General features: G+C 72.2%; 49 protein-coding genes and 3 tRNA genes (2 of these 52 running past the window's edge). 25 read left to right on the top strand and 27 right to left on the bottom strand.

Translation table 11 applies throughout. The features are described 5' to 3' along the window. From ACGFQ9_RS27295 to ACGFQ9_RS27280, 4 genes are all read left to right on the top strand, one after another. Positions 1–583 carry the 3' portion of a nucleobase:cation symporter-2 family protein gene (locus tag ACGFQ9_RS27295; RefSeq protein WP_393577345.1) on the top strand. The gene continues 968 nt to the left of window position 1, outside the view, so 583 of the gene's 1551 nt are visible here — the last part of the coding sequence; its start codon lies off the left edge, out of view; its stop codon occupies positions 581–583. 93 nt (positions 584–676) lie between these two features. After that, positions 677–1423: a DNA repair protein RecO gene (gene recO / locus ACGFQ9_RS27290; RefSeq protein WP_393577344.1), complete on the top strand. Its 747-nt coding sequence runs from the start codon at positions 677–679 to the stop codon at positions 1421–1423. A gap of 23 nt (positions 1424–1446) precedes the next feature. Then, positions 1447–2274, top strand: a complete 828-nt coding sequence (locus ACGFQ9_RS27285; RefSeq protein ID WP_393577342.1) for an isoprenyl transferase — start codon at positions 1447–1449, stop codon at positions 2272–2274. A gap of 26 nt (positions 2275–2300) precedes the next feature. Continuing rightward, positions 2301–2864, top strand: coding sequence for a YcxB family protein (locus tag ACGFQ9_RS27280; RefSeq protein ID WP_393577341.1), 564 nt, complete (start codon positions 2301–2303; stop codon positions 2862–2864). Between the two features lie 7 nt (positions 2865–2871). Here the strand turns inward: ACGFQ9_RS27280 and ACGFQ9_RS27275 are convergent, their stop codons facing one another. From ACGFQ9_RS27275 to ACGFQ9_RS27260, 4 genes are read right to left on the bottom strand one after another with little or no spacing between them, the layout of a single operon-like run. After that, positions 2872–3303 (bottom strand): Fur family transcriptional regulator, encoded by a 432-nt coding sequence (locus ACGFQ9_RS27275; protein WP_393577339.1) that lies wholly within the window; start codon positions 3301–3303, stop codon positions 2872–2874. 52 nt (positions 3304–3355) lie between these two features. Continuing rightward, positions 3356–4252, bottom strand: coding sequence for a metal ABC transporter permease (locus tag ACGFQ9_RS27270; protein ID WP_393577338.1), 897 nt, complete (start codon positions 4250–4252; stop codon positions 3356–3358). Continuing rightward, the gene (locus tag ACGFQ9_RS27265; RefSeq protein ID WP_393577336.1) at positions 4252–5046 is read right to left on the bottom strand and encodes a metal ABC transporter ATP-binding protein; all 795 of its coding nucleotides are present in this window, start codon (positions 5044–5046) and stop codon (positions 4252–4254) included. The genes ACGFQ9_RS27270 and ACGFQ9_RS27265 overlap by 1 nt, the downstream gene beginning before the upstream one ends. Before the next feature lie 23 nt (positions 5047–5069). Further along, positions 5070–6035, bottom strand: coding sequence for a metal ABC transporter substrate-binding protein (locus ACGFQ9_RS27260; RefSeq protein ID WP_393577334.1), 966 nt, complete (start codon positions 6033–6035; stop codon positions 5070–5072). 141 nt (positions 6036–6176) lie between these two features. On the opposite strand from ACGFQ9_RS27260, the gene ACGFQ9_RS27255 reads away from it, so the two are divergent. Beyond that, on the top strand, positions 6177–7559 hold the full coding sequence (locus ACGFQ9_RS27255) for a glycine--tRNA ligase (RefSeq protein WP_393577333.1): 1383 nt from the start codon (positions 6177–6179) through the stop codon (positions 7557–7559). Between the two features lie 67 nt (positions 7560–7626). On the opposite strand, the gene ACGFQ9_RS27250 is transcribed toward ACGFQ9_RS27255, so the two are convergent. The 4 genes from ACGFQ9_RS27250 to ACGFQ9_RS27235 form a co-directional block, all read right to left on the bottom strand. After that, entirely contained in the window at positions 7627–8340 is a 714-nt protein-coding gene (locus ACGFQ9_RS27250) for a VC0807 family protein (RefSeq protein WP_393577331.1), read from the bottom strand. A 134-nt stretch (positions 8341–8474) separates the two neighbouring features. After that, on the bottom strand, positions 8475–9059 hold the full coding sequence (locus ACGFQ9_RS27245) for a TetR/AcrR family transcriptional regulator (protein WP_393577330.1): 585 nt from the start codon (positions 9057–9059) through the stop codon (positions 8475–8477). A 20-nt stretch (positions 9060–9079) separates the two neighbouring features. Beyond that, positions 9080–10117: an aldo/keto reductase gene (locus tag ACGFQ9_RS27240; RefSeq protein ID WP_393577329.1), complete on the bottom strand. Its 1038-nt coding sequence runs from the start codon at positions 10115–10117 to the stop codon at positions 9080–9082. Positions 10118–10182: 65 nt separating this feature from the next. Beyond that, positions 10183–10530: a DoxX family protein gene (locus tag ACGFQ9_RS27235; protein WP_393577327.1), complete on the bottom strand. Its 348-nt coding sequence runs from the start codon at positions 10528–10530 to the stop codon at positions 10183–10185. Between the two features lie 90 nt (positions 10531–10620). On the opposite strand from ACGFQ9_RS27235, the gene ACGFQ9_RS27230 reads away from it, so the two are divergent. Then, positions 10621–11067, top strand: coding sequence for a MarR family winged helix-turn-helix transcriptional regulator (locus ACGFQ9_RS27230; RefSeq protein WP_393577326.1), 447 nt, complete (start codon positions 10621–10623; stop codon positions 11065–11067). A gap of 39 nt (positions 11068–11106) precedes the next feature. Here the strand turns inward: ACGFQ9_RS27230 and ACGFQ9_RS27225 are convergent, their stop codons facing one another. After that, entirely contained in the window at positions 11107–12570 is a 1464-nt protein-coding gene (locus ACGFQ9_RS27225) for an MFS transporter (protein WP_393577324.1), read from the bottom strand. A 34-nt stretch (positions 12571–12604) separates the two neighbouring features. Between ACGFQ9_RS27225 and dusB the strand changes: the two genes are divergently transcribed. The 3 genes from dusB (at position 12605) to ACGFQ9_RS27210 (ending at position 18318) form a co-directional block, all read left to right on the top strand. Beyond that, a complete protein-coding gene (dusB, locus tag ACGFQ9_RS27220) occupies positions 12605–13765 on the top strand; it encodes a tRNA dihydrouridine synthase DusB (protein WP_393577323.1) in 1161 nt (386 codons plus the stop codon). A gap of 365 nt (positions 13766–14130) precedes the next feature. Further along, positions 14131–16845, top strand: a complete 2715-nt coding sequence (gene ppdK / locus ACGFQ9_RS27215; protein WP_393577321.1) for a pyruvate, phosphate dikinase — start codon at positions 14131–14133, stop codon at positions 16843–16845. Positions 16846–17313: 468 nt separating this feature from the next. Further along, entirely contained in the window at positions 17314–18318 is a 1005-nt protein-coding gene (locus ACGFQ9_RS27210) for an ArsR/SmtB family transcription factor (RefSeq protein ID WP_393577320.1), read from the top strand. An 89-nt stretch (positions 18319–18407) separates the two neighbouring features. Here ACGFQ9_RS27210 and ACGFQ9_RS27205 read toward each other — a convergent pair whose 3' ends face one another. Continuing rightward, complete coding sequence (locus ACGFQ9_RS27205) at positions 18408–19568, bottom strand: alkaline phosphatase PhoX (protein ID WP_393577318.1); 1161 nt, start codon at positions 19566–19568, stop codon at positions 18408–18410. A gap of 249 nt (positions 19569–19817) precedes the next feature. Between ACGFQ9_RS27205 and ACGFQ9_RS27200 the strand changes: the two genes are divergently transcribed. Together ACGFQ9_RS27200 and ACGFQ9_RS27195 are read left to right on the top strand one after the other, a co-directional pair. Continuing rightward, the gene (locus ACGFQ9_RS27200; protein WP_393577317.1) at positions 19818–20273 is read left to right on the top strand and encodes a group III truncated hemoglobin; all 456 of its coding nucleotides are present in this window, start codon (positions 19818–19820) and stop codon (positions 20271–20273) included. A 138-nt stretch (positions 20274–20411) separates the two neighbouring features. Then, positions 20412–20822 carry a VOC family protein gene (locus ACGFQ9_RS27195; RefSeq protein ID WP_393577315.1) on the top strand — a complete coding sequence of 137 codons (411 nt, stop codon included), beginning with the start codon at positions 20412–20414 and terminating at the stop codon, positions 20820–20822. A gap of 35 nt (positions 20823–20857) precedes the next feature. Here ACGFQ9_RS27195 and nirD read toward each other — a convergent pair whose 3' ends face one another. From nirD to ACGFQ9_RS27180, 3 genes are read right to left on the bottom strand one after another with little or no spacing between them, the layout of a single operon-like run. Further along, positions 20858–21190, bottom strand: coding sequence for a nitrite reductase small subunit NirD (gene nirD, locus ACGFQ9_RS27190; RefSeq protein ID WP_393577314.1), 333 nt, complete (start codon positions 21188–21190; stop codon positions 20858–20860). Beyond that, positions 21187–23712 carry a nitrite reductase large subunit NirB gene (gene nirB / locus ACGFQ9_RS27185; RefSeq protein WP_393577312.1) on the bottom strand — a complete coding sequence of 842 codons (2526 nt, stop codon included), beginning with the start codon at positions 23710–23712 and terminating at the stop codon, positions 21187–21189. The genes nirD and nirB overlap by 4 nt, the downstream gene beginning before the upstream one ends. Continuing rightward, entirely contained in the window at positions 23709–25076 is a 1368-nt protein-coding gene (locus tag ACGFQ9_RS27180; RefSeq protein WP_393577310.1) for an NAD(P)/FAD-dependent oxidoreductase, read from the bottom strand. Before ACGFQ9_RS27180 ends, nirB begins: the two co-directional genes overlap by 4 nt. 156 nt (positions 25077–25232) lie before the next feature. Between ACGFQ9_RS27180 and ACGFQ9_RS27175 the strand changes: the two genes are divergently transcribed. Together ACGFQ9_RS27175 and ACGFQ9_RS27170 are read left to right on the top strand one after the other, a co-directional pair. Then, the gene (locus ACGFQ9_RS27175; protein ID WP_393577308.1) at positions 25233–26528 is read left to right on the top strand and encodes a ferric reductase-like transmembrane domain-containing protein; all 1296 of its coding nucleotides are present in this window, start codon (positions 25233–25235) and stop codon (positions 26526–26528) included. A gap of 485 nt (positions 26529–27013) precedes the next feature. Then, positions 27014–27793 carry a sulfite exporter TauE/SafE family protein gene (locus ACGFQ9_RS27170; protein WP_393577307.1) on the top strand — a complete coding sequence of 260 codons (780 nt, stop codon included), beginning with the start codon at positions 27014–27016 and terminating at the stop codon, positions 27791–27793. 58 nt (positions 27794–27851) lie between these two features. Here ACGFQ9_RS27170 and ACGFQ9_RS27165 read toward each other — a convergent pair whose 3' ends face one another. Both ACGFQ9_RS27165 and ACGFQ9_RS27160 read right to left on the bottom strand, forming a co-directional pair. Then, the gene (locus tag ACGFQ9_RS27165; RefSeq protein ID WP_393577563.1) at positions 27852–28454 is read right to left on the bottom strand and encodes a class F sortase; all 603 of its coding nucleotides are present in this window, start codon (positions 28452–28454) and stop codon (positions 27852–27854) included. Between the two features lie 656 nt (positions 28455–29110). Then, on the bottom strand, positions 29111–29656 hold the full coding sequence (locus ACGFQ9_RS27160; RefSeq protein WP_393577305.1) for a hypothetical protein: 546 nt from the start codon (positions 29654–29656) through the stop codon (positions 29111–29113). 375 nt (positions 29657–30031) lie between these two features. Between ACGFQ9_RS27160 and cutA the strand changes: the two genes are divergently transcribed. Together cutA and ACGFQ9_RS27150 are read left to right on the top strand one after the other, a co-directional pair. Further along, positions 30032–30412 (top strand): divalent-cation tolerance protein CutA, encoded by a 381-nt coding sequence (gene cutA, locus ACGFQ9_RS27155; RefSeq protein ID WP_393577304.1) that lies wholly within the window; start codon positions 30032–30034, stop codon positions 30410–30412. Next, the gene (locus tag ACGFQ9_RS27150) at positions 30409–30825 is read left to right on the top strand and encodes a gamma-glutamylcyclotransferase family protein (protein ID WP_393577302.1); all 417 of its coding nucleotides are present in this window, start codon (positions 30409–30411) and stop codon (positions 30823–30825) included. The genes cutA and ACGFQ9_RS27150 overlap by 4 nt, the downstream gene beginning before the upstream one ends. A 114-nt stretch (positions 30826–30939) precedes the next feature. On the opposite strand, the gene dnaG is transcribed toward ACGFQ9_RS27150, so the two are convergent. The 4 genes from dnaG to ACGFQ9_RS27130 all read right to left on the bottom strand — a co-directional run bounded on the left by dnaG (position 30940) and on the right by ACGFQ9_RS27130 (position 36373). Beyond that, the gene (dnaG, locus tag ACGFQ9_RS27145; protein WP_393577301.1) at positions 30940–32904 is read right to left on the bottom strand and encodes a DNA primase; all 1965 of its coding nucleotides are present in this window, start codon (positions 32902–32904) and stop codon (positions 30940–30942) included. Between the two features lie 34 nt (positions 32905–32938). After that, on the bottom strand, positions 32939–34216 hold the full coding sequence (locus tag ACGFQ9_RS27140; RefSeq protein WP_393577299.1) for an NAD(P)/FAD-dependent oxidoreductase: 1278 nt from the start codon (positions 34214–34216) through the stop codon (positions 32939–32941). Between the two features lie 93 nt (positions 34217–34309). Beyond that, positions 34310–35614 (bottom strand): deoxyguanosinetriphosphate triphosphohydrolase, encoded by a 1305-nt coding sequence (locus ACGFQ9_RS27135; RefSeq protein WP_393577298.1) that lies wholly within the window; start codon positions 35612–35614, stop codon positions 34310–34312. Between the two features lie 36 nt (positions 35615–35650). Continuing rightward, on the bottom strand, positions 35651–36373 hold the full coding sequence (locus ACGFQ9_RS27130) for a sirohydrochlorin chelatase (RefSeq protein WP_393577296.1): 723 nt from the start codon (positions 36371–36373) through the stop codon (positions 35651–35653). A 378-nt stretch (positions 36374–36751) separates the two neighbouring features. Between ACGFQ9_RS27130 and ACGFQ9_RS27125 the strand changes: the two genes are divergently transcribed. The 5 genes from ACGFQ9_RS27125 (at position 36752) to ACGFQ9_RS27105 (ending at position 42251) form a co-directional block, all read left to right on the top strand. After that, positions 36752–37366 carry a vancomycin high temperature exclusion protein gene (locus tag ACGFQ9_RS27125; RefSeq protein ID WP_393577562.1) on the top strand — a complete coding sequence of 205 codons (615 nt, stop codon included), beginning with the start codon at positions 36752–36754 and terminating at the stop codon, positions 37364–37366. Positions 37367–37426: 60 nt separating this feature from the next. Next, positions 37427–38197, top strand: a complete 771-nt coding sequence (locus ACGFQ9_RS27120) for a glucose 1-dehydrogenase (RefSeq protein WP_393577294.1) — start codon at positions 37427–37429, stop codon at positions 38195–38197. A gap of 161 nt (positions 38198–38358) precedes the next feature. After that, positions 38359–38739, top strand: a complete 381-nt coding sequence (locus ACGFQ9_RS27115; protein ID WP_393577292.1) for a hypothetical protein — start codon at positions 38359–38361, stop codon at positions 38737–38739. 46 nt (positions 38740–38785) lie between these two features. Further along, on the top strand, positions 38786–40894 hold the full coding sequence (locus ACGFQ9_RS27110; protein ID WP_393577291.1) for a molybdopterin oxidoreductase family protein: 2109 nt from the start codon (positions 38786–38788) through the stop codon (positions 40892–40894). Positions 40895–41099: 205 nt separating this feature from the next. After that, the gene (locus ACGFQ9_RS27105; RefSeq protein ID WP_393577289.1) at positions 41100–42251 is read left to right on the top strand and encodes an RNA polymerase sigma factor; all 1152 of its coding nucleotides are present in this window, start codon (positions 41100–41102) and stop codon (positions 42249–42251) included. A 21-nt stretch (positions 42252–42272) separates the two neighbouring features. Here the strand turns inward: ACGFQ9_RS27105 and ACGFQ9_RS27100 are convergent, their stop codons facing one another. Then, positions 42273–45089: an AAA family ATPase gene (locus ACGFQ9_RS27100; RefSeq protein ID WP_393577287.1), complete on the bottom strand. Its 2817-nt coding sequence runs from the start codon at positions 45087–45089 to the stop codon at positions 42273–42275. Between the two features lie 146 nt (positions 45090–45235). Between ACGFQ9_RS27100 and ACGFQ9_RS27095 the strand changes: the two genes are divergently transcribed. Beyond that, positions 45236–45823 carry an RICIN domain-containing protein gene (locus ACGFQ9_RS27095; protein ID WP_393577285.1) on the top strand — a complete coding sequence of 196 codons (588 nt, stop codon included), beginning with the start codon at positions 45236–45238 and terminating at the stop codon, positions 45821–45823. A gap of 14 nt (positions 45824–45837) precedes the next feature. Further along, positions 45838–46341, top strand: coding sequence for a hypothetical protein (locus ACGFQ9_RS27090; RefSeq protein WP_393577283.1), 504 nt, complete (start codon positions 45838–45840; stop codon positions 46339–46341). A gap of 89 nt (positions 46342–46430) precedes the next feature. Here ACGFQ9_RS27090 and ACGFQ9_RS27085 read toward each other — a convergent pair whose 3' ends face one another. The 4 genes from ACGFQ9_RS27085 to ACGFQ9_RS27070 form a co-directional block, all read right to left on the bottom strand. After that, positions 46431–48407 (bottom strand): ABC transporter ATP-binding protein, encoded by a 1977-nt coding sequence (locus ACGFQ9_RS27085; RefSeq protein ID WP_393577281.1) that lies wholly within the window; start codon positions 48405–48407, stop codon positions 46431–46433. After that, a complete protein-coding gene (locus ACGFQ9_RS27080; protein WP_393577279.1) occupies positions 48404–50137 on the bottom strand; it encodes an ABC transporter ATP-binding protein in 1734 nt (577 codons plus the stop codon). Before ACGFQ9_RS27080 ends, ACGFQ9_RS27085 begins: the two co-directional genes overlap by 4 nt. 137 nt (positions 50138–50274) lie before the next feature. After that, positions 50275–51738, bottom strand: a complete 1464-nt coding sequence (locus tag ACGFQ9_RS27075) for an FGGY family carbohydrate kinase (protein WP_393577278.1) — start codon at positions 51736–51738, stop codon at positions 50275–50277. Between the two features lie 140 nt (positions 51739–51878). Beyond that, positions 51879–52178: a YtxH domain-containing protein gene (locus ACGFQ9_RS27070; RefSeq protein ID WP_393577277.1), complete on the bottom strand. Its 300-nt coding sequence runs from the start codon at positions 52176–52178 to the stop codon at positions 51879–51881. A 147-nt stretch (positions 52179–52325) separates the two neighbouring features. Between ACGFQ9_RS27070 and ACGFQ9_RS27065 the strand changes: the two genes are divergently transcribed. The 3 genes from ACGFQ9_RS27065 (at position 52326) to ACGFQ9_RS27055 (ending at position 52749) form a co-directional block, all read left to right on the top strand. Continuing rightward, a tRNA-Asn gene (locus ACGFQ9_RS27065) sits at positions 52326–52398 on the top strand. A 5-nt stretch (positions 52399–52403) separates the two neighbouring features. Beyond that, positions 52404–52476 (top strand) — tRNA-Asn (locus tag ACGFQ9_RS27060). 199 nt (positions 52477–52675) lie between these two features. After that, positions 52676–52749, top strand: a tRNA-Ile gene (locus ACGFQ9_RS27055). A 641-nt stretch (positions 52750–53390) separates the two neighbouring features. Here the strand turns inward: ACGFQ9_RS27055 and ACGFQ9_RS27050 are convergent. The 3 genes from ACGFQ9_RS27050 to ACGFQ9_RS27040 form a co-directional block, all read right to left on the bottom strand. Further along, positions 53391–54725: an MFS transporter gene (locus tag ACGFQ9_RS27050; RefSeq protein WP_393577275.1), complete on the bottom strand. Its 1335-nt coding sequence runs from the start codon at positions 54723–54725 to the stop codon at positions 53391–53393. A 61-nt stretch (positions 54726–54786) separates the two neighbouring features. Next, positions 54787–56067 carry an ATP-grasp domain-containing protein gene (locus ACGFQ9_RS27045; protein ID WP_393577273.1) on the bottom strand — a complete coding sequence of 427 codons (1281 nt, stop codon included), beginning with the start codon at positions 56065–56067 and terminating at the stop codon, positions 54787–54789. Positions 56068–56167: 100 nt separating this feature from the next. Next, on the bottom strand, positions 56168–56699 hold the final stretch of the coding sequence (locus ACGFQ9_RS27040; protein WP_393577560.1) for a 50S ribosomal protein L11 methyltransferase. 566 nt of this gene lie beyond the right edge of the window; only the last 532 of its 1098 coding nucleotides appear in the window; its start codon lies beyond the right edge, outside the window — the gene reads right to left on this strand; it ends in the stop codon at positions 56168–56170.

Raw genomic sequence — 56699 nt, 5'->3', positions numbered from 1 at the left:
CGTCGGCCTGGTCCGGATGACCAAGGTCAAGAGCCGCTTCGTGGTCGTCGCCGCCGGCGTGTTCATGATCATCCTGGGTATGCTGCCCAAGGCCGGCGCGATCGTCGCCGCCGTCCCGCACGGAGTCCTCGGCGGCGCCGCCACCGTCATGTTCGGCATGGTCGCCCTGGCCGGTATCCAGACGCTGGCCAAGGTGGACCTGAAGGAAGAGAAGAACGCCCTGATCGTCGGCGTCTCCCTGGCCTTCGCGCTCTTCCCGGCCACGGTCCCGCTGTACTTCAAGGAGCACATGAGCGCCGACCTGGCCTCGCTGCTCGACAGCGGCGTGACGCTCGGTGCCACGGCCGCCATCCTCCTGAACCTGGTCTTCAACGGTCTGGGCAAGGAGGATGCCCACGGCGCGGTGGCCGAGATCCCGGCCCCGGCCGCCGCCCCGGACGCGGCCGGAGCCGAGGCCGAGGCGAAGGTCGAGGCCACGGTCGGCGCCAAGTCCGACGCTCCCGCAGCCGCCCCGGAGGCCGCCTCCGGCGAGGCCGGCGAGGCCGGTGAGGCGGGCGAGACCGCCAAGACCCCGGCGGGCTGATCCCCCGAATCCTCCCAAGGGGTGATGGCCCCCGACCGGACCCACGTCCGGCCGGGGGCCATCGCTGTCCGACCCACCGGGGACAATGGGCGCATGAGTCTGTTCCGCGACGACGGCATCGTGCTGCGCACCCAGAAGCTGGGTGAGGCGGACCGCATCATCACGCTGCTGACGCGCGGACACGGACGGGTCCGGGCCGTGGCCCGCGGCGTGCGCCGCACCAAGTCCAAGTTCGGGGCCCGGCTGGAGCCCTTCTCCCACGCCGACGTGCAGTTCTTCGCCCGCGGCAGCGAACTGATCGGCCGCGGCCTCCCGCTCTGCACCCAGACCGAGATCATCGCCCCGTACGGCAACGGCATCGTCACCGACTACGCCCGCTACACCGCCGGCACGGCCATGCTGGAGACCGCCGAGCGGTTCACCGAGAACGAGGGCGAGCCCGCCGTCCAGCAGTACCTGCTGCTCGTGGGCGCCCTGCGCACGCTCTCCCGCGGCGAGCACGCCCCACACCTCATCCTGGACGCCTTCCTGCTCCGCTCCCTCGCCGTCAACGGCTACGCCCCCTCCTTCGAGGACTGTGCGAAATGCGGCATCCACGGCCCCAACCGGCACTTCTCCGTCGCCGCCGGCGGGGTCATATGCGGCGACTGCCGGGTGCCCGGAAGCGTCGTACCATCTGCTGAGGCCATCGGGCTGCTCAGCGCCCTGCTGACGGGAGACTGGGCGACCGCCGACGCGGCGGAGCCCCGGCACGTGCGCGAGGGGAGCGGACTCGTCTCCGCCTATCTGCACTGGCATCTGGAGCGTGGGCTGCGTTCCTTGCGTTACGTAGAGAAGTGACCGAGATCGGAGACCAAAGCGCCATGGCAGTACGCGGATTCCTGGGACGCTCCCGCCGCGAGTACAGGCTTCCCGAGCCGCACCCCTCCGGGGCCGTGCCGCCGAAGATCCCGGGCGAGCTGGTGCCGCAGCACGTTGCGATCGTGATGGACGGCAACGGCCGCTGGGCCAAGGAGCGGGGCCTGCCGCGCACCGAGGGCCACAAGGTGGGCGCCGAGCGGGTCCTGGACGTCCTCCAGGGCGCGATCGAGATGGGCGTCCGCAACATTTCCCTCTACGCCTTCTCCACCGAGAACTGGAAGCGCTCGCCCGACGAGGTGCGCTTCCTGATGAACTTCAACCGCGACTTCATCCGCAAGACCCGCGACCAGCTCGACGAGCTCGGCATCCGGGTGCGCTGGGTGGGCCGGATGCCCAAGCTGTGGAAGTCGGTCGCCAAGGAGCTCCAGATCGCCCAGGAGCAGACCAAGGGCAACGACAAGCTGACGCTGTACTTCTGCATGAACTACGGCGGCCGCGCCGAGATCGCCGACGCCGCGCAGGCGCTGGCCGAGGACGTGAAGGCCGGCCGGCTCGACCCGTCGAAGGTCAGCGAGAAGACCCTCGCGAAGTACCTGTACTACCCGGACATGCCGGACGTGGACCTGTTCCTGCGCCCCAGCGGCGAGCAGCGCACCTCCAATTACCTGATCTGGCAGAGCGCGTACGCCGAGATGGTCTTCCAGAGCGTGCTGTGGCCGGACTTCGACCGCCGGCACCTGTGGGACGCCTGCCTGGAGTACGCCAAGCGCGACCGCCGCTTCGGCGGAGCCATCCCCAACCAGGTGGACGCACCCGGCTCCGCCGGCTGATCAGAGCACGCGTACGATCCCCGCTCATGGACAACACGGGCGGGGATCAGCTGTTTCACATGCAGCAGCCGGCGTCGGCGGACACGGTCGAGCTGCCGGGTGTTCCGACGGCGGGGGAGCTGACGGAGGCCCTGCGGGCCCGTCGGCGCACCCCGGGCGGCGGAAAGCAGGCGCGCGGGTTCATCGTCGCGGGGCTGCTCGGTCTGGTGCTCGGTGCCGCGCTGATCGTGCTGGAGGGGGGCTTGCCCCCGGCCGCGATCGCGCTGGTGGCCGTCACCGCCGGCTGCTGGTACGTGGCGTTCTCCCTGCCGCGCATGCAGGCCCGCCTCTTCTCCGTGTACCTGGAGACCATGCAGGGGTACCGGGCGGTGGTCGACGCCACCGGGGTGACCGTCGACAGCGCCGACGTCACCACCCTCCGCCGGTGGAGCGGCATCCTCGGGTACGTCGAGACCCCGGCGACCTTCGCGCTGTTCTCCCGGGACAAGCAGTCCCTGGATGTCGCGGTGCTGCCGAAGCGCTGTGCTCAGGACCCCGCGGACGTGGACCGGATCCGCGCGCTGCTGGACCGGAACCTCAAGCGGCTCTAGACAGGCCCTAGCCGGCCGAAGCCGCGCAGTCCGCGCAGGTGCCGAAGATCTCCACGGTGTGGGCGACGTTCACGAAGCCGTGCTCCGCCGCGATGGAGTCGGCCCACTTCTCCACCGCCGGGCCCTCCACCTCCACGGCCTTGCCGCACGAACGGCAGACCAGGTGGTGGTGGTGCTCGCCGGTGGAGCAGCGCCGGTAGACGGACTCGCCGTCACTCGTGCGCAGCACGTCGACCTCGCCGGCGTCGGCCAGGGACTGCAGGGTGCGGTAGACGGTGGTCAGGCCCACCGAGGCGCCGCGGTGCTTGAGCATGTCGTGCAGCTCCTGGGCGCTGCGGAACTCGTCCACCTCGTCCAGAGCGGCCGCGACGGCTGCGCGCTGCCGGGTGGAGCGTCCTCGTACTGGCGCGGTATTCGTCTCGCCAGGAGCAGTCGCCACCGGTTCCTCCTCGTATCGGCCTGGGCCCATTGTGCCAGGCGCGCCCGGCGCCCTAGACCCTTACGTCGTCCTGGACGTCCTGGACGCCGTCCCGCGTGCACAGCTCCCCGTCCGGCGCGCCACCGGACGCCGCCCGGGCCCGGCGGCGGGCCAGTGGGGTGGACAGGGCCGTCATGACCATGAACACGGCGATGGCCAGCAGCACGATGGTGGCGCCGGAGGGGGCGTCGATCCAGTACGTGGCGGCCGTGCCGGTGAGCGACACGGTCACGCTGATCGCGATGGCCAGGCCCAGGGTGGCGGCGAAGCCCCGGGTCATCCGCTGCGCCGCGGCGACCGGGATCACCATCATGGCGCTGACCAGCAGCAGGCCGACGATCCGCATGGCGACGGTGACGGTGACCGCGGCGGTGACCGCGATCAGCAGGTTCAGTGCCCGCACCGGCAGGCCCGTGACGCGGGCGAACTCCTCGTCCTGGCAGACCGCGAACAGCTGCCTGCGCAGGCCGATGGTGACCGCGATGACGAACGCGGCGAGGACCACCATGGCGGTGACGTCCTCGGGCGCGACGGTGGTGATCGAGCCGAACATGGCGCTGACCAGGTTGGTGGTGGAGCCGCCCGGGGCCATGTTGATGATCAGGACGCCGCCGGCCAGGCCGCCGTAGAAGAGCATGGCGAGCGCGACGTCGCCGCTGGTCTTGCCGCGCGAGCGGATCAGCTCCATGCCGACCGCGCCGAGGACGGCGACCAGGGTGGCCATCCACACGGGGCTGGCCTGGAAGAAGAAGCCGAGGGCGACGCCGGTCATGGCCACGTGGCCGAGGCCGTCGCCCATGACGGCCTGGCGCCGCTGTACCAGGTAGGTGCCGATGGCGGGGGCCGTGATGCCGACCAGCGCGGCCGCGATCAGGGCCCGCTGCATGAAGGCGTAGTCGAGGATTTCCATCAGCTCAGCAGTCCCGTCCGGAGCGGCTCGGCGTCGTGCGCCGCGTGGGGGTGTACGTGGTCGTGGCCGGGCAGTGCGTGCTGTCCCACGGCCTCCGGCGGGGCTCCGTCGTGGACGACGCATCCGTCGCGGAGGACGACGGCCCGGTCGATCAGGGGCTCCAGCGGGCCGAGCTCGTGCAGGACGAGGAGGACGGTGGAGCCGGCGGCGACCTGCTGCCGGACCGCGCCGGCCAGGACCTCCTGGTTGTCCAGGTCCACGCCGGCCATCGGCTCGTCCATGATCAGGAGTTCGGGTTCCACGGCGAGGGCGCGGGCGATCAGCACCCGCTGGTGCTGGCCGCCGGAGAGGGCGTTCACCGAGGCCGAGGCGTACCCGTCCATGTCGACCAGGGCGAGTGCGCGGTCCACGGCGGCCTTGTCGGCGGCGCGCGGGAAGCCGAACCGGCGGCGGGCCAGCCGGCCGGAGGAGACCACCTCGCGGACGGTGGCGGGGACCCCGCTGGCCGCGGTGGTGCGCTGCGGTACGTAGCCGACCCGGGACCAGTCGCGGAAGTTCTTGAACGGGGTGCCGAACAGGGAGAGTTCGCCGGAGGTCAGCGGGACCTGGCCGACGACGGCGCGCACGGCGGTGGACTTGCCGGAGCCGTTGGCGCCGAGCAGGGCGACGACCTCACCGCGTCGTACGGTGAGGTCGACTCCGCGCAGTACGGGGCGGGAGCCGAGCGAGGCGGTGGCACCGCGCAGGGATATGACGGGGGTGTCCGCTTCCGCGGCTGCCTGCGTGGGATCCATGGCTCGCGCCTCCGTAACTGCCATCACTTGCTTCCGAGCGCCTTCTGGAGGTTCTTCAGGTTGGACCGCATGATCTCGAAGTAGTCAGCGCCCTGGGACTTGTCGGTGATTCCCTCGAGGGGGTCGAGGACATCGGTCTTCAGGCCGGTGTCCTCGGCGAGGGTCTTGGCCGTCTTGTCGCTGGCCAGGGTCTCGAAGAACACGGTGGAGACATTGTCCTTCCTCGCGATCTCCTGCAGCTCCTTCATCCGGGCCGGGCTGGGCTCGGACTCGGGGTCGACGCCGGAGATGCCCTCCTGCTCCAGTCCGTAGCGCTCGGCGAGGTGGCCGAAAGCGGAGTGGGTGGTGATGAAGGTCTTGCCGGCGGTGTTCGCCAGACCGTTCTTGAACTCCGTGTCGAGCGCGGCCAGTTTGCCGGTCAGCTCCTCGGTGTTCTTCTTGTAGTCGGCGGCGTGGGCCGGGTCGGCCTTCTCCAGGGCCGCGCCGACGCCCTTGGCGACCTCGGCGTACTTGACCGGGTCGAGCCAGATGTGGGGGTCCGTGCCGGCCTCGCCGTGGTCGTGGCCGTCGCCCTCCGCATGGCCTTCGTGCTCGTCATGGCCTTCGGCGCCGTGCGCCTTGAGGTCGGTGAGGGTGCCGGCGTCGACGATGTTCTTCACGCCGGACTGCCCGACCGCCTTGTCGACGGCGGGCTGGAGGCTCCTGAGGTAGAGCACCACGTCGGACTCGCCGAGCTGCGCGGTCTGCTTCGGGGTGATCTCCAGGTCGTGGGGTTCGACGCCCGGCTTGGTCAGGGAGGTGACCTTCACGTGGTCCTTGCCGATCTGCTCGGCGAGGAACTGCATGGGGTAGAACGACGCCGTCACGGCGAGCTTGCCGTCCTTGCCGCCGCCCGCGGCTTCGGCTCCTGAGCAGGCGGTCAGTGCCGTTGCCCCGAGGGCGACGGCTCCGGCGAGGACGGCGGTGGGTATGAGGCGTCGTACGTTCATGACATCCATTTTCATCAAAGATGGAAACCGTTGTCAAAAACCCAGGTGAGGGGCCGGAAAAGCGGAACCGATTTGATGGGGGAGGGGCGTACGCCGGTAACCTGAGGCATTCGCGTTCGTCCTCGTAATGAAGAGAGCATCGTGGCCGCCGACAAGATCGACACCATCGTCAGCCTCAGCAAGCGCCGTGGCTTCGTCTACCCCTGCAGCGAGATCTACGGCGGTCAGCGTGCCGCCTGGGACTACGGACCGCTGGGTGTCGAGCTCAAGGAGAACATCAAGCGCCAGTGGTGGAAGGCCATGGTCACCGGGCGTGAGGACATCGTCGGCATCGACTCGTCCGTGATCCTCGCCCCCGAGGTCTGGGTGGCCTCCGGTCACGTGGCGACCTTCTCGGACCCGCTGACCGAGTGCACCTCCTGCCACAAGCGCCACCGCGCCGACCACCTGGAGGAGGCGTACGAGGCCAAGCACGGCCGCGTCCCCGCCAACGGCCTGGCCGACGTCAACTGCCCCAACTGCGGCACCAAGGGCCAGTTCACCGAGCCCAAGCAGTTCTCCGGCATGCTGGAGACGCACCTCGGCCCGACCCAGGACACCGGCTCCAAGGCGTACCTGCGCCCCGAGACCGCCCAGGGCATCTTCACCAACTTCGCCCAGGTGCAGCAGACTTCCCGCAAGAAGCCGCCGTTCGGCATCGCGCAGATGGGCAAGTCCTTCCGCAACGAGATCACCCCGGGCAACTTCATCTTCCGGACCCGCGAGTTCGAGCAGATGGAGATGGAGTTCTTCGTCAAGCCGGGCGAGGACGAGCAGTGGCAGGAGTACTGGATGCAGGAGCGGTGGAACTGGTACCGCGACCTCGGCATCCGCGAGGAGAACATCCGCTGGTACGAGCACCCGAAGGAGAAGCTGTCCCACTACTCGAAGCGCACCGCCGACATCGAGTACCGCTTCAACTTCGGCGGCAGTGAGTTCTCCGAGCTCGAGGGCGTGGCCAACCGCACCGACTTCGACCTCAAGGCCCACTCCGAGGCGTCCGGCCAGGACCTGTCGTTCTTCGACCAGGAGGCCGGCGAGCGCTACGTCCCGTACGTCATCGAGCCGGCGGCCGGTGTCAACCGCGCCATGCTCGCCTTCATGCTCGACGCGTACAACGAGGACGAGGCCCCGAACGCCAAGGGCGTCATGGAGAAGCGCACCGTGATGCGCCTCGACCCGCGCCTGGCCCCGGTCAAGGTCGCCGTGCTGCCGCTGTCCCGCAACGAGAAGCTGTCGCCGAAGGCCAAGGGCCTCGCGGCCGACCTGCGCAAGTTCTGGAACATCGAGTTCGACGACGCCGGCGCCATCGGCCGCCGCTACCGCCGCCAGGACGAGATCGGTACGCCGTTCTGCGTCACCGTCGACTTCGACACCCTGGACGACAACGCGGTGACCGTGCGCGAGCGCGACACCATGAAGCAGGAGCGCGTCTCCCTGGACCAGATCCAGGGCTACCTGGGCGCCCGCCTGCTGGGCTGCTAGGTCCGGACACCCGAAGGGCCCGGTGCGCGCGAGCGCACCGGGCCCTTCGTCGTACGCGGATCGCGGGTCAGGACGCGGAGCCCCCGGCCCCGGCCGCCGCGGCGGCCCGCGCCTCGCCCTGCGCCCGGGACCGCTTGCCGTACCGCATGGTCCACAGGGCCAGCGCGCCCAGCACGCCGTAGATCATGAACGGGCTGAGCGTCACCATGGTGTCGGTGTCGAGTGTGTACGCCAGGGCGATGCGCACGCCGGCCTCGGCCACATAGGCCACGCCCCACACCGTGGTCATCACGATCATGGTCCGGCGGAAGCCCTCGAACTGCCACAGGCCGTTCCACCAGGCGGTGCTCGCCGGCGTGCCGTCGGTGGCGAACTTCCGCCCGAAGTAGAACATCAGCGGGCGCGGCGCCAGCAGGGTGGCCAGGCACAGCAGCCCGAACAGCCCGGTGACCCCGGAGTCCTTGATCAGCAACGCCCGGGCCGAGTGGGCGCCGACCAGCGAGACCACGGCCGTGATGACGATGAACACCAGCGTGACGATGGCGAACTCGTCGAGCTTGCGCCGCCAGGCCGCCATGACGGCGGTGTCGAGCACCGGCCACACGCTGCCGGCCAGCAGCGCGGCGAACTCGCTCCAGCCGTGGTCGTCCCTGAGCGTGTTGTAGGTGAGGATCGGCGCGACGACGTTGAGCAGGATGGTGAGGACCCAGCCGATCGCGGCGGCGGATCCGGAACGGGCGGGTGGTTCCGGGCGGGTGCCCGGAACGGACGCCGTGGACATGCTTCCCCCTGAGAAAGAGCAAATGAGTGCGGTCGGGGGGAAGCTAGGTCACGGCATGGCGTGAAAACACCACGTCAGGGCCAAATGATCGCCAAAATCTTCGGAATCAGGCATTCCGGAAGGCGTCGGCGTGGTCAGGCCCGAAGCCCCCGGATCACCAGGGACGAGACCGCCTCGAACTCCGCGGCGATGGTGGGGCTCTGCCACTCGGGCGCGTACTGCGGGTCGTGGAACCGGGCGGTGGCGTCGAAGACGGCGCGCGCCGAGGCCGGGGCGTCGGCGGCGGACAGGGTGCCCGCGGCCACCCCCTCCTCGATGATCCCGGTGAGCTGGTCGACCAGCTCGGCGAGGTGGGCGTCGACCACACCGCTGTTCTCGGACAGCAGCACCGTGTACGTGGCGAACAGCTCCGGATCGTCTCCCGCCTTGTGCCGCTTGGCCTCGAACAGCGCCTCCAGCCAGGACTCCAGCTTGGAGGGAGCCGGTTCGGCGGGAGCGGCGGCGATCTCCGCCAGCCGCCCGACCGTCCTGCCCAGCCATCGGCCGGTCACCGCCTCGCGCAGCGCCGCCTTCGAGGGGAAGTGCCGGTACACGCTGCCGTGACTGACCCCCAGCGCCCGTGCCACGTCGACCACGGTGGCCTTGGCCGGGCCGTAGCGGCGCAGCACGTCCTCGGTGACTTCGAGGATGCGGTCGGGGGTCAGGGCTTCGGGCGGCATGTCTCGACCGTACCGGGCGCTCAGTGCTCGCTGTCGAGGTGGGCCATCTGGGCGGCCGGATAGCGCTCCCCGGCGGCCGATCCGGCGGGCACGGCCGCCTCGACGGCGGCCAGGTCCTCCGGGCCGAGCTCCACCTGCAGCGCGCCGAGCGCCTCGGCCAGCCGGTCCCGCCGGCGGGCGCCGACCAGCGGGACGATGTCCACCCCGTGCCGCGGGCCCTGGGCGAGCACCCAGGCGATGGCCGTCTGGGCCACGCTGACGCCCTTGTCCTCGGCGACCTTGCGCAGCGACTCCACCAGGGCGAGGTTGTGGTCCAGGTTCTCGCCCTGGAAGCGGGGGCTCATGCCGCGGAAGTCGCCGGGGCCGAGCAGCCGGTCCCGGGTGAAGTGCCCGCTGATCAGGCCGCGGGAGAGGACGCCGTACGCCGTGACGCCGATGCCCAGCTCGCGGGCGGTGGGCAGGATCTCCGCCTCGATGCCGCGGGAGATCAGCGAGTACTCGATCTGCAGGTCGGCGATGGGGGCCACGGTGGCCGCCCGGCGCATGGTGTCGGCGCCGACCTCGGAGAGCCCGATGTGCCGGACGTGTCCGGCCTCCACGGCCTCGGCGATCGCGCCGATCGTCTCCTCGATCGGCACGTCGGGGTCGACCCGGGCGATCCGGTAGATGTCGATGTGGTCCCGGCCGAGCCGCTGCAGCGAGTAGGCCAGGAAGTTCTTCACGGCCTCCGGGCGGCCGTCGTATCCGGTGAAGCCGCCCTCCACCGTGCGCAGGGCTCCGAACTTGACGCTGGTGAGGGCCTGCTCGCGGGCGGTTCGCGGCGCCGTGCGGAGGGCCTCGGCGATCAGCAGCTCGTTGTGCCCCATGCCGTAGAAGTCGCCCGTGTCGAGCAGGGTGACCCCGGCCTCCAGGGCGGCGTGGATGGTGGCGATCGACTCGGCGCGGTCCGCCTCGCCGTAGAGGGCGGACATGCCCATGCAGCCGAGTCCGAGGGGGAAGACGGACGGGCCGGTGGAGCCGAGCGTGCGGTGCTGAGGGGTGCTCGCATGAGTGGTCATGGAACGAGAATGGCATGACTGCTGACAGATTTCAACATCTGTCAGCAGTCATTCCTCCGATCGGGTCAGGTGGTGAGGATGCCGAGGGTGAGCGAGGCGCCGGCCAGCAGGCCCAGCACCACCGCCGGAGCCACCTCCCTGTCCGCCGCCCGCAGGTGGGTGATCACCGCACCGGCGAAGAACAGGACCACCCCGATCGCGGCGGCGATCCCCAGCGGGGCCACCCAGAGTCCCGCGACCAGCCCGATCGCGCCCGCCGCCTTCACCGCGGCCAGCCGGGGCAGCCAGGAAGCGGGGACGTTCAGCCGGCGCATGTTGTCGGCGATCTGCGGGTGCCGCCGGAACGTCAGGGTGGCGGAGGCGGCCAGGGCGAGGGCGAGGAGCGCCGAGACGACGGCGAAGGCGATGAACATGAGCAACTCCAATGGTCTTGAGCGGTGAACCATTGAATAGCATCAATGATTGTCAGAGTGCAATCATTCCTGCGCTGATACGGTGCTCACATGACGACGGATCCGGATCCCATGCGCCGCCTCGGCCTGCAGCTGGCCTGGCACGGCTCGGTCACCGAGACGCGGATCCGCAAGGCGCTCGGCGCGGCGGGCCTCACCCCCCGGCACGCCATGACACTCATGCACCTGGACGCCGGACCGGTCGGTCAGCGCGCGCTCGCCGAACGGCTGGAGGTCGACCCGAGCGTGCTCGTCGGCATCCTCAACGACCTGGAGACCGAGGGCCTGGTGGAGCGCCGCCGGGATCCGGCCGACCGGCGCCGCCACATCGTGGCGATCACCGGCAGCGGCTCGGCCGCCCTCGGACAGACGAACGCCGCGCTCGACGAGGTCGAACGCGGCATCTTCGGGAACCTCTCCGACGAGGAGTGCGAGCAGCTGCGCACCCTCCTCGGCCGGGTGAACTCCTCCGCGGAGGACTTCACCTGCGGCGAGTAGCCGCGCCGCACGCACGCCGAACGCCCGGCGTACGTGCGGTCACTCGGACCGGGGCGGGCCGGAGGCCATCGCGGCCGGACCCGGACCGGCCGGCGGCTCCTCCAGGGCCGCCGCCGTCCGGGCGGCCGTCGCGCGTGCCCAGGCGCCGCTGCTCAGCACGCCCAGCACCAGGGTGAGCGCCCCGCAGATCGTGATGATCCACCAGGCGGGCCGGGCGGCCTCCGCGAAGTCACCGCCCCGCGCCAGACCGGCCGCCAGCACCGAACCGACCACCGCCACGCCCAGCGTGCCGCCGGTCTGCCGGCTGGTCGCGGCGACCGCCGCCGCCACCCCCGCCTGGGAACGCGGCATGCCCGAGACCGCCGTGTTGGTGATCGGTGAGTTGACCATGCCGAAGCCGAGGCCGAACAGCAGGTAGGCGGTCAGCATCAGCCAGGACTGCTCCCCGGCCGAGAACGCGGCGAACAGCAGCGCGCTCGACCCCATCCCCAGGCCCGCCACCACCAGCGGCAGCCGCGGGCCCCGGCTGCCCACCAGCCGCCCCGACAACGGGGCGATCAGGCAGGTCATCAGCGCCAGAGGAAGCATCCACAGGCCGGCGTGCAGGGCGTCCAGGCCCTGGACGTCCTGCAGGTAGAGGGTGGTCAGGAAGAGGTAGCCGGAGAGTCCCGCGAAGGCGCAGATCGCGATCAGCACCGCACCGCTGAACGGGGCGCTCCGGAAGAACCGCGGGTCGATCAGCGGGTCCGCCCGCCGGGGCTCGTACACCAGCAGCCCGACGAAGGAGGCCAGGGCGACCACCGCGCAGCCCAGCACCAGACCGGAGCGGATCCCGGCCGCCGGCGCCTCGATGATCCCGTACGTCACCGAGCCCAGCAGGGCCATGATCAGGACCTGTCCCACCGGGTCGGGCCGGCGGGGCCGCGGGGCCCGAGACTCGGGGATGAACCGCAGGGTCAGCACCAGCGCGACCAGACCGATCGGCAGGTTCAGCCAGAAGATGGACCGCCATCCCACGGTGTCCACGAGGACACCGCCCACCAGCGGGCCGGCCGCCATCGCGATGCCCGCCACCCCGCCCCAGACGCCGATCGCGCGGGCCCGCGCGGCCGGCTCGGTGAAGGTGTTGGCGATGATCGACATGGCGACCGGGTTGAGCATGGCCGCACCCACGGCCTGGACCACCCGGAAGGCGATCAGCCACTCCAGACCGGGCGCCAGCGAACACAGCAGCGACCCCAGCAGGAACATGACCAGGCCGGCCACGAAGACCTTGCGGCGGCCGATCCGGTCGGCCGTGGACCCGGCCAGCATCAGCAGCGCGGCCATCGTCAGCGTGTAGGCGTCGATGGTCCACTGCAGGCCCGACACGGGGGCGTCGAGGTCCCGCCGCATCTGTGGCAGGGCGACGTTCAGGACGGTGTTGTCGAGGCTGACGATCAGCAGGCTCAGGCAGCAGATCGCCAGGATCACCATGCGGTGCCGGTGGCCGGTCTCGCTCATGCCGCCGATCGTACGGACACCTGATCAACACGGCATGCGCGACAATGGGGGGATGACCACGCTCCCCCCCGCCCTCGCGATCGGCCCGCACACCGTGCAGCCGCCGGTGGTGCTCGCTCCCATGGCCGGCATCACCAACGCCCCGTTCCGCACGCTCTGCCGCGAGTTCTCGGGCGGCAAGGGGTTGTTCGTCAGCGAGATGATCACGACGCGCGCGCTGGTCGAGCGCAACGAGAAGACCATGCAGCTGATCCACTTCGACGCCGCGGAAAAACCCCGGTCGATTCAGCTGTACGGGGTGGACCCCGCCACCGTGGGCAAGGCCGTCCGGATGATCGTCGAGGAGGACCGGGCCGACCACATCGACCTGAACTTCGGCTGCCCGGTGCCCAAGGTCACCCGGAAGGGGGGCGGCTCCGCGCTCCCGTACAAGCGGAACCTGCTCCGCGCGATCCTCCGCGAGGCGGTCACCGGGGCCGGCGACCTGCCGGTGACGATGAAGATGCGCAAGGGCATCGACGACGACCACCTGACCTACCTGGACGCGGGCCGGATCGCCGTCGAGGAGGGCGTCACCGCGATAGCCCTGCACGGGCGGACCACCGCCCAGCACTACGGCGGCACCGCCGACTGGGAGGCCATCGCACGGCTCAAGGAGCACGTGCCGGAGATCCCGGTGCTGGGCAACGGGGACATCTGGTGTGCCGAGGACGCGCTGCGGATGGTCCGGGAGACCGGCTGCGACGGTGTGGTGGTCGGCCGCGGCTGCCTGGGCCGGCCCTGGCTGTTCAACGACCTGGTGGCGGCCTTCGAGGGTCGTACGCAGGACTACTACGCCCCCTCGCTCCGGGAGGTCGCCGCGGTCATGATCCGCCACGCGACCCTGCTGGGGGAGTGGATCGGCGACGAGGCCCGCGGTGTGATCGACTTCCGTAAGCACGTGGCCTGGTACCTCAAGGGATTCTCGGTCGGATCCGAGATGCGGAAGAAGCTGGCGGTCACGTCCTCCCTGTCCGAACTGGACGCTCATCTGAGCGAGCTTGATCTGGACCAGCCCTGGCCCGAGGGTGCCGACGGTCCGCGCGGCCGGACGTCCGGAAACAACCGGGTTGTCCTGCCTGAAGGCTGGCTCAAGGATCCCTATGACTGCGCTGGAGTGAGTGAAGACGCAGAGCTGGATACGTCCGGAGGCTGAGAATCCCCTCAGCGCGCGGCGTGAGATACGCCACGCATGGGGTGGGTTGCGCTCAGATGAGCGCTCAAATCACGGCTATGACTTCCAAAGGGTGGCACTGGGTGCCACCCTTTGTTCGTTCAACTCTTGAAGGCAAATGTATCGATGATCGCTCATCCGAGCGGGATCACGCCTCAGATGGCACTTTCCCGTTCGGGAGGTGAAAGCTCTTAGGAGGATTTGGCTACTCGCCAGTTACTTTCGATCTGGTGGCAGTGGGCCGGTTACGGGCACATGACGACCAAGTGGACGTACCCAGAAGCCTTCGATCTGGGTATGTTCCTCGCCGTCAGGGCAGCCACCGAGTCCTCGAGGAGTCGAGACCCGTGTCGGAAAACAAAGATCAGAAGTTCGTCTACGACTTCACCGAAGGCAACCGCGACCTCAAGGACCTTCTCGGCGGCAAGGGTGCCAACCTCGCCGAGATGACCAACCTGGGTCTCCCGGTGCCTCCCGGCTTCACCATCACCACCGACGCCTGCAAGGTGTACCTGGACAGCGGTGAGGCCCCGGCCGCGCTGCGCGACGAGGTCACCGCCCACCTGCAGGCCCTCGAGGCGAAGATGGGCAAGAAGCTCGGCCAGTCCGACGACCCGCTGCTGGTCTCCGTCCGGTCCGGCGCCAAGTTCTCCATGCCCGGCATGATGGACACGGTCCTCAACATCGGCCTGTCCGACGAGTCGGTCGTGGGCCTCGCCAAGCAGGCCGACAACGAGCGCTTCGCCTGGGACTCGTACCGCCGCCTCATCCAGATGTTCGGCAAGACCGTCCTCGGCGTCGAGGGCGAGCTCTTCGAGGACGCCCTCGACGAGGCCAAGGCCGCCAAGAAGGTCACCGTCGACACCGACCTCGACGCCGCCGACCTCAAGAAGCTGGTCAAGGCCTTCAAGAAGATCGTGGCCAAGGAGGCCGGCCGCGAGTTCCCGCAGAACGCCCGCGAGCAGCTGGACCTCGCCGTCGAGGCGGTCTTCAACTCCTGGAACACCGACCGCGCCAAGCTCTACCGCCGCCAGGAGCGCATCCCCGGCGACCTGGGCACCGCCGTCAACGTCTGCTCGATGGTCTTCGGCAACCTCGGCCCGGACTCCGGCACCGGCGTCGCCTTCACCCGCGACCCCGCCAGCGGCCACCAGGGCGTCTACGGCGACTACCTGCAGAACGCGCAGGGCGAGGACGTCGTCGCCGGCATCCGCAACACGGTGCCCCTCTCCGACCTGGAGCAGCTGGACAAGAAGTCCTACGACCAGCTGATGCAGATCATGGAGACGCTGGAGACCCACTACAAGGACCTCTGCGACATCGAGTTCACGATCGAGCGCGGCCAGCTGTGGATGCTCCAGACCCGGGTCGGCAAGCGCACCGCCGGCGCCGCCTTCCGCATCGCCACCCAGCTGGTGGACCAGGGCCTGATCGACGAGGCCGAGGCGCTCCGCCGGGTCAACGGCGCCCAGCTCGCCCAGCTGATGTTCCCGCGCTTCGACGACCAGGCGAAGACGGAGCTGCTCGGCCGCGGCATCGCCGCCTCCCCGGGCGCCGCCGTCGGCAAGGCCGTGTTCGACTCCTACACGGCCGTGAAGTGGTCCCGCTCCGGCGAGAAGGTCATCCTGATCCGCCGCGAGACCAACCCGGACGACCTGGACGGCATGATCGCCTCCGAGGGCATCCTGACCTCCCGCGGCGGCAAGACCTCGCACGCCGCCGTCGTCGCCCGCGGCATGGGCAAGACCTGCGTCTGCGGCGCCGAGGACCTCGACGTCGACACCAAGCGCCGCCGCCTGACCACCTCCGCCGGCCAGGTCATCGAGGAGGGTGACGTCGTCTCCATCGACGGCTCCACCGGCAAGGTCTACCTCGGCGAGGTACCCGTCGTACCCTCCCCGGTCGTCGAGTACTTCGAGGGCCGCATGCACGCCGGCGCCGACGAGGCCGACGAGCTCATCGGCGCGGTGCACCGGATCATGTCCTACGCCGACGGGGTCCGCCGGCTGCGCGTCCGCGCCAACGCCGACAACGCCGAGGACGCGCTGCGCGCCCGCCGGTTCGGCGCCCAGGGCATCGGCCTGTGCCGCACCGAGCACATGTTCCTCGGCGAGCGCCGCGAGATGGTCGAGCGCCTGATCCTGGCCGACACCGAGTCCGAGCGCGAGGAGGCACTCAGTGCCCTCCTGCCGCTGCAGAAGAAGGACTTCGTCGAGCTGTTCGAGGCGATGGACGGCCTGCCCGTCACCGTCCGCCTGCTCGACCCGCCGCTCCACGAGTTCCTGCCCGACATCACCGAGCTGTCGGTCCGGGTCGCCCTCGCCGAGGCCCGCAAGGACCCCAACGAGAACGACCTGCGCCTGCTCCAGGCCGTGCACAAGCTGCACGAGCAGAACCCGATGCTGGGTCTGCGCGGCGTCCGCCTCGGCCTGGTCATCCCCGGCCTGTTCGCCATGCAGGTCCGGGCGATCGCCGAGGCCGCGGCCATCCGCAAGGACGCCAAGGGCGACCCGCGCGCCGAGATCATGATCCCGCTCGTCGGCACCGTCCAGGAGCTGGAGATCGTCCGCGAGGAGGCCGACGCGATCATCGCCGAGGTCGAGGCCGCCACCGGCACCAGCCTCAAGCTGACCATCGGCACCATGATCGAGCTGCCGCGCGCCGCGCTGACCGCCGACCAGATCGCCGAGGCCGCCCAGTTCTTCTCCTTCGGCACGAACGACCTGACCCAGACGGTGTGGGGCTTCTCCCGCGACGACGTCGAGGCCAGCTTCTTCACCGCCTACCTGGAGAAGGGCATCTTCGGGGTCTCGCCGTTCGAGACCATCGACAGGGACGGCGTCGGCTCCCTGGTCCGGCACGCCGCCAAGCTGGGCCGGGCCACCCGCCCCGACCTCAAGCTCGGCGTCTGCGGCGAGCACGGCGGCGACCCCGAGTCGGTGCACTTCTTCCACGAGGTCGGCCTCGACTACGTCTCCTGCTCGCCGTTCCGCATCCCGGTGGCGCGCCTGGAGGCCGGCCGGGCCGCGGCGGAGGGCGACAAGGGCTCCGACAGCCGCTGACCCCCCACCCCCACGACTCCGGCCGTCCCGTCGGACATGACGGACCACCAGGTCCACGACGGGTCATCAGGTCCAAGACGGACCCTGACGGGACGGCCGGCCCACCGACCGCGCGCCTGCCCCCGGGTTCCCTGACCCCCGAGGGCAGGCGCGCAACATTTTTGTTGTTCAACCACTATTCAACGCAGCAGGCGGCGGACGGATCCCCACCCGTCCACCGCCTGCTGTCAATCTGCCGGTCACGTCGGCGCTTCCCGGTGCGACCGACCGCCAGGCCCCGCAAAGCCCCCCACGGCCTTCGCGGAGCGTTTCGGTCGCGCCGGAGTGTGCCCGGCGGAGTACAGCATTTCGGTTGTCACACCCCTGCCGAAAGGGGTTTCAACTGTGGCCGAAAGGGCGTGGTGACGTGGTGTGACTGCGTGCATACTCATGGGGCGGGGGGATTGCGGTTGCACAGGTGGGGGTTCGGTGCTGCGTATCCATTTCACTGGAGTGGACCTGGCACGCGTACGGATGGCAGGGCGTCCCGATGCGTTGTGGGAAACGATTCTTAGTTTTCACCGCCTAAGAGACAGGCGGGACGCCCGGTTGTTCGGTGAATGGCGTACTGAAGCGCGGAGCCGGTTGAATAGTGAAATACGACTCCTCGGTGCGCTCATACCGAGTCGCGGCTATTTCCCCGATTTCCTGACCCCGGCCGAGGGCCGCTACGGGTGGGACGTCGGGCTCGACGCGCTCCGCGGCATCCGGGACGAACGGCTCCGCAAGGAGCTGTCCCTGGTGGCCGCCGGAGCTCCGCTGCCACCCCGGCTGCGCGAGTTCGCCGACGGCGGTACCCAGCTGCTGCCCCGGCTGCTGCGGGAGCTCCGCGGCTATCACCGGGCCGCCGTGGAGCCGTACTGGACCCATATCCAGGCCCAGATCGAGGCGGAGCGGGCCGCCCGCGGGCGGGCCCTGCTCGACGGCGGCGCGGACGAGCTGCTGGCCTCCCTGCCGCCGATGCTGCGCTGGCGGGCGCCGGTGCTGGAGTGCGACTACCCGGTGGACCGGGACGTCAGGCTGGCCGGGCGCGGGCTGCTGCTCCAGCCGTCGTTCTTCTGCCGGCGCACCGCCGTCACCCTGCAGGACCCCGAGCTGCCCCCGGTGCTGGTGTACCCGGCGGCGGCCGAGCTGGCCTCGGCCTCGGCCGGGGTGGACGCGGTCCGCCCGGCCTGCCCCGACGAGCAGCGCGTGCGCACCCTGGGCAAGCTGGTCGGGCACACCCGCTCGGTGGTGCTGCGGGCCATCGGCGACGGCGCCACCACCAGCGAGCTGGCCCGCCGGGCCGGGGTCTCCCTGGCCTCCGCCAGCCAGCACGCCTGCGTGATGCGCGAGGCCGGCCTGGTCACCACCCTGCGCCGGGGCAACGCGGTGCTGCACACCGTGACCCCGCTGGGCGCGGCCCTGCTGAAGGGTGGGGCGGTGGCCTCCTGAACGCGGCCGCACCCCGGCCGGGAGGACCCGGGCGGGGTGCGGCCGTCAGGCGGGGTGCCCGGGTGCCGCTCGGCCGCCCGGGCGGGGGCTCAGGTCCGGAACGGGCCCGTCACCTCGTAGGTGATGCCGCCCGAGGAGCTGCCGCTCGTACCGCGCTGGCTGGAGAAGTACAGACGGTTGCCGGCGGGGGAGAAGGCCGGGCCGGTGATCTCTGAGGAGGACTGGCCGGTGATCCGCAGGAACGGCGCGACCACGTCGTCCGGGGTGATCACGCAGATCTCCATGTTGCCGCCGTCCTCGGCCACGTACAGGTCGCCGAAGGAGGAGCCGGTGACGTTGTCGACGCCGGTCAGCGGGGCGCCGCCGCCCACCACCAGGGAGTCGTCGTAGGCCAGCTCGTAGGTGCTGTTCGCCAGGTTCAGCTGCCAGACCCGGTTGTCGCCCTTGGTGGTGAACCAGACGGTGTCGTTGGCGTAGTGGCAGCCCTCGCCGCCGTTGAACCGCTTGACCCCGGAGACCTGGTTGCGGGTCACCGTCGGGGAGCCGTCCGGGTCCGGCACGGTCTGCCAGGTGAAGGAGCCGGAGGTGCCGCTGCCGGCCTTGAGGACCTGGAGGGTGCCGGAGGAGAGGCTGCCCCAGGTGGTGGGGATGAAGCGGTAGAAGCAGCCGTCCGTCTCGTCCTCGGTCAGGTAGACGACCTGGCGGACCGGGTCGGCGGCCGCGGCCTCGTGCTTGAAGCGGCCCATCGCGGCCCGCCGCACGGCCGCGTTCACCCCGTACGGGTCGGTCTCGTACACGTAGCCCAGGCTGACCTCCTCGCAGGACAGCCAGGTGTTCCACGGGGTCTTGCCGCCCGCGCAGTTCTGCCGGGTGTTGGAAAGGATCCGGTACGCGCCGGTGACCGTGCCGGAGGAGTCGAAGCGGACGGCGCTCGCGCCGCCGGAGGGGTTGATCTCGGAGTTGGAGACGTAGATCCAGCCCGGGCCGTCGGTGAAACATGCACCGCCGTCGGGAGCGTTGTGCCAGGTGTACGAGGTGCCGCTCACGGTCTGGCCGGACCGGGCGATCACCCGGCTGGTGAAGCCGCTGGGGAGCATGATGCCGTTCGCGTCCGCCGCACCCAGCGCCCCGTAGGGGCCGGGGCCGGGCTGAGCGGGGGCCGCGTAGGCCGCGCCGCGCATCAGGGTGCCGCCGAAGGCGGCGGCCGACGTGCCGATCACGGCACCGCGCAGGAAGGTACGACGTTCCACGGTCACTCCTGTGGGGAGGAAGGCCCCGCGGGGCCGGACGGCCGCTCGGGGTCATGCGCGCCTCGGAACCTAGGAGTCCAGAATTGACTGCACGTCAATTCCTCATGACGCAGGGGCGACCGGCCGGAGTTCAATCGCCGTGTCACCGGATGACCGCCGCCCCGCCCCGCAGCGGCGTTTTCCGGACGTCGCGCCATTCTGCGACTTCGTGCCCTGGAAGGACCGCGGATGCGCGAGGATGGTGGAGAGATGAACGGAACACGCTCCGATATCGCCGGGCGGTCGGACCTCGACGTCCTGCTTCGCCGCTTCTACACGGCGGCCTTCGCCGACCCCTTGATCGGTCCGTTCTTCACCCGGATCGCGGGCACCGACCTGGAGGCCCACCTGCCCCGGATCACCGACTTCTGGGAGCGCGCGCTGTTCCGCACGGCCGGCTACCGGGGGGATGCCCTGGCCCCGCACGAGGCCCTGCACTCGGTGCACCCGATGACGGCGGAGGACTTCGGACGCTGGGTGCAGCTGTGGCGGGCCGCCGTCGACGGGCTGTTCGGGGGGCCGCTCGCCGAGCGGGCCAAGGACCAGGGCGAGCGGATCGCGCTCACCCTGCACAGGCGGCTGGCGGGAGAGGACGCTCCTCTCACCGGGGACGGGCCGGGCTTCGTGCCGCTGGCCGTCCTGGCGCTGCGCTCCTCCCTCGTCTGACCTGCGCTTTCGCGGATCCTCGGGGAATCTTTGAAAAAACCTCGCCGGGAGCGATGAGTTTCCCCGCCGCCTCCGGTCTACCTCTCGACAGCACCACACGGCAGCACCACACGGCAGCCCGAGAGAGAAGAGACCGAGATGTCCCAGCCGCAGATGATCTTCGTGAACCTCCCCGTCAAGGACCTGGACGCGGCCAAGGCCTTCTGGGAGAAGCTCGGCTACTCCTTCAATCCGCAGTTCACCGACGACACCGCGGCCTGTCTGGTCTTCAGCGACACGATCTTCGCGATGCTGCTGACCGAGGCCAAGTTCAGGGAGTTCACCACCAAGGAGATCGCGGACACTGCCCGCACCGCCCAGGGCATCTTCGCGCTGAGCGCGGACAGCCGCGAGCGGGTCGACGAGCTGGTGGACGGCGCCCTCGCCGGCGGCGCCACCGAGCCGCGGCCGGCCATGGAGTACGGCTTCATGTACGGCCGCACCTTCGAGGACCTCGACCACCACCTGTGGGAGGTCGTCTGGATGGACGCGGCCGCCGCGCAGGGCTGACGGCGGCCGGCCGCGGCGGTGCCGCCGGAGCGGGGCTACGAGGTCGCGGCGGTGCGCACCGGATAGGTGGGGACCGCCACCTCCCCGTCGTCCAGGCAGCGCCCCGTCTCCAGGTCGAAACGCTGCTTGAGCAGCGGCGAGGCCACGAACGGCCGGCCCGCCGCCGCCCCCAGCAGGCCGCGCGAGAGCACCTGCGCCCCGGTGAACGGATCCCGGTTGCCGATCGCGTACGGGCGGCCGGCCCGGTCCACGAAGACCGCGGCCTGGCTCCCGTCGGGCAGCAGCGCCGCCACCCCCCGCCCGGGCAGCAGCTGCGCGAGCTCGCAGACGGTCAGCCATCCCTCGGCCACCCGCAGTTCCACGGTCATCGGTTCCCTCCCAGGGGTTCCAGGGTGAGGACGGTCAGGTCGGGCTTGACCTGGTCCCGCTCGGGCACGAACTGCACCGCCGGGTCGGGGGCGCCCGGGGCGTTGACGAAGGACACGAACCGCCGCAGCCGGTCCGGGTCGTCCAGGGTGGCCGCCCACTCGTCCCGGTAGTGGGCGACGTGATCGGCCATCAGGGCCTCCAGTTCCGCGCACAGCCCCAGCGAGTCGTGCACGACCACGTCCCGGAGGTGGTCCAGGCCGCCCTCCAGCCGCTCCAGCCAGGTGGAGGTCCGCTCCAGGCGGTCGGCGGTGCGGATGTAGAACATCAGGAAGCGGTCGATCAGCCGGACCAGTTCGGCGTCGGACAGGTCCTGGGCGAGCAGGTCCGCGTGACGGGGGGTGGCCCCGCCGTTCCCGCCGACGTACAGGTTCCAGCCGTTCGCCGTGGCTATCACGCCGAAGTCCTTGCTCTGCGCCTCCGCGCACTCCCGGGCGCAGCCGGACACCGCCGACTTCAGCTTGTGCGGGGCGCGCAGGCCCCGGTAGCGGAGCTCCAGGTCGATGGCCATGCGCACGCTGTCCTGGACGCCGTACCGGCACCAGGTCTGCCCCACGCAGGACTTCACCGTGCGCAGGGCCTTCCCGTAGGCGTGCCCGGACTCGAAACCGGCGTCCACCAGCCGGGCCCAGATCTTCGGCAGCTGGTCGACCCGGGCGCCGAACAGGTCGATCCGCTGCCCGCCGGTGATCTTCGTGTAGAGGCCGAAGTCGCGGGCCACCTCGCCGATCACGATCAGTTTCTCCGGGGTGATCTCGCCGCCGGGGATCCGCGGGACCACCGAGTACGAGCCGTTGCGCTGCAGGTTCGCCAGGAAGTGGTCGTTGGTGTCCTGCAGGGCCGCCTGCCCGTCGGCGAGGACGTAGCCGCTGGCGCCGATGCTCGGCGCGAGGGAGGCGATGATCGAGCCGACGGCCGGCTTGCAGGTCTCGCAGCCGTCGCCGCCCCTGGCCTCCTCCCGGCCGTGCCCGTCGAGGACTTCCTCGTACGAGGTCAGGCGGCGGGTGCGGACGATCTCGTAGAGCTCGGCGCGGGTGAAGGGGAAGCAGCCGCAGAGCCCCTTCTCGGTGCTCGCCGGGAGCAGTTGGCCGATCACCTTCACGCAGGAGCCGCAGCCGGTGCCCGCCCGGGTGCACTTCTTCACCTCGGCGAGGGTGGCGCAGGCGGCGATCTCCTTCTTGGTCACGTTGTGGCAGGAGCAGATCACCGCGGTGTCCGGCAGTGCGGCCGGGCCGAGGGCGGCGGGCGCGCCGGCTCCGGCGGGCAGCACCAGCTGCTCGGGCGACACCGGCGGGACGCTGCCGGTCAGCGGGCGCAGCAGGCCGTACGCCTCGGCGTCGCCGACCAGCACGCCGCCGAGCAGGGCCCCGTCCGGGGAGACGACCAGCTTCTTGTAGACGCCGGAGCGGGAGTCGGAGTAGACCACGTCGAGGCTGCCCTCGGTGGTCCCGTGGGCGTCGCCGAAGGAGGCCACGTCCACGCCGAGCAGCTTGAGCTTGGTGGACAGGTCGGCGCCGGTGAACTCCCGGTCCCGGCCGAGCAGGTCGTCGGCGGCGGTCTCGGCCATCTCGTAGCCGGGGGCGACCAGCCCGTAGACCCGGCCGTCGGCGGCCAGCGCGCACTCGCCGATGGCGTAGACGTGCGGGTCGGAGGTGCGGCAGCGGGCGTCCACGGTGATGCCGCCGCGTTCGCCGACGTCGAGGCCGCAGTCCCGGGCCAGCTGGTCGCGGGGGCGGACGCCGGCGGAGAAGACCACCAGCTCGGTGCCGACCGTCGTCCCGTCCGAGAGCAGCATGCCGCTGACCGATCCGTCCGGTCCGGTGACCACCTCCTGGGTGCCGACCCCGGTGTGCACGGTCAGGCCCATGCCCTCGATGGTCCGCAGCAGGGCGGCGCCGCCGCCCTCGTCGACCTGCACGGGCATCAGCCGGGGCGCGAACTCGACGATCCGGGTGGCCAGTCCGAGGCCCTGCAGGGCCCCGGCCGCCTCCAGCCCGAGCAGGCCGCCGCCGACCACCGCGCCCCGGGTGCGGCCCTTGGCGTACTCCTCGATGGCGAGCAGGTCCTCGATGGTCCGGTAGACGAAGCAGCCCGGGGCCTCCTTGCCGGGGACGGGCGGCACGAACGGGTACGAGCCGGTGGCGAGGACCAGGACGTCGTACGCGAAGGCCCGCCCGGATCCGGTGGTCACGGTGCGCGCGGCCCGGTCCACGGCGGTGGCGGGGTCGCCGAGGTGCAGCTCGATGCCGTGCTCCGCCAGGAACCCGGGCGGGGTGAGGGACAGTTCCTCGGGGGTGCTGCCGGAGAAGTACGAGGTGAGGTGGACCCGGTCGTAGGCGGGCCGGGGCTCCTCGGCGAGCACGACGACGCGGTGGGTGCGGGTCGTCCCGCGCTCGGCGAGTGCTTCGAGGTAGCGCTGGCCGACCATGCCGTGCCCGATGAGCAGGATCGTGGGCTTGGTCATCGTGAGGAGCCTCCGTCGTCGGTGAGCAGGTGGATCAGCCCGTCCGTGGCGGACAGGGTTTCGTCGCCCTCCCAGGCGCGGGCGAGGGTTCCCACGGCGGAGAGCTCGCCGAGGAGCACCCCGCCGACGAGCCGGTCGCCGCGGACCACGACCTGCCGGTGGGTCCGCCGGGTCGCGTCGGTCAGCCGGACGACGTGGTCGCCGGGGAGCGGGGTGGTCTCGCCGAAGGCGGCGAGGTCCAGCGGGGCGGGCCCGGCGGGCCCGTGGTCGAGGGTGAGCCGGGTCAGGGCGCGGGTGCCGGTGTACCGGCGGCTTCCGGTTTCCGGGCCGTGCCCGGCCCCGGCCCCCTGACCGGGGCCGGGCACGGTGGCTCCGGCTTCGGCGCCGCTTCCGGCGCCGCCCGCGCCGCCCAGCAGGATCGAGGCCAGGACGTCGGCCTGTTCCAGGGCCGGACCGGCCAGGCCGTAGACCTGCCCGTCGTGCTCGGCGCAGTCGCCGATCGCGTGGATCCGGGGGTCGCTGGTGCGCAGCTCGTCGTCGACGAGCACGCCCTGCCGTACGTCGAGCCCGGCCGCCCGGGCCAGGCCCACGCGGGGCCGCACGCCGCAGGCGAGGACGACCAGGTCGGCGTCCAGCCGGTAGCCGTCGGCGAGTTCCACCCCGGTGACCCGGCGGGCTCCGGTCCGGATTCCGGGCGAGGGGCCGGAGCCCGGTGGGTCCGTGAGCAGCGCGCGGACGCGGCACTCCGTGTGGACTTCCACGCCGAGCCCGGTCAGGTGGGACCGCAGCAGTGCGGAGGCGTCCTCGTCCAGCTGGCGTTCCATCAGCCGCTCGCCCTGCTGGGCCAGGACCACCTGTGCACCCCGCGCGGCCAGTGCCCGGGCCGCCGAGACGCCCAGCAGCCCGCCGCCGATCACCACCGCGCGGACGCCCGGCCGGACCGCGTCCGACAGGGCCGTGCAGTCGTCCATGGTGCGGAAGGGGTGCACGCCGTCGGGCAGTTCGCGCTCGCCGGGTTCGAACAGCCCGCGAAGTGGCGGCAGCACCGGGTTGGACCCGGTGGCCAGCACCAGGACGTCGTAGGGCTCGACGGAGCCGTCGTCGCCGTGCACCAGCCGCTCGTCCCGGTCGATCAGGACCACCCGGACCCCGCGCCGCAGCCCCGGTCCGGCCGAGGGCAGGGCCGCGACCTCGGGCGCGTACCGTCCCGCGAGGATCTCCGCGAGCAGCACCCGGTTGTACGGGGCGTGCGTCTCCTCGCCGAGCACGGTCACCGCCATCGGGGCGGGGCCGAGCCGCTGGGCGAGGCGGAGTCCCGCGAGGCCGCCGCCGACCACCACCACACGCTGCTGTCGCCAGGTCATGCCATGAGCGTGCGGGCCCGCTGTTTCCCGTCGGGATCGCCGTTGTTACCCGGACGGAACGCCCGTCTCCCAGGCCGGGTTAAGCGCCCGTGAGGGCTCGCTCAAGCCAGGCTTAAGGATCTTCTGATGCCGCCGGACGGCGCCTAGCGTGCCCGTATGCGCGATGCGGTGGTGCGGGTCAAGGGCGGAATCCTGGGCGGGGCGGGGGTGGTCTGCCTGCTGTGGGCGGCACAGGTACGGCCCTCCGCGCGGCTCGACGCGCTGTTCGCCACCGCCGCCCACCTCACCGGTCTGCTCGCCGGGTACGGGGTGCTCGTCCTGCTCCTCCTGATGGCCCGGGTGCCCGCCGTCGAGCACGGCGTCGGCGCCGACCGGCTGGCCCGGTGGCACGCGGCCGGCGGCCGGCACGTCCTGCTGCTCTGTTTCGGGCACGCCCTCTTCGCCCTCCTCGGCTACGCCGTGCACGGCGGGCGCGACCTGGTCACCGCCGCCCGCGAACTGCTCGGCTACCCGGCCCTGGCCGCCGCCGGGGCCGGCACCGCGCTGTTCGCCGTCGTGGGGTTCACCTCCGCCCGTGCGGTACGCCGCCGCCTCACCCACGAAACCTGGCGCGGGACGCACCTGCTGGTGTACGCGGCGGCCGCCCTCGCCTTCGTCCACCAGCTCGCCGGGCCCGACCTCGGCGCCCTCGGCTGGTTCTGGGCGCTCGCCCACACCGTGGTCGCCGCCCTGCTCGTCTGGTATCGCGCGGTGGTCCCCGTACGGCAGGCCCTGCGGCACTCGCTGCGGGTCGCCGAGGTCCGGGCCGAGGGGCCGGGCGTGGTCTCCGTCGTCGTATACGGGGACCACCTCGCCGAGCTGCGGGCCGAGCCGGGGCAGTTCCTGCGCTGGCGGTTCCTGGAACGGCGGCTCTGGTACACCGCGCTGCCGTTCTCCCTCTCCGCCCCCGTCCGGGACCACACCCTCCGCATCACCGTGAAGGGTCTGGGCGGGCACTCCCGCCGGATCCGCCGGCTGCGCCCCGGCACGCGGGTGATCGCCACCGGTCCGTTCGGCGCGCTCACAGCGGCCCGCCGTACGCGCCCCAAGGTGCTGCTCATCGCGGGCGGGGTGGGCATCACCCCGTTGCGCGCGCTGTTCGAGACGCTGCCCGGCGGCCCCGGGGACCTCACCTTGCTGTACCGGGCCGGGGCCGCGGAGCAGCTGGTGCTGCGGTCCGAGCTGGAGGCCATCGCCGCCGGGCGGCAGGCCGGGCTGCACTACCTGCTGGGGCCGTCCGACGGGGCGTACGACCCCCTCGCCGCGGGTGCGCTGCGCACACTGCTGCCGGACCTGGCCGAGCACGACGTCTACCTGTGCGGGCCGCCGGGGATGGCGGCGGCGACGCACGCCTCGCTGCTGCGGGCCGGGGTGCCGGCCGGGCAGATCCACGCCGAATGCTTCACCTTCTGATCCACGTTCCTAGTCAGGGAGACCGACCCGCCGTGCGCCCGCCCCTCCGACCGTCCCGCCGCCCGACCCGACCGATGCGCCATCCGCTGCACGTTCCCGTGGACGTGGCGACGCCCGTGCCCCTGCCCGGGTGGGCCGGGCGGGTGCCCGATTCGGGCTGGGGCTACGGCTCGGGCCCGGACGGGGGACCGGATTCCCGCCCGAGCGCAGGTCCGGATCCGGGCCCGGGCGGGAGGCACCGGCGCCGGCGGGAGATCCGGCCGTTCGCCCCGCTGCTCGCCGTGCCGCCCGGGTGGCGCCTCGCGGCCGGTATCGGGCTGGCCGGGGCGCTGGCCGCGACCGTACTGACCGCCTTTCTGGAGCCCGCCGCTCCGGTCGCTCCGGACCGGGTCCCGCCCGCGGTCACTGCGGGGGAAACCTCAAACCTTGCGCAAGAAACCGGTGATTGATGCCCCCTGCATCCAAGTGATCCATAGGGTCGGGACGTGCCTGACATATCCACGACCATGATCATCGTGCTCTGCGTGGCCGCCGCGGCGGCCGGCTGGATCGACGCGGTGGTGGGCGGCGGCGGACTCCTGCTGCTGCCCGCCCTGCTGCTCGGCCTGCCGGCGAACGTGCCGCACACGCACGCGCTCGGCACCAACAAGGCGGTCGCCATCGTCGGCACCACCGGCGCGGCGATCACCTTTGCCCGCAAGGCTCCCGTCGACGTGCGGATCGCGCTCCGGATCGGCCTCGCGGCGATGGCGGGTGCGGCGGGCGGTGCCGTGCTCGCGGGGTTCTTCAGCAAGGAGGCCATGATCCCGGTGGTCATGGTGGTGCTGCTGCTGGTCGCGGCGTTCGTGATCTTCAAGCCCTCGTTCGGCGCGGCTCCGGCCACGGGACCGGTCACCCGGCAGCGGATCGTCGCCGCGATCCTCCTCGCGGGCGTCGGCATCGGCTTCTACGACGGCCTGATCGGGCCGGGTACCGGCACCTTCCTGGTGCTCTCCCTGACCGGTCTGCTCCGCCTGGACCTGCTGACCGCCTCCGCCACCGCCAAGATCGTCAACGCCGGGACGAACGCCGGTGCCCTCGCCGTCTTCGCGTACCAGGGGGCGGTGATGTGGCGGCTGGCCGCGCTGATGGCGGTGTTCAACCTCGCCGGGGGCATGGCGGGCGCGCGGCTCGCGCTCAAGAAGGGCAGCGGCTTCGTCCGGATGGTGCTGCTGACGGTGGTGTGCGCGCTGGTGCTGAAGCTCGGCTGGGAGCAGTGGGCCTGAACCGGTTGCGCGAACGCCCCGCGAACCGGGCCGGCGGGTGCCGGCCGACGGGCGCCGGTCAGCGGGTGCCGGTCAGGTGGGCGAAGACCACCACGTTCCCCCGGTAGCCCGAGCCGGGGGAGAAGCGTCCCCCGCAGGTGATCACGCGGAGTTCGGCGCGCCGGGCGGGCCCGTAGACCCGCTCGTCGGGGAAGGCGTCGGCGTCGTAGACCTCGACCGCGTGCACGGTGAACACGGCGGTACGGCCGTCCGCGCGCGGCACCTCGACGGTCGCGCCGCGCCGGACCGCGCCGAGCCGGTAGAACACGGCGGGGCCGGCGGCGCGGTCGACGTGCCCGACCACGATCGCCGTGCCGGCCGCGCCCGGGGTGGTGCCGTCCCGGTACCAGCCGGCCAGGTTGCGGTCGTCCGTGGGCGGCACCTGGAGGCTGCCGTCGCGCTCCAGCCCGAGTCCGGTCAGCGGGGCGTCCACGCCGATGGACGGGATGCGGATGCGGGTGGGCGGGGAACCGGTCAGCGGCGCGATGCCGGCCCCGCCGGCCGCGATGTCCGCCGCCTCGGCGGGTGAGGGCTGCGGCGGCCGCACCTCCTCGGCGGAGCCGCTGCCGACCAGCCAGACGCCGACACAGCCGGCGACCAGGAGTACCCCGACCCGCCACAGCCGCCCGACCAGGCCTATCCGCCCGGGGGCGGCACGGCCGGGGAGACCATGACCGGCCCGCGAAGCGCTCCCTTCTCCCGGCCCGCTCCCCGAGCCGGAGCCGCCGTCGTCGCCGACGCCGTCGTGGGAGCCGGAGCGGGAACCGGCACCGGCCAAGGGGGCGGGGGCGCAATCGGGACGCGGGCCGGACTGCCGAGCGGGGCCGTGGACGGAGCGGGGGTCGCCGTGAGGGCCAAAGCGGGAGTCGGTGCCGGGGGGAGAGCCGTGGCCGGGCCCGGCATCGGAGCCGGAGCCGGCGTGGGAGCCGGAGTGGGCGGCGGCACCGGCACCGGAGGCGGTGCCGCAGTCGGGACGCGGGCCCTGCCGGGCGCGGCCGTGGCCGGAACCGGGGTGGTCGTGGGAGCGGGAATCGGCACCGGGGCTGGAGTCGGAGCCGGGGGCGTGGGTGTGGGTGCGGGCTGGGCCGGTGTCCGGGCCGGTGCCGCGGATGTCGCCTCGCATGTCCCTTTCCCTCGGTGGGGTCCGGGCGGGCCTGCGCAGGTCGGGCCGTGCGGTGGATGGCCGTCGCCCGTCCCCGCGAACGGGGGGACCTCGCGGGGCGGGCGACGGGGGGCGGTACCGGTCGGACCGCGGCCGGAGCCGCGGTGGGCGCCCGTTCAGCTCCGCGTGCCGCTCGCCCGGCGACGCAGGAGCCAGGTACCGCCGACGGCGGCCGCGGCCAGCACTGCCGCTCCCGCCGTGACCTTGGCGGGGTCGGCGGTGGTGGTCGTGCCACCGCCCACTCCCGTGCGGACGTGGCCCTGCGGGCCGTGTCCTTCGGTGACGACCAGATCGCCGGTGGCGAACTTGCCGTCGGCGCAGGTCGCGCCGATCTCGTAGGTGCCGGGTGCGGTGTCGCGGGCGACCTGGAACTGCCCCACGACGACCTCCTTGTGCGTGCCCGGCACCAGCCGGAACCGGCCGCCGCCGACCGTGGTGGCATCGCCGTCGGCGTGGCCGTCCGGCCCGCAGGCGGTGGTGTTCACGGTGACCGTGGTGCCGGGGGCGGCCGACTTCGGCCAGACCTCCAGCACGGCGAAGTCCCCGGCGGCGAACGGTCCGGAATGGGTGACCGCCCCCGCGACCGCTCCGGCGACCGGGCCGGTGAAGGCGGCGGCGGTCAGCGCGGTGGCAGTGAGCAGATGGGCGGTGCGGCGGCGCATGGGTTCCACGCTCCTCGTGACGCGGCGTCGTGCCTTGAGCTAAGCCCGACGCGGGCCGCCCCGCCTCCTGATGTCCCGTCACATCGGCCCCGCAGGAGCCCGGGCGAACCCCGTCGCAGCAGGTCAGCGGGGTCGTACCGGGCTCGCCGGCGCCGACCACCGTCCGGGTGAGCCAGGCCGTGGAACACGTCGGGAGCAGTGGCGCGGGCGCGCCGTTCCGGCTCCGCGGGCCGGTAGTGAGGGGGCGGGGTGGGCCGGCCGGGGCGCCGGCGCGAGAATCGCCGTAGCGGTCCGCCGGGTCCGCCAGGTCCGCCGCGCCGGTTCCGCCGGTTCCGCCGCGCCGCGTCCACGCGTACCAACGCCAGGGAGGTCCCCGTGACATCGGTCGAACGGCCCGTACCGGAGCCGGCCGGGGTGGCGGTCGTCACCGTGCTGACCACCGTGGACTCGGCGGAGGGCGCCGCGGCGCTCGCCCGCGGCGCGGTGGAGGCGCGGCTGGCCGCCTGCGCCCAGATCTCCGGCCCGGTCACCTCGGTGTACCGGTGGCAGGGCGCGGTCGAGACCGCCCAGGAGTGGCAGGTGCTCTTCAAGACCACCGCCGAGCGGTATCCGGCCCTGGAGGCCGCCCTGGCGGCGGGCCACCCGTACGACACCCCGGAGATCATCGCCACCCCGGTGGCCGGGGGCGGCGCCGGCTACCTGGCCTGGGTCGCCGCGGAGGTCGCCCCTGCGCCGGACCCCGAGGACGCCCCGTGACCGCCGAGCTCCCGTTCTTCGTCTACGGCACCCTGCGCCCCGGCGAGGTCAACCACGACCTGTTCCTGCGCGGCCGGACGGCCGCCGAGGAACCCGCCCGGCTCCCCGGCGCACGGCTCTACGAGGGCCCCGGCTACCCCTACGCCGTGGACCACCCCGGCAGCTCCGTCTCCGGCGAGCTGGTCACCGCCGCGCCCGGCGCGTACGAGGAACTGCTCGCGGCCCTGGACCGGCTGGAGGAGTACCACGGCCCCGGCCGCCCCCGGAACGTCTACGACCGGGTCCCCCGCGAAGCCCTGCGCCCGGACGGTACGCCGGTCCGGGCCTGGGTGTACCTGGCGGCGCCGCCGGTGGCCCGCCGGCTCACCGAGTCCGGCACCCCGATACCCGGCGGAGACTGGCTGAACCGCTGATCCCGCCGGGCGGGCACACGCACACCCGGACGAGACCTCGCGGACACGGCCTTAGGCCCTCTCTTTCGGATCTTGCCGGACGACGTGGGCCCGGCAAGATCCGGAAGAGAGGGCCTAAAGCCCGGCCGCGCCCTGTTCGCGCAGCCGGCGGCCGTACTGCTGGAGCACCCACAGCTCCTGGTTGATCGCCTGGTGCTGCTCGGCCTGGGCGTGCGGGTTCAGCCGGACGATCGCGCTGTTCAGCTCGTTGACCCGGCGGTCCACCGCGCGGAGCCGGACCGCGACCAGCTGCTCGCCCGCGTAGGCCTCGTCCACCGTCTTCGAGAACACGGCCTCGACCGCGAGCTCCGTCACCAGCGCCCGGACGGTGTCGTTCGGTGCGGCGTCGCGCACCCGCGCCAGGAAGTCATCGCCGCCGGAGGACGCGCCGCCCGCGTCCAGCACCGCCTGCCGCACCGCCGCGTACGGCGGGGCGGTGAACTCGTCCACGCCGTACGCGTCGAACGCCGGGGAGACCAGCTCCGGCCGTTGCAGGGCCAGCTTCAGCAGCTCCCGCTCCGTGCGGTGGGCCGGGCTGCGCAGGTTCAGCGCCGGACCGGACAGCCCCGCCGGGGCGGGTGCCGCCGTCGCCTCGTACGCCTGCCCGCGGGCCTGCCCGCGCCCGGGCTGCTGCGATCGGCCGCCGGGCCCGCCGGGCCCGCCGCCCGGACCGCCCGGGCCACCAGGACCGCCGGCACCCCGCTCCCGTGCCCAACGGGCCAGCTGTGCCACCCGCTTGACCACGAACTGCTCGTCCCGCACGCCCAGCATTCCGGCCAGCTGTACCGCCGACTCGTGCTGGATCGCGATGTTCTTGATGTTGGCCACCACCGGCGCGGCCTCGTCCAGCGCCGCGGCCCGGCCCGCCGGGTTGTCCAGGTTGTGCCGGGCCACGATGTGCCGCAGCGCGAACTCGAACAGCGGGGTCCGGCTCTCCACCAGCCCCTGCACCGCCTCGTCGCCCTCGGCCAGCCGCAGCTCGCACGGGTCCATCCCGCCCGGCGTGATCGCGATGGAGGTCTCCGCGGCGAACTTCTGGTCGTCCTCGAAGGCCCGCAGGGCGGCTTTCTGCCCGGCCGCGTCACCGTCGAAGGTGAAGATCACCTCGGCGGTGGCGTTGTCCATCAGCAGCCGCCGCAGGATCTTGATGTGGTCCCCGCCGAAGGCCGTTCCACAGGTCGCGATGGCCGTGGTCACCCCGGCCAGGTGGCAGGCCATCACGTCGGTGTAGCCCTCGACCACCACCGCCCGGGAGGTCTTCGCGATCTCCTTCTTGGCGTGGTCGATGCCGTACAGCACCTGGGACTTCTTGTAGATCGCCGTCTCGGGCGTGTTCAGGTACTTCGGGCCGTTGTCGTCGTCCCGCAGCTTGCGCGCGCCGAAGCCGACCACCTCGCCGGTGATGTCCCGGATCGGCCACATCAGCCGGCCCCGGAACCGGTCGATCGGCTTGCCGCTGCGGCTGTCCTGGGCCAGCCCGGAGAGGATCAGCTCCTTGTCGGTGAAGCCCCGCCCGCGCAGGAACCGGGTCAGGTGGTCCCACCCGGCCGGGCTGTAGCCCACCCCGAACTGCGCGGCCGCCGCCTGGTCGAAGCCGCGCTCCGCCAGGAACCGGCGGCCGATCTCGGCCTCGGGGGACTCCAGCTGGTCGACGTAGAACTGCGCGGCCGCCTTGTGCGCCTCGACCAGCCGGATCCGCTCACCGCGGCCGCTGGTGCCCGCGGTGTACCCGCCCTCCTCGTAGCGGAGGGTGATCCCGGCCTGCCCGGCCAGCCGCTCGACCGCCTCGGAGAACGACAGGTGGTCGATCTTCATGATGAAGTCGAGGGTGTCCCCGCCCGCCTGGCAGCCGAAGCAGTGGTACAGCCCCTTGCTCGGGCTGACCTGGAAGGACGGGGACTTCTCGTCGTGGAACGGGCAGAGGCCCTTGAGGTTGCCGCCACCGGCGTTGCGAAGCTGGAGGTACTCGGAGACGACGGCGTCGATCGGGACCGCGTCCCGTACCGCCTTCACGTCGTCGTCATTGATCCTGCCTGCCACGCGTGAATTCTACGGCCGGCGTCCGACAGTCCCGTCAGGAGCCCTCCGCCGCCGGCAGCAGCGATTCCAGCGGCACCTGCGGGTCGGCCAGGGCCTCCCGGTCCACGGCCGCACCCGACCGGATCAGCCCCTGGACCGTCTCCGTGACGTCCCACACGTTCACGTTCATCCCCGCCAGCACCCGGCCTTCCGACAGCCAGAAGGCGATGAACTCGCGCCGCCCGACATCGCCCCGGACCACGACCTGGTCGTAGGCGCCGGGCGGTGCGTACCCGGAGTACTCCATGCCCACGTCGTACTGGTCGGAGAAGAAGTACGGCACCCGGTCGTAGCGGACCTCCTGGCCGAGCATCGCGCGGGCGGCGGCCGGACCCCCGTTGAGCGCGTTCGCCCAGTGCTCGACCCGCAGCCGGGTCCCGAACAGCGGATGGTGCGCGGCGGCCACGTCACCGACCGCGTACACGTCGGGGTCGGAGGTGCGCAGCGATTCGTCCACCGCGATGCCGCCGCCGTGCGCCCGGTCCACCAGGGCCAGACCGGAGGTCTCGGCGAGCGCGGTCCGCGGGACCGCCCCGACCGCGGCGAGCACCGCGTGGGCCGGGTGCTCCTCGCCGTCGTCGGTGCGGGCGGCCAGCACCATGCCGTCCTGGCCGGTGATCTCGGTCAGCTTCGCCCCGAAGCGGAAGACGACCCCGTGCTCGCGGTGCAGGTCGGCGAAGACACTGCCGAGCTCCGGGCCGAGCACCGCGTGCAGCGGGGTGGGCTCCGGCTCGATCACCGTCACCTCGGCGCCATAGCTGCGGGCCGCGGCCGCGACCTCCAGGCCGATCCAGCCGGCGCCCGCGATCAGCAGCTGCCCGTTGTCCCGGCCGAGGGCGGCGAGCTCCCCGCGCAGCCGCTCGGCGTGCGCGAGCCGGCGCAGGTGGTGCACCCCGGCCAGGCCCGTGCCGGGGATGTCCAGACGGCGGGGTTCGGCGCCGGTGGCCAGCAGCAGCTTGTCGTAGTGGAGGGCGGTGCCGTCGCCCAGGACCACCCGCTTGTTCTCCCGGTCCAGCTGGACGGCGGGCTGGCCCAGGTGCAGTTCGACGTCGGCCCGCGCGTACCAGCCGGGCTCGTGGACGAAGACGCTGTCGCGTCCCTCCTTGCCCAGCAGGTACCCCTTGGACAGGGGAGGCCGCTCATAGGGGTGGTCGCGCTCGTCGCCGATCAGGATGACCCGGCCGGTGAACCCTTCCGACCTCAGTGTTTCCGCCGCCTTTGCCCCGGCCAGACCCCCGCCGATGATGACGAATGTCCGGTGTGCGTCGACCACCTGATGCCTCCTCATAACCTCTCCGCCACTTGCGGCCACTTGCGAGCGTCCCGCATCGAGTGTGCTGCGTGAAGGGGCCGTGGCCCGATCGGCTCAGGTCCCGGCGCGCCGTGACCGGACGGTGAGCCTGGTGTGCAAGGAGAGCGCCGAGGCGTCCGTGAGCGAGGCGATCTGGTCGATGACCGCGCGTTTTCTCGCCCGGTCGTCGGGCGCGGCGTCGAACAGGGCGCGGAACTGGGGGTCCAGTCCCTCGGGCGCGCGGGCGCTGAGCGCCTCCGCGAGTTCGGCCAGGACGATGCGCTGGTCCGCCCGCACCCGCTCCTGCGCCTCGCGCTGCATCACGTACAGGTCGGCGACCGCCTTCAGCACGGCGCACTCGGTACGGGCCTCCCGGGGGACGACCAGCTCCGCCTCGTACCGGGTGAGCCGGCCCGTGCCGTACGCCTCCCGGGTCGCGCTCTCCGCGGCCAGGCAGAACCGGCCGATCAGCTGGCTGGTGGCGTCCTTCAGGCGGGACTGGGCGACGGCCGAGCCGTCGTACCCGTGCGGCCACCAGTCCTGCTCCATCAGCCGGTCCAGGGCCTCGCGCAGCTCCTCCGGGTCGGTGCCGGCCGGCACGTAACGGCCGATCGCCACCTGCCAGATGGCGCTCCGCTCGGGCTCGGAGAAGAGCAGGTTGGGGTCGAGGTGTCCGGCGTGCAGGCCGTCCTCGAAGTCGTGGACGGAGTACGCCACGTCGTCCGACCAGTCCATCACCTGGGCCTCGAAGCACTTGCGGTCGGCGGGCGCGCCGCGCCGCAGCCAGGCGAAGACCGGCAGGTCGTCGTCGTACGCCCCGAACTTGACCGAGTCCGGATCGGTGGGGTGGCCGCCGCGCGGCCACGGGTACTTGGTGGCCGCGTCGAGCGAGGCGCGGGTGAGGTTCAGTCCCACGCCGACCGGTTCGCCGGTGGCCGGGTCGGGCACGAACCTCTTCGGCTCCAGCCGGGTCAGCAGGCGCAGCGACTGCGCGTTGCCCTCGAAGCCGCCGCAGTCCTTCGCGAATTCGTTGAGGACCTCCTCGCCGTTGTGCCCGAACGGCGGGTGACCCAGGTCGTGGGAGAGGCAGGCGGTCTCCACGAGATCCGGGTCGCAGCCGAGGGCGGCCCCCAGCTCCCTTCCCACCTGGGCGCATTCCAGGGAGTGGGTGAGCCGGGTGCGGGGGCTGGCGTCCCAGTCGAAGGAGCGGCTGCCCGGGGTGACGACCTGGGTCTTCCCGGCGAGCCGGCGCAGTGCCGCGGAGTGCAGCACGCGCGCGCGGTCGCGCTGGAAGGCGGTCCGGCCGGGCCGCTTGTCCGGCTCGGCGGCCCAGCGCTCGGTGGCGGACGGATCGTAGGGTTCGTGCGCGGTGCCTTCCATGCAACGACGTTAACCGGAAGGACCGGCAAACCGGGATCAGGCGGTGGCGAGTTCCCGTCCGGCGGGCGCGCAGGCGAGGGCCGCGGCCCGGTCGTGGCGGTGCAGCACCAGCCGGGCCAGGGCGGGGTGGTCGCCGAGCGGGGCGGCGGCCGGGCCGGGCGCGGCGGCGGCGCTCTGGGCGGCGAAGGTGCCGGGTGCGGTGAAGTACGAGGCGACGGCGACCCGGTGGCCGCGCGCGGTGAGGGCGCGGACCGCCTCGGGCACGGTGGGCGAGGCGGCGGAGGCGTAGGCGGGGACGACCGGGACGCCGCCGAGGCGCTCGGCCAGCAGCGCCGCGGTGCGGCGGGTGTCGAAGGCCGACTCGGGGTCGCGGGAGCCGGCGGCTGCGAGCACCACGGCGCTGCCGGGCTGCATGCCGGCGTCGAGCAGCCGCTCGTGCAGGGCCTCGACGAGCAGGGGGTGCGGGCCGAGCGGGGCGGCCTGGCGTATCCGCAGGTGGGGGGCGCGGCGGGCGGCCCGGGGGAGGTCGTGCTTGACGTGGTGGCCGCGGCCGAGGAGGAGCGGGACGAGGACGGCCTCGGTGCCTTCGGGCAGGGCGCGCAGGGTGTCGTCGAGCAGCGGTTCGTTCAGCTCGATGTGGCCGAGCCGGACGTCGAGCCGGGGGCGGAGCTCACGGACGCGGTCGAGGAGGGCGGAGACGGTGTCGAGGGCGCGGGGGTCACGGCTGCCGTGGGCGACGGCGACGAGGGTGGCGGGCATGCACACCAATCCTGGCGCCCGCGGATTGCGTGGTCGTTGCGCGGGCGTGACGGGTCTTTTCCGCTCCCTCACTCGATCGTCCGTACGAGTGAAAGCGGGTGGGGGTGGAACCCCGGGCGGGGGCCCGTACGTCCGATCATGCGAGCGAGGGGGAGCGTCATGCGGATCGGAATGGGCGACGGGCTGCGGAGTGGCCTGCGGAGCGGCCTGCGAAAGGGGCTGCGGAACGGCCTGCGAAAGGGGCTGCGGAACGGGTTGGGGAAGGGCCTGCGACGGGGCCCGGCGGGCCGGGCGGCGGGCGACGGGCCCGGCAGGGGACCGGAGGGCCTGCCGCGGGGCCGGCGGCGCCGGCGGCAGCGGCGCTGGCTGCAGGCGCTGATGGCCGCCTGCGTGCTGGCGCTGCTCCCGTCGGCCTGGACGCACGCGGTGGCCGAGGACCGGCTGCGCACCACGGCGGACGTGCCCGTCCGGGACGTCGCGGTGGTCTTCGGGGCGGGCCTGCTGGGCGAGCGGCCGACCCCGTACCTGGCGCGCCGGCTGGACGCGGCGGCCGAGCTGTACCGGTCGGGCCGGGTCAAGGTGGTGCTGGTGACCGGGGACAACAGCCGCGTGGAGTACGACGAGCCGGACGCGATGCGGCGGTACCTCACGCAGCACGGCGTGCCCGACGACCGGATCGTCAGTGACTACGCCGGCTTCGACACCTGGGACTCCTGCGTGCGGGCCAGGAAGGTCTTCGGGGTGGAGCGGGCGGTCCTGATCAGCCAGGGCTTCCACATACGCCGGGTGCTCGCGCTGTGCGGGGCGGCGGGCATCGACGCGTACGGGATCGGGGTGACGGACACCCACGACGCGACCTGGTACTACGGCGGCGCCCGCGAGGTGTTCGCGGCGGGGAAGGCTGCCCTGGACGCCGCGCTGAAGCCGGATCCGAAATTCCTGGGACGGGAGGAGACGGGGGTGTCGGACGCGCTGGCTGCCGTGGCAGACTGACAGCCTCCGGTTATTCCTATTAGTCATATGCCTGTCTCGTGGGCCGAAGGTTGGGAATCCATGGCTGTTGTTGATCTCAGTGGCAAGGTCGTCGTCGTCACCGGTGGGGCCCGTGGCCTGGGCGCGGCCGCCGCGCGGGCCGTCGTGGACGGCGGCGGCAAGGTCGTGATCACCGATGTGCTGGAGAAGGAGGGCGCCGAGACGGCGGCCGAACTCGGTGGATCCGCCCGCTTCCTGCGGCACGACGTCACCAGCGAGAGCGACTGGCAGGCCGCCCTCGACCACGCGGTGGCCGAGTTCGGCAGGCTCGACGGGCTGGTCAACAACGCGGGGATCGCCACCGGGCAGTTCCTGGAGCACGAGAGCGTCGAGCACTTCCGCCGCTGCCTCGAGATCAACCTGGTCGGCGTATTCATCGGCATCAAGACCGCGATCCCGCTGCTGCGGGCGAACGGCGGCGGCTCCATCGTCAACATCTCCTCGGCGGCCGGCCTCACCGGCCTCGCCCTGACCGCCGGCTACGGCGCCTCCAAGTGGGGCGTGCGCGGCCTGTCGAAGATCGGCGCGGTCGAGCTCGCCGAGGCGGGGATCCGGGTCAACTCCGTGCACCCCGGGATGACGCTGACCCCGATGACCGCACCCGTGGGCATCCAGGCCGGCGAGGGCAACTACCCCGGCACCCCGATGGGCCGGGTCGGCGTCCCGGAGGAGATAGCCGCAGCCGTCGCCTTCCTGCTCTCCGACGCCGCCGGATACACGACCGGCGCGGAGCTCGCCGTCGACGGCGGCTGGACGGCCGGCCTCACGGTCCGCTACCTCACCGGCCAGTAGCGGCGGCCACGCCGGCGCCGGGCCCCGCCCGCGGGAGCCCGGCCCGCCCGGCCCGCCCGGCCCGCCCGGCCCGCCCGGCCCGCCCGGTGCGGCCCGAGCTCCGTCCTGCCCCGGCCGATAACCCCGCGCCCGCGGGCGAGCCCGCGCACTACGGTCCCGCTGTGGCAGAACACACCGCACACCACGTCCCGGAGCCGCCGCTCATCCGTGAGCTCTTCCCCGAGCTGACCACCGAGCTCGTCGCCCTTCTCGAAGAGGAGGGCGAACGAGACCTGGCCGTCGCCGCCCACGACCTCCGCCTCGTCGCGCCGTGCGGCTGCGGGGACGGCTTCTGCCAGAGCGTGTACACGCATCCGCACCCGCCCGGCACGCCATTCGGTCCGGGGCACCGAATGGTCGCCCTCCTCCCCCGGAGGGGGTACCTGAACCTCGATGTCGTGCACGGCCGCATCGTGTACGTCGAGATCATCGAGCGGCCACCGCTGCGCCCGTCCTCACCGCAGGCCGGGCGCAGCGCTGAGGAAGCGGTGCGGGAGGCGTAACCGGCGGCGGCGGTCCGCGTAACAGCGGCGTTCCACGCTGGGGCGCATGCACACCACCGCGACCCACTGCCCGTACTGCGCGCTCCAGTGCGGAATGAACCTGCGGCCCACCGGGGACGGGTCGGTCGCGGTCGAGGAACGCACGGCCTTCCCCGTCAACCGGGGGGCCCTGTGCGGCAAGGGCCGCACCGCCCCGGCCGTGCTCTCCTCCCGGGTGCGCCTGACCGAGCCGCTCGTCCGTTCCCATGCCACGGGGCGGCTCGAACCCGCCACCTGGGAGGAGGCCCTCGACACCGTCGCCGAGGGCCTCGCCCGGACCCGTGGCGCGCACGGGCCGGACGCGGTCGGCGTGTTCGGCGGCGGCGGACTCACCAACGAGAAGGCGTACTCCCTGGGGAAGTTCGCCCGGATCGCGCTGGGCACCTCCCAGATCGACTACAACGGGCGCTTCTGCATGTCCTCCGCGGCCGCCGCCCACCAGCGGGCCTTCGGCCTGGACCGGGGCCTGCCCTTCCCGCTGGAGGACATCCCGAAGACCGGCTGCGTGATCCTGGTCGGCTCCAACCCCGCCGAGACCATGCCGCCCGCCCTGCGCTACTTCACCGAACTGCGCGAGAACGGCGGCACCCTGATCGTCGTCGACCCGCGCCGCACCCGCACCGCGGCCCAGGCGGACCTGCACCTCGCCCCCCGCCCCGGCACCGACCTGGCCCTCGCCCTCGGCCTGCTCCACCTGGTGGTCGCCGAAGGTCGCACCGACGACGCGTTCATCGCCGAACGCACCACCGGCTGGGCGGAGACCCGGGCCGCCGCCATGGCCCACTGGCCCGAACACGTCGAACGCGTCACCGGCGTCCCGCTCCCCAGGCTCCGCGAGGCGGTCGACCTCTTCTGCACCCCGGCCACCGGCATGGTCCTCACCGCCCGCGGCCCGGAGCAGCAGTCCAAGGGCACCGACACCGTCTCCGCGTGGATCAACCTGTGCCTGGCCACCGGCCGGGCCGGCCGCCCGTACTCCGGCTACGGCTGCCTCACCGGCCAGGGCAACGGCCAGGGCGGCCGGGAACACGGCCAGAAGGCCGACCAGCTGCCCGGATACCGCAAGCTCACCGACCCCGCCGCCCGCGCGCACGTCGCCTCCGTCTGGGGCGTCGACCCCGACTCCCTCCCCGGGCCGGGCCGCAGCGCGTACGAACTCCTCGACGCGCTCGGCACGGACGTCCGCGCACTCCTCCTCATGGGCTCCAACCCGGTGGTCTCCGCACCCCGCGCCGCCCACGTCGAGTCCCGCATCCGCGCCCTGGACTTCCTCGCCGTCGCCGACGTGGTGCTCTCCGAGACGGCACAACTGGCCGACGTGGTCCTCCCCGTCACCCAGTGGGCGGAGGAGACCGGCACCACCACCAACCTGGAGGGCCGCGTCCTGCTCCGCCGCCGGGCCCTGACCCCGCCGCCCGGCGTCCGCAGCGACCTGGACGTGATGAACGGCCTGGCCTCCCGCCTCGGCGGCCCCGTCCTGGAGAAGTCCTTCCCGACCTCCCCCGAGGAGGTCTTCGAGGAACTCCGCCGCGCCACCGCCGGTGCCCCGGCCGACTACTCGGGCATCTCCTACCGCGCCATCGAGGAGCAGGACGGCGTCTTCTGGCCCTGCCCCGACGGCGGTCCGGCGGCCGGCACCCCCCGTCTCTTCCTCGACCGCTTCGCCACCGACGACGGCCGGGCCCGCTTCACCCCGGTCTCCCACCGCGACGCGGCCGAACTCCCCGATGCCGAATACCCGCTGCTCCTCACCACGGGCCGGGTGGTCGCCCAGTACCAGTCCGGGGCCCAGACCCGCCGCGTCGGCGAACTCAACGCCGCCGCCCCGGGCCCCTTCGTCGAACTCCACCCGCGCCTCGCCGCCCGCCTCGGCGCGGCCGAGGGCCGCCCGCTGGCCGTCGTCTCCCGCCGCGGCCGGGTCGTCGCCCCGGCCCGCATCACCGACACCATCCGCCCCGACACCGTCTTCATGCCCTTCCACTGGCCCGGCGAAGGCCGCGCCAACACCCTCACCAACCCCGCCCTCGACCCGGTCTCCCGCATGCCGGAGTTCAAGACCTGCGCGGTCCGCCTGGAACCCGTCGCCGAAGGCTCGGACGCGGCACCGGCACGCTGAAGCGCGCGGCACCGGACCGGGGCGCGGGCACCGGCCCGATGTCATCGGACGTGCGTGCGAGGCGCATCGGAGTTCCGGTCAGTGGGTAACCATCCGGTCACGCACCGGACTCAGAAAGTCCCCGCACGCCCCTCGTGGCGGCCATGTGCCGTACGCCACACTGAGTCGCGGTGCTTGAGTCCTCGGAGCCCTGGAGGTCGCCCCCGTGCAGACCCAGACCCTGACCGAAACCGCAGAGCACGCACCGTCCGTGGACGACGCCCACCCCGACGCCGAGCCGGACGCCGACGCCGAGGCGGATGCCGAGCCCAGTGCCGAGGCCGAGGCCGAGTCCGACGCCGAGTCCGACGCCGTGTCCATGGACGCGGACGAGGAGCCGGATCCGCCGGAGCCGGTCCGGCGCATGCGCGAGCAGGGCCGGCGGACGGAGGGCAGCGGAGGCGGGGGGCCCTCCGCGGACCTGTTCCGGCAGTACCTGCGCGAGATAGGCCGCATACCGCTGCTCACCGCGGCGGAGGAGGTGGAGCTCGCCCGGCGCGTGGAAGCCGGGCTGTTCGCCGAGGAGAAGCTCGGCAACACCCCCGACCCGGACTCGCAGCTCGCCGTGGACCTCGACAAGCTCGTCGTCATGGGGCGGATGGCGAAACGGCGGCTCATCGAGGCCAACCTGAGGCTGGTCGTCTCCGTGGCGAAGCGGTACGTCGGCCGCGGGCTCACCATGCTCGACCTCGTACAGGAGGGCAACCTCGGCCTCATCCGCGCCGTCGAGAAGTTCGACTACGCGCGCGGCTACAAGTTCTCCACCTACGCCACCTGGTGGATCCGCCAGGCCATGTCCCGCGCCCTGGCCGACCAGGCGCGCACCATACGGGTCCCGGTCCACGTGGTCGAACTGATCAACCGGGTGGTCCGGGTGCAGCGCCGCATGCTGCAGGAACGCGGCTACGAGCCCACCCCGGAAGAGGTCGCCCTGCACCTGGAACTGACCCCGGAACGGGTCAGCGAGGTCCTCCGGCTCGCCCAGGAACCGGTTTCGCTGCACGCGCCCGTCGGCGAGGAGGAGGACGTCGCCCTCGGCGACCTGATCGAGGACGGCGACGCCGCCTCCCCGGTCGAGTCCGCCGCCTTCTTCCTGCTCCGCGAACACCTGGAGGCCGTGCTCTCCACCCTGGGGGAGCGGGAGCGCAAGGTGGTCCAGCTCCGCTACGGGCTCGCCGACGGCCGCCCGCGCACCCTGGAGGAGATCGGCCGGATCTTCGGGGTCACCCGCGAACGCATCCGCCAGATCGAGTCCAAGACCCTCAACAAGCTCCGCGATCACGCCTTCGCCGACCAGCTCCGGGGCTACCTCGACTAGCGGCCGTCCGCCGGACAGACGCTAGGGCCGCTCCCCGCGCTGTTCGCGCCAGCGCGCGGCCAGCTGGGTCCTGTTGGCGCAGCCCAGCTTGTCGAGGATGCTGCGGACGTGGCTCTCCACCGTCCGTTCGGAGATGAACAGGTCACCGGCGATCTCACGGTTCGTGCGGGCCCCGGCCACGAGCTCGGCGATCTGGCGCTGACGCGGGGTGAGCGGGTCGCGGTCCGCCTGCCCGTCGGTGATCTCACCGAGGAGGCGTACGGCCGCGGCGGCCGGACCGGGCTGGTCCAGCTGCCCGGCGATCGCCAGCGCCTCCCGGGCCAGCGCCGACGCCTCCGTGAAGGCCCCCGCGTCACGCCGTACCGCCGCCAGGTCCAGGCAGGTCAGCGCCACGTACGGGCGTGCGCCGAGGGCCCGGTTGCGGACCAGCGCCTCGCGCAGCAGCTCCTCGGCCTGCTCCGGGCGGCCGGCGGTCAGGGCGAGACGGCCGAGCTCGCGGCTGACCGAACCCGAGAAGTAGACCGTGGGCGTGCCGATCGCGCCCGGATACGGCCGGAACAGCGCGAGCTGGTCGTACACGAGCCCCGCGGCCTCGGCGTCACCGACCAGTGTGATCAGGTCGACCAGGTGCAGCAGCACCGCCGGCCACGGCGGGTTCGTCATCGGGACCGGAAGCAGCGGGCGCAGCTGCGCGTAGGCCTCCCGCGCCTCGTCCGGCCGCCCGCCGAGGAGGAACCCCCGCGCCCGCAGGGACAGGATCAGCGACTGCCTCGGCGCCCGCTCGAGGTCCCGCCACATGTTCTCGGGCAGCTCCGAGGCGTCGCCGCGCACCACGGCCAGTTGCTGGCACAGCACGTGGCTCACCGCGTTCGCGGACTGGTCCCCGCCGGCGCGCGCGAGTCCGGTCGCCTCCTCGTTGCAGCGCCGCGCCTCGGCGAACCGCCCTTCCTGCACGGCCCGGGCCGCGCGCACGCGCAGCAGGTGCCAGCGGGCCAGTGGGAGCGGGGAACGGGCAACGACGGCCTCGATGCCGCGGACCGCGTTGTCCACCAGGGCCTGCCTGCCCAGCAGGTATCCCGCCTGGACGCGCCACTGGTGGCCCAGGACGGCCGCGAGCGGATCGCCGAGCTGTTCCCCGCGGGACACGGCCAGTTCGCCCAGGCGCAGGCGTTCGGCGGTGTCGTCGGGGTGCGCCAGGGTCATCTGCACCGCTCGGGCGGCCTCGAGTTCGGCCCGTGGGTCACCGGTGGCCTCGGCCAGCGCGAGGGCCGCGCGGGCCTGCTCGGCGGCCTCCGCGAGCGAGTCGAGTTCCGCCGACGCGGTGGCCGCTTGCGCGAGCAGCCGGGCGCGCATCGCGTCCGGCAGGCCGTCCACGGCCAGCGCCGCCCGGCACATCCGGGTGATGGCCGCCGACGCGTGCGGGAAGGTGACGCCCTGGAGCACCAGGGCCACCTCGGCGAGCAGGTCCGGCCGCCCGCTCGTGACCGCGGCGCCGGACGCCTCGTCGCAGTGGCGCAGGCTGGCGTCGTAGCGCCCGGCGAGGTACTCGGCACGGGCCAGTTCGATGAGTGCCGGAGCGCGTTCCGGGTCCTCGGCGTCGAGTACGGCGGCGGCGTCCGCCAGGTGCCGGGCGGCATCCGCGTAGGCGTGCCGTTCGCGGGCGAGCTCCGCCGCCGTCCGTGACCAGAGCGCGGCGGCGGCCCGGTGCACGGCCTCTGGGCCGGCCTGCCGCCAGTGCGCCGCGATCCGGGCCGCGTCGGCGGGGTTCCCGGCCGCCTCCAGCACCCGCGCGGCGGCCCGGTGCAGGGCACGGGCGGTGGCGGGCTCGGTCCGCCCGAGCACCTCCTCGCGCACCAGGTCGTGGGTGAAGCGGTAGCCGCGTCCGCTGCCGGTGGTCGGCGCCGCGGTGAGCACCCCGGCGTGCCAGGCCGCTTCCAGCGCCCCCGCGACCGCGGTCCCGCCCGGTTCCGGCAGCACCGCGGCGAGCCGGTCGGTGTCGAGCGGCTCGCCGAGCACGGCCGCGGCCCGCACGACGTCGCGCTGCCCGTCGGTGAGCCCGGACAGCAGGCCGCTGACCACGGTGCCGATGGAGCTCGCATGCGTGCCCAGCGCGGTCACGAGCAGGGGCAGCCCACCCGTCCGCCGGTAGGACTCCGCCGCGTCCGCCTCGCCGACGCACCGCGCGACCTCCTCCGGGGTGAACGGCACCAGACGGAGCGTGCCGGCCCCGTATCGCCCCAGGTCCGCGAGTGCTCCGGCGGCTTCCTCGGGCACCGGCTCCCGGAAGGTGCCCAGCACGAACAGCCCGCACCCGTCGATCTCGCCGGTCAGGTGCCGCATCAGGTCGAGGCTGGCCATGTCGGCCCAGTGCAGGTCCTCCAGCAGGACGGCCAGGGGGCGTTCGGCGGTGGCCGCGGCCAGTGCCTCGCTCATCCGGGCCAGTTCCAGGAACCGCGCCGCCGCCGCATCCGCCGGATCCGCCGGCACCACGGCACTCCACGCCCGTGCCCCCGCCGACGCCCCGGAGCTGTCCCCCGGCGGCCCGTCGCCCCGCTGTCCGGGCGCTCTCCGCGCCCCGGGCCCGGCCCCCGCCAGGCGCAGCGCCCGCTGCCAGGGCCACAGCGGCGGCGCCACCGCGCCCCGCGGGCAGTGCCCCCGTACGACGGTGAACCCCGCCGGACCGGCATGGCGGCGCAGTGCCTCGGCGGCGAGGGTGCTCTTGCCCACGCCCGCCGGCCCGGCGAGCAGCACCACGGCCCCGGAGCCCTCCGCCGCGGCCCTCATCCGGTGGGCGAGGACCGCCAACTCGTCTTCCCTGCCGACGAATTCGCTCTTCACTCCGGCAGTATCCCGTAGCCGCGCACCCCGTCGGCCCGCTGCGGATCCGTACCGCGGTTCAGTGGCAGTACGGATGCCGCGGGCGGTCTGCGGGGGCCACCGTGGTCGCCATGCACCCCACGGAACGGAACCCGAAGGAGACCGACATGGCGAGGAACACCGTGCGGCGGACGGCTCGTGCCGCGGCAGTCTTCGGCACCGCACTGGCCGGCGCCCTCTGGGGGTTGACGGGCCCGGCCCGGGCAGCCGAGGTACTCGACGGCGCCCACTACATGATCAAGCCCGACCACGCCCGGGGCGCCATGTGCCTCGATGTCGCGAACATGAGCACCGCCCATGGCGCCGACGTCCTCCAGGGCAGCTGCTGGAACGGCTGGAACCAGCAGTGGCGGATCGAGCGGCTGTCCGGCGACTGGTTCCTGATCCGGGCCCGGCACAGCAACAAGTGCCTCGACGTCGCCGACGCGAGCTACTCCCACGGCGCGGACGTGGTCCAGGCCGACTGCTGGGGCGGCACCAACCAGCAGTGGCGCTTCGTGGTCGAGACGAACGGATACCCGCAGGTGGTGCCGGGCGGCAAACCCCAGGTGGGACAGCCGGTCCAGATCCGGGCCCGGCACAGCAACAAGTGCCTCGACGTCGCGAACCTCAGCATCGCGCACGGGGCGAACGTCCTCCAGGGCACGTGCTGGAACGGCCCCAACCAGCTGTGGCGCTTCGACGGCCCGCGGTGAAGGGGAGAGTCACGATGCGAGCGCGAGCACAGCTGAACGCCGTCGTCACGGCAGCCGTCACGGCAGCCGTCACGGTCGCCGTCCTCTCCGTGGCCGGCTGCCGGATCACCGTCGAGGACGACCCCGCCACGGGAAACCCCGGTCCGGGGACCGGCGGGCAGAAGAGCCCGAGCCCCAAGAACCCGAGCCCCAAGGGCACCGTCACGCCCAAGCCGGTCAAGCCGCCGAAGCCATGGGTCCCGAAGGGGCCGGCCACCCTCGTCGGGTGCGGCACCCACGCCTCGGGCTACCAGTGCACCTTCCACGGGTACCACTTCAAGCCCGGCGAGAAGGTCCGCTTCACCCGGGGCTTCGAAGGCGCCGGAGAGCACGTCTTCACCGCCGACGAGGACGGCGAGATCAGCACCAACCTGACCTCCAACACCCGCTCGGGCACGTACACCTACGTCGCCCGAGGCCTGCAATCCGACCGGCACGCCACCACCACGGTGCGGATCACCCCGGGGCTCTGGGGCTGAGCGGGAAGGGCCCCGCACACAGCGGGGGCGGAAGCCGGCCGTGCCGCCGTTCTCCCGCCCCCGCCCCGCCCGGGCCCGTGCCCACGGGCTCAGTCGACCTCGGCCACCGCCTGCGCGAACTGGGCCGCGTACAGCCGGGCGTAGGCGCCGCCGGAGGACAACAGCTCCTCGTGCGTGCCCTGTTCCACGATCGAGCCGTTCTCCATCACCAGGATCACGTCCGCGTCGCGGATCGTGGACAGGCGGTGCGCGATCACGAAGGACGTCCGGCCGTCCGACAGGCGGGCCATCGCCTTCTGGATCAGCACCTCGGTACGGGTGTCCACCGAGCTCGTCGCCTCGTCCAGCACCAGGATCACCGGCTCGGACAGGAACGCCCGCGCGATCGTGATCAGCTGCTTCTCGCCCGCGCTGACGCCCGCGCCCTCGTCGTCCAGCACGGTGTCGTAGCCGTCCGGCAGGGTGCGGATGAACCGGTCCGCGTGCGCGGCCCTGGCCGCCGCCTCGATCTCCGCCCGGCTCACCTCGCCCGCCCGTCGCCCGCCACCACCCTGACCGAGTGCGCTGCGCGCACCCCCTTCGACTCCGGCCCCGTACGCGATGTTCTCCGCGATCGTCCCGCCGAACAGCCAGGTGTCCTGCAGCACCATGCCGATGCCGGCGCGCAGTTCCTCGCGCGTCATCCGCGCGATGTCCACCCCGTCCAGCGAGATCCGGCCGCCCGTCACCTCGTAGAACCGCATCAGGAGGTTCACCAGGGTGGTCTTGCCGGCACCGGTCGGGCCGACGATGGCCACGGTCTGGCCGGGCTCCACCGCCAGCGACAGGTCCTCGATCAGCGGCTTGTCCGGCTCGTAGCGGAACGCCACCTTCTCCAGGGTCACCCGGCCGCGCACCCGCTCCGGGCGCTCCGGAACCTCCGGCTCCGGCTCCTGCTCCGCCGCGTCCAGCAGCTCGTACACCCGCTCCGCCGACGCCACCCCGGACTGCACCAGGTTCGCCATCGACGCCACCTGCGACAGCGGCATCGAGAACTGCCGCGAGTACTGGATGAACGCCTGCACGTCACCGATCGACAGGGTGCCCGAGGCCACCCGCAGACCGCCGACGACCGCCACCAGCACGTAGTTGATGTTCGACACGAAGAACATCACCGGCTGCATGATGCCGCTGACGAACTGCGCCTTGAAACTCGCCCTGTACAGCGCGTCGTTCTGCTCGGCGAAGGTGTCCGCGGACTCCTGCTGCCGTCCGAAGACCTTGACCAGGGTGTGGCCCGAGTACATCTCCTCGATGTGCGCGTTCAGCGCGCCCGTGGCCTTCCACTGCGCGACGAACTCCGGCTGCGACCGCTTGCCGATCTTCGCCGCGATGACCACGGACACCGGTACGGTCACCAGCGCGACCAGCGCCAGCAGCGGGGATATCCAGAACATCATCGCCAGCACGCCGACGATGGTGAGCAGCGAGTTCAGCAGCTGCCCCATCGTCTGCTGGAGCGTCTGCCCGATGTTGTCGATGTCGTTCGTCGCCCGGCTCAGCACCTCGCCGCGCTTCTGCTGGTCGAAGTACGACAGCGGCAGCCGCGACAGCTTCGCCTGCAGCTCCTCGCGCATCCGGTACACGGTGCCGTTCATCACGTGGTTCGACAGCCGGGTCGCCACCAGCATCAGCAGGCCGGCCAGCGCGAACACCACCAGCGCCCAGACCGCCACCGCGCCGACCGCACCAAAGTCGATGCCCTCGCCCGGCGTGAAGTCGGTGCCGGAGAGCATGTCCGCCGCGCCGTCCTCGCCGCGGGCGCGCATCCCCTCCAGCGCCTGCTCCTTGGTGATCCCGGCCGGCATCTCCCGGCCCACGATCCCCGCGAACACCAGGTCCGTGGCATGGCCGAGGATCTTCGGTCCGATCACCGTCAGCGCGACGCTGCCGACCGTGGCCGCGACCATGCCCCACAGCTTCGCCCGGTCCACCGCGATCTGCCGCAGCAGCCGCTTGCCCGAGTTCTTGAAGTCGAGGGCTCCCTGGCCCGACCCCATCATCATCCGTCCGCCGGGCCCGCTCATGCGGCTTCCGCCTCCGTCAGCTGGGAGAGCACGATCTCCCGGTAGGTCTCGTTGCCTGCCATCAGCTCGTGGTGCCGTCCCACGCCCACGACCTGGCCCTCGTCCAGGACCACGATCCGGTCGGCGTCCCGGATGGTCGACACCCGCTGGGCCACGATCACCACGGTCGCCTCCTCCGTCTCACGGGCCAGGGCCGCGCGCAGCGCCGCGTCCGTCGCGTAGTCGAGCGCCGAGAAGGAGTCGTCGAACAGGTAGATCTCCGGCTGCTGCACCAGCGTGCGGGCGATCGCCAGCCGCTGCCGCTGCCCGCCGGAGACGTTCGTCCCGCCCTGGGTGATCGGCGCGTCCAGGCCGCCCTCCAGCGCCTCCACGAAGTCGCGGGCCTGGGCCACCTCCAGCGCCCGCCACAGCTGCTCGTCGGTGGCGTCGGGCCGGCCGTAGCGCAGGTTCGAGGCGACCGTCCCGGAGAACAGGTACGGCTTCTGCGGGACCATGCCCACCGTCCGCGCCAGCAGCTCCGGATCGATGCGCCGTACGTCCTCGCCGTCGACCAGCACCTCGCCGCCGGTCGCGTCGAACAGCCGGGGGACCAGCCCCAGCAGGGTCGACTTGCCGCTGCCGGTGGAGCCGATCACCGCGGTGGTCTCGCCGGGGCGGGCCACCAGGTCCACCCCGCGCAGCACCGGCGCCTCGGCGCCCGGGTAGCGGAAGTCGGTGCCGCGCAGCTCCAGCAGCCCGCGGCGGTCCAGCGCGCGCACCGGGTCGGCCGGCGGGACCACGCTGGAGCGGGTGTCGAGGACCTCCTGGATGCGCTCCGCGCACACCTCGGCCCGCGGCACCATCATGAACATGAAGGTGGCCATCATCACGGCCATGACGATCTGCATCAGATAGGCCAGGAAGGCGGTCAGCTGGCCGATCTCCATCGCCCCGCTGTCGATGCGCATCGCGCCGAACCACACCACGGCCACGCTGGAGAAGTTGATCACCACGATGACCGTGGGGAACATCAGCGCCAGCCACCGGCCGGACGCCAGGGAAACCTCGGTCAGCCCGGTGTTGGCCTCCTTGAACCGTTCCTTCTCGTAGTCGTCGCGCACGAAGGCGCGGATCACCCGGTTGCCGGTGATCTGCTCGCGCAGCACCCGGTTCACCGTGTCCAGCCGGTCCTGCATCTGCCGGAACAGCGGGCGGGTCTTCATCACGATCGCGCCGACCGAGACGCCCAGCACCGGCACCACCGCGACCAGCACGGTCGACAGGGGGACGTCCAGGGACAGCGCCATCGCGATGCCGCCGACGCACATGATCGGTGCCGACACCATCAGCGTGAACGCCATCAGCACCAGCATCTGGACCTGCTGGACGTCATTGGTGGTGCGGGTGATCAGGGAAGGTGCGCCGAACTGGCCGAGCTCGCGGGCCGAGAAGCTCTGCACCCGGTCGAAGACGGCCGCCCGGACGTCCCGGCCGACGGACGCCGCGGTCCGGGCGCCGTAGTAGACGGCGCCGGTGTTGCAGATCAGCTGGATCAGCGACACCCCGAGCATCAGGGCACCGAAGCCCAGGATGTAGCCGGTGTCGCCGTTCACGACACCGGTGTCGATGATGTCGGCGTTCAGAGTGGGGAGGTACAGGCTCGCGCTGGTCTGGAGCAGTTGCAGCAGCACCAGCAGGCCGATGGGTTTCCGGTACGGACCGAGATGGGTCCGCAGAAGTCGTATGAGCACGCGCCAGGCTCCGGGTCGGCAAGATCGGGGGTCACCCCATCTTCGGGCACCCCCGGTCCCGATCCCCACTCTTTTTCGCAAAGCCGGTCCAAAAGGAGGACCGGCTCCGGGACCGGTCCCCGGCCGTCGGACCTACGTCATGCCAGGGGCTGCACCGTGAACGCGCCCGGGTGGATCGACTCCCGGGTGGCCACGTACTGCTGCCGGACCGCCTGCCAGGCCGGCAGCTCCTCGTCCGGATCAAAGACCTGAGCCGCCGCCGCGGGCCACACCGGCGGCGTGTGCGGGGCCAGCGTGCCCTGCGCCGCGCCCAGCGCCCACGCGGCCTGCCGGGCCGCGCCCAGCGCCGCGTAGTCCGCCGGCTGCGGGACCACCACCTGCGTGCCGAAGAGACCCGGTGCCGCGGCCTGCACGGCGGGCAGCTCGGCCGCCGCGCCCAGCAGGAACACCCGCCGGATCCCGACCCCACGGCTCCGCAGCACGTCCAGGGCGTCCGCCAGCCCGCACAGCATGCCCTCGAAGGCCGCCCGCGCCAGGTGCTCCGGCTTCATCGAGTCCCGGCGCAGCCCCGTCAGGGTTCCGGCGGTGTGCGGCAGATACGGGGTCCGCTCGCCCTCCAGGTAGGGGAGCAGCACCAGACCGTGGGCGCCCGGCGTGGACTTCAGCGCGAGCTCGCTCAGCCCCTCCAGGTCGGTGCCCAGCATGTCGGCGGTGCCGCGCAGGGCCCGTACCGCGTTGGAGGTGTTCACCACCGGCAGGTGCATGCCCGAGGCGTCGGCGAGCGAGGTGATCAGTCCGCCCGGCTCGGCCAGTGCCTCGTGGTGCACCGCCATCACCGAACCGGAGGCCCCCAGGGAGACCACGGCGTCGCCCGGCCCCACGCCCAGGCCCAGCGCGGCGGCCATGGTCTCGCCGGTCCCCGCGGAGATCAGCAGCCCCTCGGGGGTGGTGCCGGCGGCGTCGGCCGGGCCGAGCACCTCCGGCAGCACCGCCCGGTGGCCGAGCGCGAGCTCGACCAGGTCGGGACGGTAGGAGCCGGTGGCCGCCGACCACCAGCCGGTGCCGGAGGCCCCGCCCCGGTCGGTGGTGCGCCGGGCCGGGCGGCCCAGCAGCTGCCAGACCAGCCAGTCGTGCGGCTGCATGAGCATGGCGATCCGGCGGGCCGCGTCCGGCTCGTTCCGGGCCAGCCAGGCCAGCTTCGCGAGGGGCTGGGAGTGCTGCGGGACGGACCCGACGGCCTCCACCCAGGCGGCCCGGCCGCCCAGCCGCTCCACCAGGTCGGCGGCGGCGACCTGCGCCCGCTTGTCGTTGCCGACCAGGGCCGGGCGGACCAGCGCCCCCTGCGCGTCCAGCGGCAGCAGCGCGCGCTGCTGCGCGGAGACGCCTATGGCCTGGACGCCTTCGAGGATCCCGCCGCCGGCGGCCTCGCCGAGCGAGAGCAGCCAGCTCTGGGGATCGGTCTCGTACGGGTCGGCCTCGGCGTCGGCGGCCGGCGGCGGATGGGGTGCGTACCCCTGGCGCAGCACCGCGCCCGTTTCCGAGTCGCAGACGACGATGCGAGTGAAGGCGGAAGAGCTGTCCAGCCCGGCGACTATCCCCATGCGGAGAATTCTGCCGCACCCGCCGCACCTGCCGGGTGCCCCGGCCGCCTCGGATTCCCGGCCGCCCCCCGGCCGGCACGCACCGCGCGGCCGTGGTGCCGACCGCGCGGTGCGCGCCGGGGCCCGGGGCCGGGCCCGGCTCAGGTGTTGCTGGTGCCCCAGTCGTCGTCGACCCCCTGCTGCCGGCCGCGCAGCGACCGGACCCGCCGTGCCACCGGGTCGGGCAGGGAGTCCCCGAAGTGGTCACCCACCGCCGCGACCGCCTTGCCCGCGTACTGCCGCGAGGTCTGCCCGGCCTGCTCGGCGGCGTTCCGCACCACCGGGTTCTGCGCCAGCTCCCGTGCGGACTTCTTCAGCTGCTCGTAACGCTCCCGCCCCGCACGTGTCCCGAGGACGTACCCGAGGGCGAGTCCGACGGCGAACGTGACCTTGTAGCGCATGCCTGCCACCCTTCGTCGATTCGGTGCCCGGCCTGCTCTCGATACCGATTGGCGGAGCACCCCCCTGCTTGCGCTAATCTATGTCTCGCAGCGGGCAACCGCCCCCCGGCAAGGCCGGAGGTGGGTCTGTTCGGTGCAACGCAGCAATCCCCTGTAGCTCAATTGGCAGAGCAGCCGGCTGTTAACCGGCAGGTTACTGGTTCGAGTCCAGTCGGGGGAGCGCGATCCCCTGTAGCTCAATTGGCAGAGCATTCGGCTGTTAACCGGAGGGTTGCTGGTTCGAGTCCAGCCGGGGGAGCGATCAGGAAGAGGACCCCCGAGTGGGTCCTCTTCCTTTTTCCGATCGTTTTTTCCGCCCGGTCCTGGAACCAGGCAGCCCTGACGGCGGTCTCACTGGGCAGGCGCAGCCGATCATGCGAGGCACGCGAAGCAGGAGATCGTATGAGCGGCTATGCTGCGGCAGACGGCGCGCACACATGTACGCGCCACGCCGTGGAGGGGCGGTAGCTCAGCCGGTTAGAGCAGCGGACTCATAATCCGTCGGCCGTGGGTTCGAGTCCCACCCGCCCCACCGCAGAGCTGGTCAGCAGAATCGTTTTGACCAGCGGACTTGGTGCCCCGCCTGGGCTTCCCGGGTTGGGGCACCTCGTCGTTTCGGGCCTGGTGCGTGAGCGGTGGTTCCGGAAGCGGCCCGCCGCAGGGTCTCCTTGATCGTGTGGATGTCCCCGCCGCCTGCGTACGTCAGCGTCGCGGCTACATGACGTAGATCACGCAGACTGGCCGGCGGCAGATCCGTAGCCGCGCAGATCCGCCGGAAGACGTTTGAGACGGTCTCGGGATGCAGCCAGGACACCGGGAAGGTCTTCCTGCGTGAAGACCTTCCCGGTGTCCTGCCACGTCCGGCCAAGCATCATTGCGGCCGGCTTCGCCTTCTCCGCGTCCAGCCGCGTTCGCCCGGCCACCAAGCAGCCTGCTGCCCCTGCCCCACTCGCAGCGGCCATCTGCTCCCGCCGGGCCCGGCTCTCGGCGGCGATCACTCGTTCTCGTCCGCGATGGCCTCGGACATCTCCTGCAGGTTCCCGACGTTGAGCCGGTCGAGGCGGACGTGCCCGATGCGGGTTTTGAGGTGCACGCGGATGTGGGAGCTGTGGCCGGCATCGGGCGGCAGGGCCGACGCCTACCGTGTGCACTTCCTTCCCACGCCAATGGAGTTCACGTCGGCGGGTTGCCCAGTGGCTGCTCCTCGCAGTGCCGCGGCGGCTCACTCTCCTCATGCACGGCCTTGTCCTCCGGCGCGGACTTCTTCGAGTCGTCCACCGACCACACGCCCAGGACGGTCGACAGCACGGCGAAGCAGGCCATGACCGGCCACACGGAATGGCCGATCCTCCCGAGCAGGATTCCGCCGATCACCGGTCCGACCGCCGCGCCCAGCGCCCACATGAACTGGAAGCTGCCGATGTACTGGCCGCGCAGGCGCGGCGGGCTCGCCACCGCGGGGTACGAGAACACCGCGGGGCCGCCGATGATCTCTCCCATGGTCCAGACGACAGTGCCACAGATGATCACTGCCGGCCCCAGCGGCAGACCGTACAGCGCGATGCCCATCGCGATCAGGCCGTAGGACAGCCCCACCGTGATCCGGTAGCGCCAGTGCTGGGAGAACTTCGTCAGCGGCAGTTCGCAGACGATCACGATGAGGCCGTTGACCGACACGGCGAGCGTGTACCAGAAGATGTTGATGCCCTCGGCACTGACCTCGAGCGGCAGAGTGGACTGCGTCTGGGCGTACACGATCGACCCGAACAGCGCGGCGAACAGGTACACCACGAACCTGTAGTCCCGCCACAGGGTGCTCTGCTGGGATGCGGACTCGCCGGACCGTGTCTCCCCGGACTTCGTGTCGGACGCCCGTGTCTCCCCGGCCGGCAGCGCCAGTCGGGCGAAAGCGGCGTAGCCGACCGCGATCACGGCCTCGCCCCAGAAGAGCAGGGTGTAGCTGCCCCCGTTGGCGTGGTACAGCCCGAAGCCGACCAAGGGTGCGGCAATGGCGCCCACGTTGAGAGCGAAGCGGTACATGGCGAAGACCATGATCTGCCGGTCGTCGGGCGTCAGGTTCGCCATCAGAGCGGCCGAGGCCGGCCGGTAGATCTGGCTCGCCAGCCCGCACAGCGCGACGGCGGCCAACACCGTCTGGTACGTGGGAAGGTAGAGCACTGAGGCCACCATGACCGCAGTGCTGGTCATGCTCAGCACCGTCGCGTTCCGCGCACCGAGGCGGTCGGCGAGCAGTCCGCCGATCAGCACGCCGACCACCGACCCCGCGCCGTACACGCCGAGGGCCAGTGCGGCGTCCTTGGACGAGTACCCCTCCGCCGTCAGATACAGCACGAGGAAGATCTGGAGAAAGCCGCCGACCCGGTTGATGAACACCCCGGCCAGCACCGCCTTGACCGCCAGCGAGGACTCGCGGAAGGCCATCCAGACGCCTGGCGATTCCCGCCGGTCGAGTCCGGTCTCCTCAGTCGCACCGGTCTTCTCAGTCACTGCGATTCCTCTTTCCTACCCCTGGCCGGGGCAGCTCACGGTCAGGACGAGGACCGTGAGGTCAGCTCAACGGCTCGGACTGGATGGTGTCGGCCACCTCGGCCTCCAGCCGGTCGAGAAGAGCACGGCAGGACTTGGGGTCGGCGGCTTCCGCGATGAGGAACCCGTAGCGGGCCGTGTATTGCGCGGGCGGCGTGCGCAGCGAGTCACCCGGCTTCACCACGACCTTGGCTTCGACCAGTCCGGGATGATCGGCCGGGTCCGGGACGGGGAACTCGACGAGCCGGGAATCCCGCTCCGGCCGCAGGAAGCGGAGGCCGACCGTGCCGGGACGCCGGACGGGGGTCTCCGGAGCCAGCCCTGCGGCCATGCCCGCTGCGATCCAGCCCAGGTCCGTGCCCGTACTGAGCAGAGCGAGCCGAGGAATGTTGTCGCCGCCGGGACGGCCGTTGATCTCAATGACGACCGGTCCGATCCGGGTGAACCTGACCTCGCTGTGCGTCAGTCCGTGGTCGAACCCCAGGGCCTTGTGGGCGCGCTCCAGGATGTTGTGCAGTTCCGGGTCCTCGAGCAGCGGGTCGTCACCGGTCACCACATGGCCGGTCTCCACGAAGTAGGGCGGCTCGCCCAGCTCCTTGTGGGCGATCGTGTAGGCCTGGTAGTTGCCCTCGAACACAGAGCCGTCGATGCTGATCTCGGGACCGTCCAGGTACTGCTCCACCACGATGTTCGCCGAATGCTCGATCCCGGGGTAGCTCGCCGCGGTGGCCACCGCGTAGGCGTTCGCCACCTCGTCCGGCTTCGACACCTTGATGACTCCGGCGCTGCCGCCGAGTGCACGCGGCTTGAGCACCACGGGATAGCCCAAGTCCGCTGCCACCTCAGCCAGTTCCTCGGCCGAAGACGCCGTGGAATGGCGGGGCTGGGGCAGCCCCGCCGCGGTGAGCCGCTCGCGGGACAATTTCTTGTCGCGGCACGCCGCCACGGCCTCTCCGCCCGCGCCCGGCAGCCCCATGGCCTCGATGGCGATGGCGGCCGGCAACAGCAGCCCCTCGTCAGGGCAGAAGGCGCCGATCACGTTGCACTGCGCCGTGGCCTCACGTACCGCCCGGTGCATGTGCTCGGTGCCCCGGCCCGTCAGCAGCGTCGAGCCCATCGCGTATGGCAGCTGCCACGTGGGTTCCTCCGTGTCGATCAGCCACAGCGGGTACCTGCGGGCCATCCCCGCGAGCAGGGTCTCCCGGTAGGGGCTGCTGTCGCGATCTCCCAGGCTGCCCATGCCGATGACGAGCAGGGCCCCCGACGGTGAGGGATCGCCGGTCGGCTGGTCGACGTTCTCCAAGGTTCGTTCTCCTTCGTTGAGGGCGCTTCGGGAGCGACGCGTGCCGCGGTGATCTCACCTTGACTCGCAGGCATGTGGGGGGAGTCGACTCCGGCAGAGCTCAGCAGGCGTCGACCAGTACGGACTCCATGTCGTGCGTTGCCCGCAGACGAAGCGGCTCTCCCGACCGGCACGCCCATGGCTCCCGGAAGGTCTGAACGGCCTGCTTCCAGTGCAGGCCGGAGGTCGCCGGGTTGTTCGACAGCGTGATGCCGGGCACGAGCTCGAGCTCGAACCACATCACCACGGCATGAACCTTGCCGCTCTCCTGCGGCACTACCTCGACGATCTGCTGCTCGGGCTGGATGTCGGCCCCGAAGTCGAACCGGAACAGCTCCACCGGCGGGGTGAGCACACGGTGCCGGTAGTTGCCCAGGTTCGTCGAGAAGTACTCGAGCGAGGCCAGCGACGTGAAGGGGCTGAAGTCGAAGCCCTCGATCTCACCGATGTGGTTCATCGAGCGCAGTTCAGGGCTCTCCACCAGCTGGGCGAAGAGCCTGCCCGAACGGGGCAGGACCACCGCGTCCTGGCTGAGCAGCTCCTGGCGCGCATGGCGCAGAGCCGGCAGCGCGAACTCGCCGAGCAGCGCACAA

The sequence above is a fragment of the Streptomyces sp. NPDC048603 genome, assembly GCF_043199475.1.
GTDB lineage: Bacteria > Actinomycetota > Actinomycetes > Streptomycetales > Streptomycetaceae > Streptomyces.
The sequence above is the reverse complement of the archived record's forward strand: the minus strand, read 5'-3'. Positions and strand labels throughout refer to the sequence as shown.

Excerpts from the sequence above, each read along its gene's own strand:
- recO (WP_393577344.1), top strand. The coding sequence starts at position 677 with ATGAGTCTGTTCCGCGACGACGGCATCGTGCTGCGCACCCAGAAGCTG.
- ACGFQ9_RS27285 (WP_393577342.1), top strand. The coding sequence starts at position 1,447 with ATGGCAGTACGCGGATTCCTGGGACGCTCCCGCCGCGAGTACAGGCTT.
- ACGFQ9_RS27280 (WP_393577341.1), top strand. The coding sequence starts at position 2,301 with ATGGACAACACGGGCGGGGATCAGCTGTTTCACATGCAGCAGCCGGCG.
- ACGFQ9_RS27270 (WP_393577338.1), bottom strand. The coding sequence starts at position 4,252 with ATGGAAATCCTCGACTACGCCTTCATGCAGCGGGCCCTGATCGCGGCC.
- ACGFQ9_RS27265 (WP_393577336.1), bottom strand. The coding sequence starts at position 5,046 with ATGGATCCCACGCAGGCAGCCGCGGAAGCGGACACCCCCGTCATATCC.
- ACGFQ9_RS27260 (WP_393577334.1), bottom strand. The coding sequence starts at position 6,035 with ATGAACGTACGACGCCTCATACCCACCGCCGTCCTCGCCGGAGCCGTC.
- ACGFQ9_RS27250 (WP_393577331.1), bottom strand. The coding sequence starts at position 8,340 with ATGTCCACGGCGTCCGTTCCGGGCACCCGCCCGGAACCACCCGCCCGT.
- ACGFQ9_RS27245 (WP_393577330.1), bottom strand. The coding sequence starts at position 9,059 with ATGCCGCCCGAAGCCCTGACCCCCGACCGCATCCTCGAAGTCACCGAG.
- ACGFQ9_RS27240 (WP_393577329.1), bottom strand. The coding sequence starts at position 10,117 with ATGACCACTCATGCGAGCACCCCTCAGCACCGCACGCTCGGCTCCACC.
- ACGFQ9_RS27235 (WP_393577327.1), bottom strand. The coding sequence starts at position 10,530 with ATGTTCATCGCCTTCGCCGTCGTCTCGGCGCTCCTCGCCCTCGCCCTG.
- ACGFQ9_RS27230 (WP_393577326.1), top strand. The coding sequence starts at position 10,621 with ATGACGACGGATCCGGATCCCATGCGCCGCCTCGGCCTGCAGCTGGCC.
- ACGFQ9_RS27225 (WP_393577324.1), bottom strand. The coding sequence starts at position 12,570 with ATGAGCGAGACCGGCCACCGGCACCGCATGGTGATCCTGGCGATCTGC.
- dusB (WP_393577323.1), top strand. The coding sequence starts at position 12,605 with ATGCGCGACAATGGGGGGATGACCACGCTCCCCCCCGCCCTCGCGATC.
- ACGFQ9_RS27200 (WP_393577317.1), top strand. The coding sequence starts at position 19,818 with ATGAACGGAACACGCTCCGATATCGCCGGGCGGTCGGACCTCGACGTC.
- ACGFQ9_RS27195 (WP_393577315.1), top strand. The coding sequence starts at position 20,412 with ATGTCCCAGCCGCAGATGATCTTCGTGAACCTCCCCGTCAAGGACCTG.
- nirD (WP_393577314.1), bottom strand. The coding sequence starts at position 21,190 with ATGACCGTGGAACTGCGGGTGGCCGAGGGATGGCTGACCGTCTGCGAG.
- nirB (WP_393577312.1), bottom strand. The coding sequence starts at position 23,712 with ATGACCAAGCCCACGATCCTGCTCATCGGGCACGGCATGGTCGGCCAG.
- ACGFQ9_RS27180 (WP_393577310.1), bottom strand. The coding sequence starts at position 25,076 with ATGACCTGGCGACAGCAGCGTGTGGTGGTGGTCGGCGGCGGCCTCGCG.
- ACGFQ9_RS27175 (WP_393577308.1), top strand. The coding sequence starts at position 25,233 with ATGCGCGATGCGGTGGTGCGGGTCAAGGGCGGAATCCTGGGCGGGGCG.
- ACGFQ9_RS27160 (WP_393577305.1), bottom strand. The coding sequence starts at position 29,656 with ATGCGCCGCCGCACCGCCCATCTGCTCACTGCCACCGCGCTGACCGCC.
- ACGFQ9_RS27135 (WP_393577298.1), bottom strand. The coding sequence starts at position 35,614 with ATGGAAGGCACCGCGCACGAACCCTACGATCCGTCCGCCACCGAGCGC.
- ACGFQ9_RS27130 (WP_393577296.1), bottom strand. The coding sequence starts at position 36,373 with ATGCCCGCCACCCTCGTCGCCGTCGCCCACGGCAGCCGTGACCCCCGC.
- ACGFQ9_RS27125 (WP_393577562.1), top strand. The coding sequence starts at position 36,752 with ATGGCCGCCTGCGTGCTGGCGCTGCTCCCGTCGGCCTGGACGCACGCG.
- ACGFQ9_RS27120 (WP_393577294.1), top strand. The coding sequence starts at position 37,427 with ATGGCTGTTGTTGATCTCAGTGGCAAGGTCGTCGTCGTCACCGGTGGG.
- ACGFQ9_RS27110 (WP_393577291.1), top strand. The coding sequence starts at position 38,786 with ATGCACACCACCGCGACCCACTGCCCGTACTGCGCGCTCCAGTGCGGA.
- ACGFQ9_RS27095 (WP_393577285.1), top strand. The coding sequence starts at position 45,236 with ATGGCGAGGAACACCGTGCGGCGGACGGCTCGTGCCGCGGCAGTCTTC.
- ACGFQ9_RS27090 (WP_393577283.1), top strand. The coding sequence starts at position 45,838 with ATGCGAGCGCGAGCACAGCTGAACGCCGTCGTCACGGCAGCCGTCACG.
- ACGFQ9_RS27085 (WP_393577281.1), bottom strand. The coding sequence starts at position 48,407 with ATGAGCGGGCCCGGCGGACGGATGATGATGGGGTCGGGCCAGGGAGCC.
- ACGFQ9_RS27075 (WP_393577278.1), bottom strand. The coding sequence starts at position 51,738 with ATGGGGATAGTCGCCGGGCTGGACAGCTCTTCCGCCTTCACTCGCATC.
- ACGFQ9_RS27070 (WP_393577277.1), bottom strand. The coding sequence starts at position 52,178 with ATGCGCTACAAGGTCACGTTCGCCGTCGGACTCGCCCTCGGGTACGTC.